Annotated in this window: 67 protein-coding genes (1 of these 67 only partly in view); 55 read left to right on the top strand and 12 right to left on the bottom strand. The window is 71.8% G+C overall.

What is annotated here, in order from left to right; translation table 11 throughout:
• A protein-coding gene (locus IE172_RS19775; RefSeq protein ID WP_190098570.1) for a methyltransferase domain-containing protein crosses the window boundary here: on the bottom strand, positions 1–808 show its 5' portion. Its footprint begins 14 nt before the window's first position; only the first 808 of its 822 coding nucleotides appear in the window; the start codon lies at positions 806–808; its stop codon lies beyond the left edge, outside the window.
• Positions 809–954: 146 nt separating this feature from the next.
• Between IE172_RS19775 and IE172_RS19780 the strand changes: the two genes are divergently transcribed.
• On the top strand, positions 955–2,574 hold the full coding sequence (locus IE172_RS19780) for an ABC-F family ATP-binding cassette domain-containing protein (protein ID WP_190098571.1): 1,620 nt from the start codon (positions 955–957) through the stop codon (positions 2,572–2,574).
• A gap of 10 nt (positions 2,575–2,584) precedes the next feature.
• Here IE172_RS19780 and IE172_RS19785 read toward each other — a convergent pair whose 3' ends face one another.
• A complete protein-coding gene (locus IE172_RS19785) occupies positions 2,585–3,691 on the bottom strand; it encodes a baeRF2 domain-containing protein (protein ID WP_190098572.1) in 1,107 nt (368 codons plus the stop codon).
• A 61-nt stretch (positions 3,692–3,752) separates the two neighbouring features.
• Here IE172_RS19785 and IE172_RS19790 point away from each other — a divergent pair, with 61 nt between their 5' ends.
• Positions 3,753–4,040, top strand: coding sequence for a DUF6158 family protein (locus tag IE172_RS19790; RefSeq protein WP_190098573.1), 288 nt, complete (start codon positions 3,753–3,755; stop codon positions 4,038–4,040).
• Between the two features lie 96 nt (positions 4,041–4,136).
• Here the strand turns inward: IE172_RS19790 and IE172_RS19795 are convergent, their stop codons facing one another.
• On the bottom strand, positions 4,137–4,679 hold the full coding sequence (locus IE172_RS19795; protein ID WP_190098574.1) for a type 1 glutamine amidotransferase domain-containing protein: 543 nt from the start codon (positions 4,677–4,679) through the stop codon (positions 4,137–4,139).
• A gap of 109 nt (positions 4,680–4,788) precedes the next feature.
• Entirely contained in the window at positions 4,789–5,181 is a 393-nt protein-coding gene (locus IE172_RS19800) for a DUF2795 domain-containing protein (protein WP_190098575.1), read from the bottom strand.
• 160 nt (positions 5,182–5,341) lie between these two features.
• On the opposite strand from IE172_RS19800, the gene IE172_RS19805 reads away from it, so the two are divergent.
• The 5 genes from IE172_RS19805 to IE172_RS19825 all read left to right on the top strand — a co-directional run bounded on the left by IE172_RS19805 (position 5,342) and on the right by IE172_RS19825 (position 9,784).
• A complete protein-coding gene (locus IE172_RS19805; protein WP_190098576.1) occupies positions 5,342–5,482 on the top strand; it encodes a hypothetical protein in 141 nt (46 codons plus the stop codon).
• 144 nt (positions 5,483–5,626) lie between these two features.
• Positions 5,627–6,427 carry an RNA polymerase sigma factor SigF gene (locus IE172_RS19810; RefSeq protein WP_190098577.1) on the top strand — a complete coding sequence of 267 codons (801 nt, stop codon included), beginning with the start codon at positions 5,627–5,629 and terminating at the stop codon, positions 6,425–6,427.
• Positions 6,428–6,564: 137 nt separating this feature from the next.
• Positions 6,565–7,329 (top strand): hypothetical protein, encoded by a 765-nt coding sequence (locus tag IE172_RS19815; RefSeq protein ID WP_190098578.1) that lies wholly within the window; start codon positions 6,565–6,567, stop codon positions 7,327–7,329.
• A gap of 152 nt (positions 7,330–7,481) precedes the next feature.
• The gene (locus IE172_RS19820; RefSeq protein WP_190098579.1) at positions 7,482–8,729 is read left to right on the top strand and encodes an aminotransferase class I/II-fold pyridoxal phosphate-dependent enzyme; all 1,248 of its coding nucleotides are present in this window, start codon (positions 7,482–7,484) and stop codon (positions 8,727–8,729) included.
• Entirely contained in the window at positions 8,726–9,784 is a 1,059-nt protein-coding gene (locus IE172_RS19825) for an MBL fold metallo-hydrolase (protein WP_190098580.1), read from the top strand. Before IE172_RS19820 ends, IE172_RS19825 begins: the two co-directional genes overlap by 4 nt.
• A 12-nt stretch (positions 9,785–9,796) precedes the next feature.
• Here IE172_RS19825 and IE172_RS19830 read toward each other — a convergent pair whose 3' ends face one another.
• Entirely contained in the window at positions 9,797–10,441 is a 645-nt protein-coding gene (locus IE172_RS19830; protein ID WP_229886202.1) for a DedA family protein, read from the bottom strand.
• Positions 10,438–11,211, bottom strand: a complete 774-nt coding sequence (locus tag IE172_RS19835) for an MBL fold metallo-hydrolase (RefSeq protein WP_190098581.1) — start codon at positions 11,209–11,211, stop codon at positions 10,438–10,440. Before IE172_RS19835 ends, IE172_RS19830 begins: the two co-directional genes overlap by 4 nt.
• A gap of 85 nt (positions 11,212–11,296) precedes the next feature.
• Between IE172_RS19835 and IE172_RS19840 the strand changes: the two genes are divergently transcribed.
• The 7 genes from IE172_RS19840 to dnaK all read left to right on the top strand — a co-directional run bounded on the left by IE172_RS19840 (position 11,297) and on the right by dnaK (position 20,400).
• Positions 11,297–11,698 (top strand): hypothetical protein, encoded by a 402-nt coding sequence (locus IE172_RS19840; protein ID WP_190098582.1) that lies wholly within the window; start codon positions 11,297–11,299, stop codon positions 11,696–11,698.
• A gap of 89 nt (positions 11,699–11,787) precedes the next feature.
• Positions 11,788–13,869, top strand: a complete 2,082-nt coding sequence (locus IE172_RS19845) for a phage holin family protein (RefSeq protein ID WP_190098583.1) — start codon at positions 11,788–11,790, stop codon at positions 13,867–13,869.
• Between the two features lie 338 nt (positions 13,870–14,207).
• Positions 14,208–15,269 (top strand): ATP-binding protein, encoded by a 1,062-nt coding sequence (locus IE172_RS19850; RefSeq protein WP_190098584.1) that lies wholly within the window; start codon positions 14,208–14,210, stop codon positions 15,267–15,269.
• A gap of 62 nt (positions 15,270–15,331) precedes the next feature.
• The gene (locus IE172_RS19855) at positions 15,332–17,068 is read left to right on the top strand and encodes a vWA domain-containing protein (RefSeq protein ID WP_190098794.1); all 1,737 of its coding nucleotides are present in this window, start codon (positions 15,332–15,334) and stop codon (positions 17,066–17,068) included.
• Positions 17,069–17,166: 98 nt separating this feature from the next.
• On the top strand, positions 17,167–17,595 hold the full coding sequence (locus IE172_RS19860; RefSeq protein WP_190098585.1) for an OsmC family protein: 429 nt from the start codon (positions 17,167–17,169) through the stop codon (positions 17,593–17,595).
• A gap of 80 nt (positions 17,596–17,675) precedes the next feature.
• Positions 17,676–18,452, top strand: a complete 777-nt coding sequence (locus IE172_RS19865; RefSeq protein WP_190098586.1) for a glycerophosphodiester phosphodiesterase family protein — start codon at positions 17,676–17,678, stop codon at positions 18,450–18,452.
• Between the two features lie 73 nt (positions 18,453–18,525).
• Entirely contained in the window at positions 18,526–20,400 is a 1,875-nt protein-coding gene (gene dnaK, locus IE172_RS19870) for a molecular chaperone DnaK (protein ID WP_190098587.1), read from the top strand.
• A gap of 12 nt (positions 20,401–20,412) precedes the next feature.
• On the opposite strand, the gene IE172_RS19875 is transcribed toward dnaK, so the two are convergent.
• Positions 20,413–21,276 (bottom strand): Sco1979 family transcriptional regulator, encoded by an 864-nt coding sequence (locus IE172_RS19875; protein WP_190098588.1) that lies wholly within the window; start codon positions 21,274–21,276, stop codon positions 20,413–20,415.
• A gap of 230 nt (positions 21,277–21,506) precedes the next feature.
• On the opposite strand from IE172_RS19875, the gene IE172_RS19880 reads away from it, so the two are divergent.
• Positions 21,507–21,932: a hypothetical protein gene (locus tag IE172_RS19880; protein WP_190098589.1), complete on the top strand. Its 426-nt coding sequence runs from the start codon at positions 21,507–21,509 to the stop codon at positions 21,930–21,932.
• On the opposite strand, the gene IE172_RS19885 is transcribed toward IE172_RS19880, so the two are convergent.
• Positions 21,914–22,735 (bottom strand): helix-turn-helix domain-containing protein, encoded by an 822-nt coding sequence (locus IE172_RS19885; protein WP_190098590.1) that lies wholly within the window; start codon positions 22,733–22,735, stop codon positions 21,914–21,916. The two genes, IE172_RS19880 and IE172_RS19885, sit on opposite strands and share 19 nt — an antisense overlap.
• Before the next feature lie 137 nt (positions 22,736–22,872).
• On the opposite strand from IE172_RS19885, the gene IE172_RS19890 reads away from it, so the two are divergent.
• The 3 genes from IE172_RS19890 to IE172_RS19900 are packed head-to-tail and all read left to right on the top strand — an operon-like array spanning position 22,873 to position 25,867.
• Positions 22,873–23,178 (top strand): 4a-hydroxytetrahydrobiopterin dehydratase, encoded by a 306-nt coding sequence (locus IE172_RS19890; protein ID WP_190098591.1) that lies wholly within the window; start codon positions 22,873–22,875, stop codon positions 23,176–23,178.
• A gap of 5 nt (positions 23,179–23,183) precedes the next feature.
• The gene (locus IE172_RS19895; RefSeq protein ID WP_190098592.1) at positions 23,184–23,957 is read left to right on the top strand and encodes a class I SAM-dependent methyltransferase; all 774 of its coding nucleotides are present in this window, start codon (positions 23,184–23,186) and stop codon (positions 23,955–23,957) included.
• Between the two features lie 38 nt (positions 23,958–23,995).
• Positions 23,996–25,867: a rhamnogalacturonan lyase gene (locus IE172_RS19900; protein ID WP_190098593.1), complete on the top strand. Its 1,872-nt coding sequence runs from the start codon at positions 23,996–23,998 to the stop codon at positions 25,865–25,867.
• Positions 25,868–25,891: 24 nt separating this feature from the next.
• Here the strand turns inward: IE172_RS19900 and IE172_RS19905 are convergent, their stop codons facing one another.
• From IE172_RS19905 to IE172_RS19915, 3 genes are all read right to left on the bottom strand, one after another.
• Positions 25,892–27,301, bottom strand: a complete 1,410-nt coding sequence (locus tag IE172_RS19905; protein ID WP_190098594.1) for a tyrosine-type recombinase/integrase — start codon at positions 27,299–27,301, stop codon at positions 25,892–25,894.
• A 23-nt stretch (positions 27,302–27,324) separates the two neighbouring features.
• Complete coding sequence (locus IE172_RS19910; protein WP_190098595.1) at positions 27,325–27,777, bottom strand: hypothetical protein; 453 nt, start codon at positions 27,775–27,777, stop codon at positions 27,325–27,327.
• A gap of 141 nt (positions 27,778–27,918) precedes the next feature.
• Positions 27,919–28,356 carry a hypothetical protein gene (locus IE172_RS19915; RefSeq protein ID WP_190098596.1) on the bottom strand — a complete coding sequence of 146 codons (438 nt, stop codon included), beginning with the start codon at positions 28,354–28,356 and terminating at the stop codon, positions 27,919–27,921.
• Positions 28,357–28,599: 243 nt separating this feature from the next.
• Between IE172_RS19915 and IE172_RS19920 the strand changes: the two genes are divergently transcribed.
• The 24 genes from IE172_RS19920 to IE172_RS20035 all read left to right on the top strand — a co-directional run bounded on the left by IE172_RS19920 (position 28,600) and on the right by IE172_RS20035 (position 39,839).
• Positions 28,600–28,890, top strand: coding sequence for a hypothetical protein (locus tag IE172_RS19920; RefSeq protein WP_190098597.1), 291 nt, complete (start codon positions 28,600–28,602; stop codon positions 28,888–28,890).
• A gap of 2 nt (positions 28,891–28,892) precedes the next feature.
• Entirely contained in the window at positions 28,893–29,171 is a 279-nt protein-coding gene (locus IE172_RS19925; protein WP_190098598.1) for a hypothetical protein, read from the top strand.
• 83 nt (positions 29,172–29,254) lie between these two features.
• Complete coding sequence (locus IE172_RS19930; protein ID WP_190098599.1) at positions 29,255–29,608, top strand: hypothetical protein; 354 nt, start codon at positions 29,255–29,257, stop codon at positions 29,606–29,608.
• Positions 29,605–30,378, top strand: a complete 774-nt coding sequence (locus tag IE172_RS19935) for a hypothetical protein (protein ID WP_190098600.1) — start codon at positions 29,605–29,607, stop codon at positions 30,376–30,378. Before IE172_RS19930 ends, IE172_RS19935 begins: the two co-directional genes overlap by 4 nt.
• A complete protein-coding gene (locus IE172_RS19940; protein WP_190098601.1) occupies positions 30,375–30,776 on the top strand; it encodes an HNH endonuclease signature motif containing protein in 402 nt (133 codons plus the stop codon). Before IE172_RS19935 ends, IE172_RS19940 begins: the two co-directional genes overlap by 4 nt.
• The gene (locus IE172_RS19945; protein WP_190098602.1) at positions 30,773–31,450 is read left to right on the top strand and encodes a hypothetical protein; all 678 of its coding nucleotides are present in this window, start codon (positions 30,773–30,775) and stop codon (positions 31,448–31,450) included. The genes IE172_RS19940 and IE172_RS19945 overlap by 4 nt, the downstream gene beginning before the upstream one ends.
• Positions 31,447–31,602, top strand: a complete 156-nt coding sequence (locus tag IE172_RS19950) for a hypothetical protein (RefSeq protein WP_190098603.1) — start codon at positions 31,447–31,449, stop codon at positions 31,600–31,602. The genes IE172_RS19945 and IE172_RS19950 overlap by 4 nt, the downstream gene beginning before the upstream one ends.
• On the top strand, positions 31,599–31,847 hold the full coding sequence (locus tag IE172_RS19955) for a hypothetical protein (protein ID WP_190098604.1): 249 nt from the start codon (positions 31,599–31,601) through the stop codon (positions 31,845–31,847). Before IE172_RS19950 ends, IE172_RS19955 begins: the two co-directional genes overlap by 4 nt.
• Positions 31,847–32,023, top strand: coding sequence for a hypothetical protein (locus IE172_RS19960; RefSeq protein WP_190098605.1), 177 nt, complete (start codon positions 31,847–31,849; stop codon positions 32,021–32,023). Before IE172_RS19955 ends, IE172_RS19960 begins: the two co-directional genes overlap by 1 nt.
• Positions 32,020–32,286 (top strand): phiSA1p31-related protein, encoded by a 267-nt coding sequence (locus IE172_RS19965; RefSeq protein ID WP_190098606.1) that lies wholly within the window; start codon positions 32,020–32,022, stop codon positions 32,284–32,286. Before IE172_RS19960 ends, IE172_RS19965 begins: the two co-directional genes overlap by 4 nt.
• Positions 32,283–32,420, top strand: a complete 138-nt coding sequence (locus tag IE172_RS19970) for a hypothetical protein (protein WP_190098607.1) — start codon at positions 32,283–32,285, stop codon at positions 32,418–32,420. The genes IE172_RS19965 and IE172_RS19970 overlap by 4 nt, the downstream gene beginning before the upstream one ends.
• The gene (locus IE172_RS19975) at positions 32,413–32,715 is read left to right on the top strand and encodes a hypothetical protein (protein ID WP_190098608.1); all 303 of its coding nucleotides are present in this window, start codon (positions 32,413–32,415) and stop codon (positions 32,713–32,715) included. The genes IE172_RS19970 and IE172_RS19975 overlap by 8 nt, the downstream gene beginning before the upstream one ends.
• Positions 32,716–32,809: 94 nt before the next feature.
• Positions 32,810–33,283 (top strand): hypothetical protein, encoded by a 474-nt coding sequence (locus tag IE172_RS19980; protein WP_190098609.1) that lies wholly within the window; start codon positions 32,810–32,812, stop codon positions 33,281–33,283.
• Between the two features lie 111 nt (positions 33,284–33,394).
• On the top strand, positions 33,395–33,922 hold the full coding sequence (locus IE172_RS19985) for a hypothetical protein (protein WP_190098610.1): 528 nt from the start codon (positions 33,395–33,397) through the stop codon (positions 33,920–33,922).
• On the top strand, positions 33,922–34,245 hold the full coding sequence (locus IE172_RS19990) for a hypothetical protein (protein ID WP_190098611.1): 324 nt from the start codon (positions 33,922–33,924) through the stop codon (positions 34,243–34,245). The genes IE172_RS19985 and IE172_RS19990 overlap by 1 nt, the downstream gene beginning before the upstream one ends.
• A 133-nt stretch (positions 34,246–34,378) precedes the next feature.
• Positions 34,379–34,711, top strand: coding sequence for a hypothetical protein (locus IE172_RS19995; RefSeq protein ID WP_190098612.1), 333 nt, complete (start codon positions 34,379–34,381; stop codon positions 34,709–34,711).
• Positions 34,708–35,553: a hypothetical protein gene (locus IE172_RS20000; RefSeq protein WP_190098613.1), complete on the top strand. Its 846-nt coding sequence runs from the start codon at positions 34,708–34,710 to the stop codon at positions 35,551–35,553. The genes IE172_RS19995 and IE172_RS20000 overlap by 4 nt, the downstream gene beginning before the upstream one ends.
• A gap of 2 nt (positions 35,554–35,555) precedes the next feature.
• Entirely contained in the window at positions 35,556–36,521 is a 966-nt protein-coding gene (locus IE172_RS20005; RefSeq protein ID WP_190098614.1) for a recombination directionality factor, read from the top strand.
• A 63-nt stretch (positions 36,522–36,584) separates the two neighbouring features.
• The gene (locus tag IE172_RS20010) at positions 36,585–36,950 is read left to right on the top strand and encodes a hypothetical protein (RefSeq protein ID WP_190098615.1); all 366 of its coding nucleotides are present in this window, start codon (positions 36,585–36,587) and stop codon (positions 36,948–36,950) included.
• A complete protein-coding gene (locus tag IE172_RS20015) occupies positions 36,947–37,957 on the top strand; it encodes a methyltransferase (RefSeq protein ID WP_190098616.1) in 1,011 nt (336 codons plus the stop codon). Before IE172_RS20010 ends, IE172_RS20015 begins: the two co-directional genes overlap by 4 nt.
• Before the next feature lie 94 nt (positions 37,958–38,051).
• Complete coding sequence (locus IE172_RS20020) at positions 38,052–38,354, top strand: hypothetical protein (RefSeq protein WP_190098617.1); 303 nt, start codon at positions 38,052–38,054, stop codon at positions 38,352–38,354.
• Positions 38,351–39,175, top strand: a complete 825-nt coding sequence (locus IE172_RS20025) for a hypothetical protein (protein WP_190098618.1) — start codon at positions 38,351–38,353, stop codon at positions 39,173–39,175. Before IE172_RS20020 ends, IE172_RS20025 begins: the two co-directional genes overlap by 4 nt.
• The gene (locus IE172_RS20030; protein WP_190098619.1) at positions 39,172–39,597 is read left to right on the top strand and encodes a helix-turn-helix domain-containing protein; all 426 of its coding nucleotides are present in this window, start codon (positions 39,172–39,174) and stop codon (positions 39,595–39,597) included. The genes IE172_RS20025 and IE172_RS20030 overlap by 4 nt, the downstream gene beginning before the upstream one ends.
• Positions 39,594–39,839 carry a WhiB family transcriptional regulator gene (locus IE172_RS20035; RefSeq protein WP_190098620.1) on the top strand — a complete coding sequence of 82 codons (246 nt, stop codon included), beginning with the start codon at positions 39,594–39,596 and terminating at the stop codon, positions 39,837–39,839. The genes IE172_RS20030 and IE172_RS20035 overlap by 4 nt, the downstream gene beginning before the upstream one ends.
• A 62-nt stretch (positions 39,840–39,901) precedes the next feature.
• Here IE172_RS20035 and IE172_RS20040 read toward each other — a convergent pair whose 3' ends face one another.
• Positions 39,902–40,156, bottom strand: a complete 255-nt coding sequence (locus IE172_RS20040; RefSeq protein WP_190098621.1) for a hypothetical protein — start codon at positions 40,154–40,156, stop codon at positions 39,902–39,904.
• A gap of 85 nt (positions 40,157–40,241) precedes the next feature.
• Between IE172_RS20040 and IE172_RS20045 the strand changes: the two genes are divergently transcribed.
• The 13 genes from IE172_RS20045 to IE172_RS20105 all read left to right on the top strand — a co-directional run bounded on the left by IE172_RS20045 (position 40,242) and on the right by IE172_RS20105 (position 50,421).
• Positions 40,242–40,808 carry an endonuclease domain-containing protein gene (locus IE172_RS20045; RefSeq protein ID WP_190098622.1) on the top strand — a complete coding sequence of 189 codons (567 nt, stop codon included), beginning with the start codon at positions 40,242–40,244 and terminating at the stop codon, positions 40,806–40,808.
• Positions 40,809–40,881: 73 nt separating this feature from the next.
• Entirely contained in the window at positions 40,882–41,931 is a 1,050-nt protein-coding gene (locus IE172_RS20050; protein WP_190098623.1) for a hypothetical protein, read from the top strand.
• Positions 41,912–42,532 carry a DnaA ATPase domain-containing protein gene (locus IE172_RS20055; protein ID WP_190098624.1) on the top strand — a complete coding sequence of 207 codons (621 nt, stop codon included), beginning with the start codon at positions 41,912–41,914 and terminating at the stop codon, positions 42,530–42,532. Before IE172_RS20050 ends, IE172_RS20055 begins: the two co-directional genes overlap by 20 nt.
• Complete coding sequence (locus IE172_RS20060; protein WP_190098625.1) at positions 42,529–42,771, top strand: hypothetical protein; 243 nt, start codon at positions 42,529–42,531, stop codon at positions 42,769–42,771. Before IE172_RS20055 ends, IE172_RS20060 begins: the two co-directional genes overlap by 4 nt.
• Positions 42,768–44,132, top strand: coding sequence for a replicative DNA helicase (locus IE172_RS20065; RefSeq protein WP_229886203.1), 1,365 nt, complete (start codon positions 42,768–42,770; stop codon positions 44,130–44,132). The genes IE172_RS20060 and IE172_RS20065 overlap by 4 nt, the downstream gene beginning before the upstream one ends.
• On the top strand, positions 44,129–44,722 hold the full coding sequence (locus IE172_RS20070; RefSeq protein ID WP_190098626.1) for an HNH endonuclease family protein: 594 nt from the start codon (positions 44,129–44,131) through the stop codon (positions 44,720–44,722). The genes IE172_RS20065 and IE172_RS20070 overlap by 4 nt, the downstream gene beginning before the upstream one ends.
• Complete coding sequence (locus IE172_RS20075; RefSeq protein ID WP_190098627.1) at positions 44,722–44,991, top strand: hypothetical protein; 270 nt, start codon at positions 44,722–44,724, stop codon at positions 44,989–44,991. Before IE172_RS20070 ends, IE172_RS20075 begins: the two co-directional genes overlap by 1 nt.
• A complete protein-coding gene (locus IE172_RS20080) occupies positions 44,991–46,745 on the top strand; it encodes a DNA cytosine methyltransferase (protein ID WP_190098628.1) in 1,755 nt (584 codons plus the stop codon). The genes IE172_RS20075 and IE172_RS20080 overlap by 1 nt, the downstream gene beginning before the upstream one ends.
• Before the next feature lie 225 nt (positions 46,746–46,970).
• Entirely contained in the window at positions 46,971–47,351 is a 381-nt protein-coding gene (locus IE172_RS20085; RefSeq protein WP_190098629.1) for a DUF4326 domain-containing protein, read from the top strand.
• A 152-nt stretch (positions 47,352–47,503) separates the two neighbouring features.
• On the top strand, positions 47,504–48,457 hold the full coding sequence (locus IE172_RS20090) for an adenine nucleotide alpha hydrolase family protein (RefSeq protein ID WP_438817023.1): 954 nt from the start codon (positions 47,504–47,506) through the stop codon (positions 48,455–48,457).
• Between the two features lie 131 nt (positions 48,458–48,588).
• Positions 48,589–49,752, top strand: coding sequence for a hypothetical protein (locus IE172_RS20095; protein ID WP_190098630.1), 1,164 nt, complete (start codon positions 48,589–48,591; stop codon positions 49,750–49,752).
• Positions 49,749–49,967, top strand: a complete 219-nt coding sequence (locus IE172_RS20100) for a hypothetical protein (protein ID WP_190098631.1) — start codon at positions 49,749–49,751, stop codon at positions 49,965–49,967. Before IE172_RS20095 ends, IE172_RS20100 begins: the two co-directional genes overlap by 4 nt.
• A gap of 244 nt (positions 49,968–50,211) precedes the next feature.
• Complete coding sequence (locus IE172_RS20105; RefSeq protein WP_190098632.1) at positions 50,212–50,421, top strand: hypothetical protein; 210 nt, start codon at positions 50,212–50,214, stop codon at positions 50,419–50,421.
• The last annotated feature ends 173 nt before the right edge of the window (positions 50,422–50,594 follow it).

Raw genomic sequence — 50,594 nt, forward strand, 5'->3', positions numbered from 1 at the left:
GGCAGAGAATCTCGCCGTGCAGCACGCTGAACCAGCCGTCCTCCCGCGCACCCCATTCCCGCCACGCCGCGGCCACCTCCCGCAACTCCTCCCGGTCTGCGTGGCCCCCTTCGACGGCCCGCCCGGCGTACGCCGACGCCACCGTGCGGTCCGCCCACAGGCCGCTCCACCAGGCACGCTCCCGCGCGGTCGAGAAGGTCCACGTGTCCGAACCCGCCGTGACGTCCGTGAACCCCGCGGCGAGCGCCCAGGACTTCAGCCGCCGCCCGGCGTCCGGCTCGCCGCCGTTGGCCCGGGCCACCCGCCGGTACAGGTCCAGCCAGCGGTCCATGCCCGGCGACGGGGGATACCAGGTCATCGCCGCGTAGTCCGAGTCCCGTACGGCGACCAGGCCGCCCGGCACGGTCACCCGCCGCATCTCGCGCAGTGCCCGCACCGGGTCGCCCACGTGCTGCAGCACCTGGTGGGCGTGGACCACGCAGAAGGTGTCGTCCGGGAAGTCCAGCGCGTGCACGTCGCCCGCCGAGAAGTCGACGTTCGTCAGCCCCCGCTCGCCGGCCACCGCCCGGGCCCGCTCCAGGATCGCCGGCTCCCGGTCGAGGCCGGTGACGTGCCCGTCGGGGACGAGCGCCGCCAGGTCGGCGGTGATGGTGCCGGGCCCGCACCCGATGTCCAGGATCCGCATGTCCGGCCGCAGGGCCCCGAGGAGGTACGCCGCCGAGTTCCCGGCGGTCCGCCAGGTGTGCGACCGCAGCACCGACTCGTGGTGCCCGTGCGTGTAGACGGCGGTCTCCCGCGCTTCCGTCATGCCGAACCCACCCCTTCCGCTGTCGTAGGAGGGCGCCCACGCTACGCGCCCCGGCCGCATGATGAGACCCGGATATTGCATACTGAGAAGCCGTGGGACCGAAACCCGTTTGCCACCCGCGCCGACGACCCCGCACAATCCCCACCATGGGCCATCTGGAAGCTGCACATCTCGAGTACTACCTCCCTGACGGGAGGGCCCTCCTGGGCGATGTGTCCTTCCGGGTCGGGGAAGGCGCGGTCATGGCCCTGGTGGGCCCCAACGGCGCGGGCAAGACGACGCTCCTCCGCCTCCTCGCCGGCGAGCTCAAGCCGCACGGCGGATCGGTCACCGTCACCGGCGGCCTCGGCGTGATGCGCCAGTTCGTCGGCTCCGTACGGGACGAGACGACCGTGCGCGACCTGCTGGTCTCCGTCTCCACGCCCCGCATCCGGGAGGCGGCCCGCGCCGTCGACAAGGCCGAGCACGCCCTCCTCACCGTCGACGACGAGGCCGCCCAGATCGCCTACGCCCAGTCCCTCGCCGACTGGGCCGAGGCCCGCGGCTACGAGGCGGAGACGCTGTGGGACATGTGCACCACGGCCGCGCTCGGCGTCCCCTACGACAAGGCGCAGTGGCGCGAGGTGCGCACCCTCTCCGGAGGCGAGCAGAAGCGGCTCGTCCTGGAGGCCCTGCTGCGCGGCACCGACCAGGTACTGCTGCTCGACGAGCCCGACAACTACCTCGACGTGCCCGGCAAGCGCTGGCTGGAGGAGCGGCTGGAGGAGACCCGCAAGACGGTCCTGTTCGTCTCGCACGACCGCGAACTCCTCGCCCGCGCCGCCCAGCGCGTCGTCTCGCTCGAACCCAGCCCCACCGGCGCCGACGCCTGGGTGCACGGCGGCGGCTTCGCCACCTACCACGACGCCCGCCGGGAGCGCTTCGCCCGCTTCGAGGAGCTGCGCCGGCGCTGGGACGAGAAGCACGCCCAGCTCAGGAAGCTCGTGCTGAACCTGCGCCAGGCCGCGGCGAACAGCCCCGACATGGCCTCCCGCTACCAGGCCGCCCAGACCAGGCTGCGCAAGTTCGAGGAGGCGGGGCCCCCGCCGGAGCCGCCGCGCGAGCAGAACATCACCATGCGCCTGAAGGGCGGCCGTACCGGAGTGCGCGCGCTCACCTGCGAGCGGCTGGAACTCACCGGTCTGATGAAGCCGTTCGACCTGGAGGTGTTCTACGGGGAGCGGGTCGCCGTGCTCGGCTCCAACGGCTCCGGGAAGTCGCACTTCCTGCGGCTGCTCGCCGGGGACGACGTGGCCCACACCGGCGGATGGCGCCTGGGCGCCCGTGTCGTCCCCGGACACTTCGCGCAGACCCACGCCCACCCGGAGCTGGAGGGCCGAACGCTCCTGGACATCCTGTGGAAGGAACACGCCCAGGACCGGGGCGCCGCCATGTCCCGGCTGCGCCGCTACGAGCTGACCGGCCAGGCCGAGCAGACCTTCGAACGGCTCTCCGGCGGCCAGCAGGCCCGTTTCCAGATCCTGCTGCTGGAACTCCAGGGCGTCACCGCCCTGCTGCTCGACGAGCCGACGGACAACCTCGACCTGGAGTCCGCCGAGGCGCTGCAGGAGGGCTTGGAGGCGTTCGAGGGCACGGTCCTCGCCGTCACCCACGACCGCTGGTTCGCCCGCTCCTTCGACCGCTACCTGGTCTTCGGCACCGACGGCCACGTCCGGGAGACCCCCGAACCGGTCTGGGACGAACGCCGAGTGGAACGAGCCCGCTGAGCCCCACCCCCTACCAGCGCAGCAACGCCCCCAGCCCGCCCACCGGCGCCCCTTCCCCCGGCCCCGCCGCGTCGACCGCCAGCGCGGGCGCGTCCGTCGCCACCGCCGACCGGATCAACGCGTCGTCCGCCCGCGCCGCCCAGGAGTTCTGCTCGCCCAGCACCTTCAGGTCCGTACGCCGCACCGCCACCTGGTCCGGGTCCTCGCCGATCCACACCTCCCGGTGCGCGTCCGGCCCGTCCGAACGGATCAGCAGCTCCTCGATCCGGTGCTCCCGCGCGGCCTCGACCAGCGCCGGCACGCCCTCCACGGCACCCGCCCGGCCCTCGTCGTCCGGGCCGCGGGCGGCGAGGAACCGCTCCAGCTCCCCGGCGGCACGCCCGTGGACGTGCTCCGCGCGGATCCGCTCGACGTCACCGTCGAGCAGCCTGCTGCCGGCGCCGTGCGACGCCTCGGCCACCAGGCCGTGCAGCCGCTGCGGCAGCCGCTCCCGCACGGCCCGCCGCTCACGGTCGTCACCGACGAGGATCAGCAGGTCCGCACCGGTCTCCTCCTGGCAGACGGCGAGCGCGTCGGCGATCTCCGCGGCGTTGTGCTCCCAGGTGTTCTCCACCCGCAGCTGGAAGTGCCGCTCCGACCAGTCGACGGAGGCGGTCCGGTGCAGCGGCCACTGGCGGCCGGTGACACCGCCCGCGTCGTCCCGGCCCAGCGCGCTGCGCAGCTCGAAGTCCGCGCCCCTGCGGTCCACGTAGGCGATCACGCACACGGGGTCCTCGCCGGCCAGGTCCAGCAGCGGCGCCACCCGCGGCAACGGCGCCCACTCGGCCCAGTCGCGCTGCGGGGACCGGGCCAGCGGCGGGTCGAGCACCACCTCGCCGTCCCGGGCGAACAGGGCGCGCCCGTGCGGTTCGGCGGAGTGCCGCAGCTCCTCGATCGCGCGGCGCACCGCCTGGCAGGTCGCCTCGTCGGCGCCCCGGTCCGCGAGCTCCCGCGCCATCGCCTGGGCCGTCAGCCGCCGCTCCTGGGGCGTGTTCTCCGTGTGCCGGGACGTGTCGACGTACACGGAGGCCCAGGGGCCGGGACGTTCGTAGAGTGGATGCAGGAATGCGAGTTCCATGGGTCCCTCCCGGTAGCCGTTCGGGGTAGTGCCTGTGCCGCCGGGCGGGTACCCGGGGCCCATGGACGCACACGACGAGCGGGGCACCACGATGACCGGAGTCGAGCCGAACCGCCTGGACGACCAGCAGCTCATGAAGGAGCTGGAGACCATCCACCGCACGCGCCACGACACGCTGCTGTACGGCTCCGACGGCGCACTGCGCGCCCACAACGAACGGATGGCGCAACTGGAGGGCGAGTACCTGCGCCGCAATCCGAGCCGTCCGGTGGCCGCCGGCCGCACCCGCGAGGGAGCCCGCGAGCGGAACGCCGCGGACACCACGACGCCCGCGCCCCCGGGGACCTGAGGACCGCGACCACCACCACGCCCGCGACCGGCCCCCTGGACATGCGACCGGGGCCCGCGCGAGCGCGGGCCCCGGTGCGGTGAGCGCGGGCGGGCGTCAGGCCGCTTCCGCCCCGAACACCTCCAGGTACGTCTCGCAGAACGCCTTCAGGTCGTCCGGCTTGCGGCTGGTGACCAGCTTGTTCGAACCGTGGTCGCAGATCTTCACCTGCTCGTCGACCCAGGTCCCGCCGGCGTTGCTGATGTCCGTCCGCAGGCTCGGCCAGCTCGTCAGCTCCCGGCCCCGTACGACGTCGGCCTCCACGAGGGTCCAGGGGGCGTGGCAGATCGCGGCGACCGGACGGCCCTGCTCGAAGAAGTCCCGCACGAACGAGACGGCCTTCTCGTCCATGCGGAGGAGGTCCGGGTTGGCCACCCCGCCCGGCAGCACGAGCCCGCCGAAGGAGTCCGCCGACGTCTCACCGACGACCTCCTGCACGGGGAAGGTGTCCGCCTTGTCGAGGTGGTTGAAGGCCTGGATCTTCCCCTTCTCCGTCGACACGAGCACGGGCTCGTGGCCGGCGTCCACGGCGGCCTGCCACGGCTCGGTCAGTTCCACCTGCTCGACGCCCTCGGGCGCGGTCAGGAATGCGATGCGCATGATGGTTCCTACGTCCCTTCGTCAGTCTTCGGCGCCTGTCGTACGCCGTTCTCGTCCGGGCCGCCCCGCTGATGCGGGCCGGCGCCGGTCCCGGGAGACGGAGCCCGGGTCAGGCGGACTCCGTCTCCCGGCTCCGGGTCAGCGCCTCGGCCAGCTCCTGGACACTGCCGTAGCGGTCCTGGCGCGGCAGCCGCTCCAGCGCCTCGATGAGCGTGTCGGGCGCGTGCCGCCGGTCCAGCGCGCGCATCAGCTCGCGCGGACCCGCGGGGAACGCCCCGCGGCTCAGGATCCTGGCCAGTTCCAGCCGCACCGACTCCAGTGACGTCGGGCCACGGCCGGGTGTCACCGGGCCGTGGGCGACCTCGGGGTCGTCGTCGGCGAACGGCTCCGGGTCGTTCCACTCCTCGGTCCGGGTCGGATGCCCGGACCTGAGCAGACCCTGCAGTTCGTGCTTCATCTCTTCGTCACGGTGGACACTGAGCCGGTCACTGCCTCGCTGCATGTCTCCCTCCAGATCCTTTCGGGGGTGCGCACCGCGTACCCGGGCAGCGGAGGCCGACACAGGGTTCGGACGGCGGATCGGCACGGCCCGGGTTTGCCTCCGGAAGACCGGGAGACCCGGCAGAGCACGCCCCCCACGAGCCTCCTGGAAAGGCCCGGCCATGGCGGTGCTCGCCCTGCTCATCCCTTCCCTCATGCTCGGCGTGGTCCTGATGCTGGGCCGTTACGAAGACCTCCTGCTGCCGCCCGTGCAGCCACCCGAGGAACCCGTGGAACCCGCACTCGGACGTTTGCATCCCTGAGGCGGGGGCACGCGCACGGGAAGTGCTTCGGACAGGAGGCACGCCCGTGGACGCGGCACCTCGCCGCCCCCGGGTGTACCTGTCCTCAGTCGGTGCGCCCACCACGGTGACATCCCGAGCACTTCCGAGGGAGTTGCACCGCAGATGCCGATCCGAGCAACCGCGAAGCACCACCCGCACGACGACGCCCCCGACACCGCGGCCTCGTTCCGCAGGCTCGCCGGGCTTCCCGGCGGAGGGGAGCGCGACGCGCTCCGGGACGAGATCGTCGAGGCCTGGCTGCCCATGGCCGACCGCCTCGCGGGACGGTTCCGCAGCCGGGGCGAGCACTACGACGATCTGCGCCAGGTCGCCGCGCTGGGCCTGGTCAAGGCCGTCGACCGGTACGACCCGGAGCTCGGCAACGCCTTCGAGAGCTACGCGGTGCCGACCATCACCGGCGAGATCAAGCGGCACTTCCGCGACCACATGTGGACGCTGCACGTACCGCGCCGGGTCCAGGACCTGCGCAACCGGGTCCGCAGCGCCTCCCAGGACCTCTCCCAGACCATCCCCGGACGCGCGCCGACCGTGGCCGAGATCGCCGGCCACACCGGCCTCAGCGAGGAGGACGTGCGCGCCGGCCAGGAGGCCCTGGAGAGCTTCAGCGCGCTCTCCCTGGACGCCGCGCTGCCCGGCAGCGACGACGGCTACTCCCTGGGCGACGCCCTCGGCGCGCCCGACCCGGCGCTGGACACCGTGGTCGACCGCGAGTCCGTCAAGGACCGGCTGGCCGAGCTTCCGGAGCGGGAGCGGGCCATCCTCTACATGCGCTTCTTCGACGACATGACGCAGAGCGGCATCGCCGAGGAACTGGGCATCTCGCAGATGCACGTCTCCCGGCTGATCAGCCGGAGCTGCGGCCGGGTACGGCAGCAGGTCATGAGCGACGCCGCCGGGGACTGACGCGCACGTCACCCGCTCGGGTGTGCGGATCCCGCCAATGGCGTGCGGCCGCGCGCGGCACGGCGGCGGGCGGGCTGTGATGGCTGTGGGGCGACCGACCGCCATGGCCCCGCCCGTCGCCCGAAGGAGCCCGCACCATGCGCCGCACCGCCCGTGCCCTGTCCGTCGCCGCCGTCGCCGGCACCGTCCTCGGCGCGCTCGCACCGGTCGCGGCCGCGGGGACGGCTCCGGGCAGCGGAGCGTCGTGGGCCACCGCGTCACCGCCGCCCTCCCACTCACCTTCCCCCTCGCCCTGCCCGAAGCCCGGAGGCCACGGGTGGGACGGGTACACGCCCAGGAGCTCCGAGCCGGACGCCGACGAGCCGGAGGCCCTGGAACCGGAGACGTACGAAGGGCTCGGCGAGGACGCCCTCGAACCGGAGACGGTCCTCCCGCAGGGCACCGCCCCGGACCCGCTCGCCTCCGATCCGCTCGCCCCGGACGCACTCGTCCCGGACGCCGGTCCCGAGGACACCGGTCCCGAGGACGCCGGCGTCCCGGCTCCGCCCGGCACCGACGCGGCCGCCGGACCGCAGGCCACGGAGCCGCACACCGGAGCCCAGATGGTCGCCGTGCCGGCCACCGCCGAACCCGGACCGCCGGAGTCCCGCTCCCCGGGATCGAAGCCCGCCGGACCCGAGCCGGTACGGCCCGAACCCACCGCGTCCAGGAGCACGCCCTGCGCCCCCACGCCCTCCCGGCACCCCACACCCCCCGCACACCAGGGGGTCCACGCCGGCGGGGGCGGCGCCTTCACCGACTCGGTGCCCGCCCTGGCCGCCGGCGGCCTGCTCATCGCGGGCGCGTTCGGCGCCGCCGCCCACCGCGTGTACCGGGACCGGACCTCCCGCCCCGACGCCTGACCTCCGTCACCCGGCCCCGGCCGCCGCCCCGCACCACGCGCCCCGGGCCGGCACTCATGGCACACGGCACGCCGGGTACTGGCTCGTCGAGGGCGGCACGAGCGGGCGCCGGGGCACGGCGACCGCACACCAGGGATCGCGCGGAGGTAGGCATGCGGCGGACGCACCCCGAAGGCCACGGCCCCGTACGGTTCGGGCCGCCGGACCCCGAGGACGGGCTCCCCGTGCTGCCCGAGCTGTCCGCCGTACTGGCCGCCGCGGCCTCCCGCGCCGGCGCCGAGCCCGTCGGCGGCGGCCCCGCCCTCCTCGACGCCGCCTGCGGCTACGGCGACCGGCGCGGACTGCCCGCCGCCCCCGACCGGGTGGCGGTCGCCCCCGGCGCTCCCGCCCTGCTGGTGGCCCTGACCGCCGCAATCGGCGGCGACGTCCTGGTGCCCAGACCCTGCGCCGCCTGGTGGGCGCCCTACGCCCGGCTGCTGGGCAGACCCGCCTTCTCCGTGCCGACCCCCGCGGAGAGCGGCGGGGTGCCCGACCCGTACGCCTTGCTGGAGACCGTGCGCCGGCTGCGCGCCGAGGGCGGCGACCCGCGCCTGCTGGTGCTGTCCGTCGCCGACGACCCCACCGCCACCGTCGCCCCGCCCGAAGTGCTGCACGAGACCGTCGAGGCCGCCGTCGCCGAAGGGCTGCAGCTGGTCAGCGACGAGACCTGGCGCGACACCCTGCACGACCCGCACGGCACCGTGCTGCTCAGCCCGGCCGAGATGCTGCCCGACCGGGTCACCGTCGTCACCGACCTGGTCGGTGCCCTGCTCCCGCCCGGCTGGCCCGCCGCGGTGGCCCGCTTCCCGGCCGGTGAGGAGGGCAACGCGCTGCACGCGCGCGTGCTCGACGTGCTCACCGCACTCGACGCGCGGGTCGCCGCGCCCATCGCCGCCGCGGCGGTCTACGCGCTGTCCGAACCCGAACCGGTCACCACCCGCGTCGCCGCCGCCGTACGTCTGCACGCGGGCCTGGCCGCCGCCGCGCACCGTGCCGTCGTCACCGCCGGCGCCGTCTCCCGGCCCCCCTGCTGCGGCCGCCACCTGTACGTGGACCTCACCCCGCTGGAGCCCGCGCTCACCGCCCACGGGGTCGCGGACGCCCAGGAACTGGAGGACTTCCTCACCGCCCGGCTCGGCATGCCCGCCCCGGGCGGTCACCGTTTCGGCGACGACCTCGAGGCGCCCCGCGTACGGCTGTCCACCGCCCCCCTGCTGGGCGACACCGCCGACCTGCGCGCGGAGTGCCTGCGCTCGTCCGAGCCACTGGAACTGCCCCACGTACGAGACGCGTTGACCCACCTGGCAACGGTCTTCGACGAGCTCCGTGACGACGCCCGGCGATGGGAGTCCCCCCGATGACGCAGCGGCCCGAGCCGACCAGGAGAACCACCACGACCGCGGGGACACCGACCGCCGGCCCCCCGTCCGCCGCGCGGCCCCACCCGCCCCTGGCCGCACCCCGCCCGCTCGCCGAACACCGGGTGTGGCCGCGCGCCTTCCACGACCGGCTGACCGCCCCCCTGCCCGGCCTCAAGGCCCTCGCCCGCTTCGCCCGCGAGGGCGCCGTACGCCCCACCCCGGACGGTCTCGCCGACATCCCCCGGCTGCCCTACGAGCCCGGCCCGCTGCCCCGGGTGGACGCCCGCACCATCGCCGTCACCTGGGCGGGGCACGCCAGCTGGGTCCTGCGGATCGGCGGACTCACCGTGCTCACCGACCCCGTCTGGTCCCGCCGCATCCTCGGCACCCCGCCCCGTGTCACCCCCGTCGGCGTCGCCTGGGAGGCGCTGCCCCGGGTGGACGCGGTCGTCATCAGCCACAACCACTACGACCACCTGGACGCCCCCACCCTGCGCCGGCTCCCGCGCCACACCCCGGTGTTCGTGCCGGCCGGGCTCGGCCGCTGGTTCCGCCGCCGCCGGTTCACCCGGATCACCGAGCTCGACTGGTGGGAGGCCGCCGAGCTGGACGGCGTCCGCTTCGACTTCGTACCGGCCCACCACTGGTCCAAGCGCACCCTCACCGACACCTGCCGCTCGCTGTGGGGCGGCTGGGTGCTCACCGACCGGGACGGCCGGCGCGTCCACTTCGCCGGCGACACCGGCTACGGCCACTGGTTCTCCCGGATCGGCCGCCGCTATCCCGGCATCGACCTCACGCTGCTGCCCATCGGCGCCTACGACCCCCGCTGGTGGCTGGCCGACGTCCACTGCGACCCGGAGGAAGCGGTCCGTGCCGCCCAGGACCTCGGCGCGCGCCGCATGGCCCCCATGCACTGGGGGACGTTCGTCCTCTCCGCGGAACCGGTCCTGGAGCCCCTGGTCCGCGTCCGCGCCGCCTGGCAGCGCGCGGGCCTGCCCCGCGAGGCGCTGTGGGACCTGCCGGTGGGCGCGTCGCGCGTCCTGGAGGAGTGAGCCGGGACCGGGTCAGCCCGTCGCGGGACCGCGCAGCCGCCGCCAGAGGGCCGGGACCGCGCTGAGCAGCAGGGTCAGGGCCACCGCCGCGACGACGCCCTGCCACGGCTCCCTGAACAGCGACCCGCCGAGGACGCCGATCAGCTGGTACGTCGCCGCCCAGGCCACACAGGCCGGCAGGTTGCCGTGCACGAAGCGGCGCATCGGCCACTTCGCGACGAGACAGGCCAGCATCACCGGCAGCCGCCCTGCTGGTATCAGCCGGGACAGCACCAGCACGGCCACCCCGTGGTCGGCGAGCTTGTGCTGCGCCTGCCTCAGACGGTCCTCCGGGGCCCGCCGGCGGATCGCCTCGAGCCAGCGCGAGCCGTGATCCGACTTCATCCCGCGCCGCCCCAGCCAGTACAGCGCCATGTCCCCGAGGAACGCGGCCAGCGACGCCGTGACGAGCAGCAGCGCCATCGAGAACGGCGCCGCCCGGTGGAAGGCGACCACGGCCGCCGAACTCACCAGCGCGCCCGTCGGGATCACCGGCACCAGCGCCCCGACCAGCACCAGCAGGAACAGTGTGGGATAGCCGATCGCCTGCTGCGTGGCCTCGGGCGCTATGACCGCGGGCGCGGCCGCCGACAGCAGGTACCCGGCGGGAAGGATCACCGCGCGACCTCCAGGCGCACGCTCTCCCCGTGCCCGAGCCGGTGCACGGCCACCCCGGGGGCGCGCCGGGCCGCCAGCCGCTCGAACTCGTGGCCCGGCGAGTGGAACTCGTGCGGGCGCACGGCGTCCATCCCGATCGGCCAGTACGTGCCGTAGTGCACCGGCACCGCGCTGGGCGCCCCCAGCAGGGACAGCGCCTCGGCCGCCCGCCCCGCGTCCAGGTGCCCCTCACCGAGGTACGGCCCCCAGCCGCCCACCGGCAGCAGCGCCACGTCGACGGGTCCCACCTCCTCGGCCATCCCCTCGAACAGACCGGTGTCCCCGGCGAAGTACGACCGCGCCTCACCCTCCACGACGTAGCCGAGGGCGGGGGAGCGGTGCGGTCCCACCGGCAGCCGCCGCCCGTCGTGCCGCGCGGGCACCGCCCGCACGGCCAGCCGGCCGACCGTGGTCACCTCGCCGGGCGCCACCTCGCTCACGTGGAGATGCGCGAGCCGGCGCAGCCCCGGCACCGCACGTCGTGCGCCCCGGGGCACGAGCAGGCGCGTACCCGGGGCGAGCAGGGCCAGGGACGGCAGGTGCAGGTGGTCGGCGTGCAGATGCGAGACCAGGGCCACGTCCGCGTGCCGCGCCTCGGCGGGCGGCAGCGCGCCGCGCCGGCGCCGCAGGTGCGCGAGCCGGCGCGCGAACAGGGGATCGGTGAGCACGCGCGTGTGCGAGTCCTCGACCGTGCAGGTGGCGTGCCCCCACCACGTGACCTCCACCGGCACCCTCTTCGCCTCCTTCGCGCGACTGCCCGAAGCCTACGCGCAGGAGTAGGGTCGGCGGCGAAAACCGGAGGTGAGGGGGGACGCCATGGGACCGGTGAGGGTGACGGCGATCGCGAGTCTGACTCCGCTGGAGGAACTGGACGCCGATCCGTTCCTGGTGGACTCCCGCGGGCAGCACGCCGTGTGCGCCCGCTGGGCCGCCGAGCGGGGCCACGTGGTCTCCCGTGAACTGCTCGTGCGGGGACTGCGCCCCGACCACCGCCTGCTGTGGGAGGGGGTGCGGCCCGGCGCCGACCTGTTCGTGGCGCCCAGTCTGCGGGTACTGGAACGGGCGCTGTCCTCGGTCGCGGAGTTCACCGCCGAGTGCGCGCGGCGCGGGGTCCGCGTGGAGACCGTGGGCGGCGCGGAGCCGTCGTACGACGCGGCGATGAAGGCGCGGGTGCACCGCCGGCTGTCGATGCCGACCGCCGGCTACGACGGCCGCTGAGCCGTCGGCGGCCCGCGGCCGGGGACGAAACGCCTGCTCCGGTCGTTGTGACAGGGTGGATGCGGGCCTGAGCGGCCGGGACGTGAGGTGTGCGGGGCGTGGGTGGCGGACGGTGGCGACGGATCGCCAGTCAGATCGGGCGGAGTGTCACCGTGTGGGTGGTCTCCACGCTCACCATGCTGCTGCTCGCCGGGATCCTGCCGGACTTCCGGCTGCGCTCCGCCGACGGCAGCAGCGCCACCGACATCGCGGTCACCGCGGCCCTCGGCGCCGGCGCCTTCGGCCTGCTGTCCGCCCTGGTCTGGCCCCTGCTGGTGCGGCTGCTGCTGCTCGTACCGGCGCTCGTCCTCGGCCTGCTGGTGTTCTTCCTCAACGGCGCCCTGCTCTGGCTGGCCCTGTACGTCAACCCGGTCGAGCGGGGCTCCGCGGCCCCGGAGACGGCGGTCGTGGTCGCCGCGGTCATGTCCGCCGTCGCCTCGGCCACCGGCGCCGGCCTCGCCGTGCGCGACGACGACGCCTACCGCCGCCGCCTCTACCGGCTCGCCCACCGAAGACGCCGCTCGGCCCCGCCCTGCCCGGCCACTCCCGGCACCGTCTTCCTGCAACTCGACGGCGTCGGCCACGACGTGCTCCTCGACGCCGTCGACAAGGGCCTGATGCCCACCGTCGCCCGCTGGCTCGGCACCGTCACCGGCGACCAGCCCACGCACCGCCTCACCCGCTGGCGTACCGACTGGTCCAGCCAGACCGGCGCCAGCCAGCTCGGCATCCTGCACGGCAGCAACCACGACGTCCCCGCCTTCCGCTGGTACGAGAAGGCCCGCCGCGAGGTCATGGTCTGCAACCGGCCCACCAGCGCCGCCGAGCTCCAGGCCCGCGCCATCGAGTACTCCGGCCACGCCGGACTGCTCGCCGACGACGGCGCCAGCCGCGGCAACCTGTTCGGCGGCGGCGCCGACGAGCAGGCCCTGGTGCTGTCCATAGCCACCCGCCGCCGCGGACCTGAGGCCCGCTCCCGCGCGGGCTACTTCGCGTACTTCTCCGACCCCGCCAACGCGGTGCGCACCGCCCTGTCCTTCGTCGCCGAGGTGGGCCGCGAGATCGGCCAGTCCACCCGCGCCCGGCTGCGCAAACAGCGCCCGCGCGTCTCGCGCGGCGGGCTCTACCCGTTCGTGCGGGCCTTCGCGACCGTCGTCGAACGGGACGTGGTGGTCGCCGCCGTGACGGGCGACCTGCTGGCCGGCCGCACCGCCGTCTACGCCGACCTGGTGGCCTACGACGAGGTCGCCCACCACTCCGGGCCGGTGAGCCGGGACACCGAGAAGGTCCTGCTGCGTCTCGACCGCTCCCTCGCCCTGATCGAGAACGTCGCCGAGCACGCGCCCCGCCCGTACCGCATCGTGGTCCTCTCCGACCACGGACAGAGCCCCGGGGAGACCTTCCGCCACCGCTACGGCCTCACCCTGGCCGACCTGGTGCGGGCCGGCTGCGGACTGCCCGTCCCGCGCCGCGCCCGGCGCACCCACAGCGGCGCGGAGGCGCGCGCCGCCGTCCGCGCGGCGCTGCGCCGGCCCGTCGAGGAGGGCGCCGAGCACTACCGGCCCTCCCGCGGCTCCGAACCCGTCGTGCTGGCCTCCGGCAACCTGGGGCTGGTCTCCTTCCCCGACGTGCCGCACCGGATGACCAAGGAGGAGATCGACGCCCGTCACCCCGCGCTGCTGCCGACCCTCGCCAACCACCCCGGCATCGGTTTCCTCCTCGTGCGCAGCGAACGCCACGGCGGGGTGGTGCTGGGCGCGTACGGCGCGGAGATCCCGCTGGACGAGCTGGACGACGACCCCGGCCCGCTGGCCGCCTTCGGCCCCGGCGCCGCCGACGTCGTACGCCGCACCCACACCTTCCCGCACACCGCCGACATCATGGTGAACTCCTTCCACGACCCCGCCGACGGCGAGGTGCTGGCCTTCGAGGAGCAGATCGGCTCCCACGGCGGCCTCGGCGGCGCTCAGGCCCGCCCCTTCCTGCTGTCCCCGCTCGCGCTGTCCGCACCGGTCGCCGACGGCGCGGAACTGGCCGGCGCCGAGCAGATCCACCAGGTGCTGCGCCGTTGGCTGACGGAGTCGGACGAGGCGGAGGTGCCCGCGGCCCCGGACGAGAGGCGCGCGGCCTGAGCGGACCGTCGATCCGCCGGCCGCCCCCGAGGACGACGGCGCGACGAACCGGGCCGCCGCGTACCCGCTGGAAGAGCTCCGGACCCGGGCCGGCCCGCTTCCTTCCCCCCCGAGTCGAGGGGCGGCTGTCCCCCCGGCCCGTCCTCCACGACCGGGTCCCACAGATCCTCGACCGGGCCGGGCGGGGCCGGCCGTGCGAAAACGCGTTGCCCCGCCACCGCCACGCACAGTTCACTGACTCCGGCGCCCGCCGTGACCCGTGTGGTCCTGCCCGGCCGCGCCGGCGCTCCGCGCGCCCCTCCCCTTCGACCTCCGCCCGAGCCCTCAGGAGTCCTTGCGTGCAGGCAGCCGTCACCGTCACCCCCGCCCGTGTCCCGGAACTGCTGCTCGGTCTGGCGACCGTGCGGCCGGTGTTCCTCTGGGGTGCGCCCGGCATCGGGAAGTCCTCCCTGGTCAGGGAGTTCGCCGAGAGCCTGGGACTGGAGTGCGTGAGCCTGCTGGGCACCCAGCTCGCCCCGGAGGACCTGATCGGTGTGCCGCAGATCCGCGACGGCCGCTCGGTGTTCTGCCCGCCGCGGGCCATCGCCCGCGACGAGCCCTACTGCCTGTTCCTGGACGAGCTCAACGCCGCCACCCCGGACGTGCAGAAGGCGTTCTACTCGCTGATCCTGGACCGCCGGATCGGCGACTACGAACTGCCCAAGGGCTCCATCGTGATCGGCGCCGGCAACCGCGCCACCGACAACGCGCTGGCCCGCCCCATCGCCTCCGCGCTCGTCAACCGCCTCACCCACGTCCACCTCGACGTGTCCGCCCGGGACTGGCTGGTCTGGGCGGGGAGCAACGGCATCCACCCGTGGATCACCGACCACCTCACCGACCGCCCCGACCACCTGTGGTCCAAGCCCCCGAAGACCGAGGAGCCGTTCTCCACGCCCCGCTCCTGGCACATGCTCTCCGACGCGCTGCACTCCTTCGGCCGCGACCTCGACGAGGACACCCTGAAGGTCCTGGCCCACGGCACGCTCACCCCCGCGCACGCCACCGCCTTCTGCGGCTACGTCAAGATCGTGCGCAGCCGCTTCGGGATCGACGCCGTCCTCAAGGGCGAGGCCCGCTGGCCGCACCGCCTGGAGGACCGCGACCTGCTCTACTACCTCGCCGAGTCGTTCCGCGGACGTCTGGTCAAGGAACTCCCGGCGAGCAAGGAGCACATGTCGGCGAACGGCCGGCAGACCGCGTACCGCGCCAAGTCGCTGCTGGTGCAGCTCGCCGAGATCTCCGTCGAGGTCGCGCAGACCGTCATCGCCTCCGACCACGACGGCAACCCGGTCCTGCCGGCCTGGTTCCTCGTCGAGGCGGCCCGCGACATGCCGCGCCTCGTGGAGGCGCGCCGGTGAGCGGCGCCCGCGCGAAGGGGCCGAAGAAGCGGGACCTCGCGCAGGAGGCGTTCGACGCGGGGATGGGCCTGGTGCGGGCCAACCCCGCGCTGAACGCCGTCGAGTTCGACGTCTGCCGCCGGGAGGACTGCGAGCTCGCACCCCGCGACGGGCTGGTCCGCGTGGACTCCGAGGCCGTCCTGCACGCCCACCCGGACCGCATGGCCGACCCGGGGGCGTGGGCGTGGGCCCTCGCCCACGCCGTCCTCCATCTCGGCTTCGGCCACGTCCCGGCCGCCAAGGGCACCCGCGAACAGCCCGACCACAGCGAGCTCGCCGCCCGCTGCGTCGTCGTCAACCGCTTCCTGCTCGGCTTCCCCGTCGGCAGGACCCCCGACCACCTGCCCGCCTCCTACCCCGACGGCGACGAGGAGCGGCTCGCCGCGCGCTGGCGCCGCGACGGCGTCCCGGAGGCGTACGCGCGCTGCGGCACGGCCGGCGGCGAGGCGGACCTGTTCCTCCAGGAGTGGTTCGGATACTACGGGCAGCCGCCCGACCACCAGCTGGCGTTCGCCACCGCCCTCACCCGCACCGTGTCCGCCGCGATGGACATGGCGGGCGGCCGCCGCGACAGCCTGGACGGCAAGCCGGCCCCACGGCACCCCTGGGAGCGCGCGCTCGGCTGGTTCGTCTCCTCCTACCCGCTGCTCGGCGGCGTCGCCTCCGGCATCACCCTCGTCGCCGACGCCGAACTCGCCCGCGCCCACGGCATCTCCGTCGCGGCCGTCGACCCAGCGGCCGGCGAGATCTACGTCAACCCGCTGCGGCGGTTCGACGAGGAGGAGTGGCGGTTCGTCCTCGCCCACGAGATGCTGCACGCCGCCCTGCGCCACGGCGACCGCCGCGGCGGACGCGACCCGTTCCTCTTCAACGTCGCCTGCGACTTCGTCGTCAACGGCTGGCTGCGGGAGATGCGGGTCGGCACCATGCCCGAGGGCCTGCTGTACGACAAGGAACTCGCCGGGCTGTCCGCGGAGGAGGTCCACGACCGCATCGCCGGCGACCTGCGCCGCGTCCGGCGCTTCGCGACCCCGCGCGGCAAGGGGACCGGCGACATCCTCGGCGCGCCCCTCGGCCCGCCCCGCGACTACGTCGACCTCGACGGCTTCTACCGTCGCGGCCTCGCCCAGGGCCTGGACCTGCACGACCGGCAGGAGCGCGGCTTCCTCCCCGCCGGCCTGGTCCAGGAGATCCGCGCGCTCAGCCATCCGCCGGTGCCCTGGGACGCCCGGCTCGCCCGCTGGTTCGACGAGTTCGTGCCGAGCCCCGAGCCGCTCCGGTCCTACGCGCGCCCCTCCCGCCGTCAGGCGTCCACCCCGGACATCCCCCGCGCGGGACGGTACTTCCCGCCCGAGGAGATCGCCCGCTGCACGTTCGGCGTCGTCCTGGACACCTCCGGCTCGATGGACCGCGTCCTGCTCGGCAAGGCGCTCGGCGCGATCGCCTCCTACGCGGGGGCCCGCGACGTACCGGCCGCCCGTGTGGTGTTCTGCGACGCCGCACCGCACGACGCGGGATACCTCCCGGTCACCGAGATCGCCGGACGGGTGCGGGTGCGCGGGCGGGGCGGCACCGTGCTCCAGCCCGGCATCGACTTCCTCCAGCGCGCCGGCGACTTCCCCGCCACCGCGCCGATCCTGGTCATCACCGACGGCTGGTGCGACGACGTCCTGCGGGTCCGGCGCGAGCACGCGTACCTGATCCCGCAGGGGGCGCGGCTGCCGTTCACCGCGAGAGGGCCCGTCTTCCGGGTGAGTTGAGCCGTGATGTGATCGGATGGGGGAGGCGCCCGGTGATCCGGGCACCCGGACCGAGCACCGCCGGACACACGGCCGGACATTTTTCGAAAGGATGCGTCATGGCAGCCACGCGCTCCGCACACACCGTTTGGGAAGGCAGTCTCTTCAAGGGCAGCGGGGTCGTCGCCTTCGACTCCTCCGGCGCCATCGCCGAGCAGCCGGTCACCTGGGCGTCGCGTGCCGAGGAGGCGAACGGCAGGACCAGCCCCGAGGAGCTGATCGCCGCCGCGCACTCCAGCTGCTTCTCGATGGCGCTGTCCAACGGACTCGACAAGGCCGGCACCCCGCCGACCAGGCTGACCACCTCCGCCGACGTCACCTTCGTGCCCGGTGAGGGCATCACCGGCATCCACCTCACCGTCGAGGGCACCGTCCCCGGCCTGGACGAGGCCGGTTTCACCGCCGCGGCCGAGGACGCCAAGGTGAACTGCCCGGTCAGCCAGGCGCTGAAGGGCACGAACATCACCCTCACGGCGAAGCTCGCCTGACCCGCCCGCCGCGACGGGCCACCGCGGGCCGTCCCGTCCGGGGCGGCCCGCGGCACGTCACCCACCGGGAGCACAAACCCATGACGTCACGCCCCGCCGTCTCCGCGCACCGGGGAGGCACCGAGCACGCCGCCCCGGCCACCTGGGAGGCGTACGAGGACGCGCTCGCCTCGGGCGCGGAGTACGTCGAGTGCGACGTCCGGCGCACCGCGGACGGTGTCTTCGTCGTCCACCACGACCCACGGGTGGGGCACACCGGGCCGCCGCTGTCCACGCTCACCCACGCCGAGCTGAACGCGCGCGCCGGGTATCCCGTGCCGGTCGTGGACGAGGTCATGGAACTGATCGCCGGGAAGCTCGTCGCCCATCTGGACCTCAAGGAGACCGGCCACGAACGGGAGCTGATCGGCCGCGCGGTCGCCCTGCTCGGCGCCGACGGATGCGTCGCCACCACCCTCGAGGACCGGTCGGTCGCCGCCATCACCGCCGCCCACCCGCGCGTGCGCACCGTCCTCTCCCTGGGCCGCGACGGCCGCGGCCTCGGCCGGCGCCGCCTGGTCGCCACCCGGATCAGCGAACTGCTGCCCATGCGCCGCGTGCGCGCCTGCGGCGCCCACGGGGTCGCCGTGCACCAGCGTCTGGCCCGCGCCACCGTGCTGCGCGAGGCCGCGCGTAACAGACTGTTCACCATGGTGTGGACCGTCAACGAGGACACGGCCCTGCGCGGCTTCCTGGACGACCCGCGCGTGGACGTGCTGATCACGGACCGTCCCCGCCGCGCCGTGGAACTGCGCGGGCTCACGGACGCCCGCACCCCCCGGTGGACAACCACCCGATCCACCCGAACAGACCATTGACAACAGGGCACTCAAGTTTTGTGCTGGAAGGTGCCGGAAGTCCGGAGAGGTGCCCTGGCGGAAGGGGACAGCGATGGGACGTGCCGTCGGAATCGACCTGGGAACGACGAACTCGGTGGTGGCCGTGCTGGAGGGCGGTGAGCCCACCGTCATCGCCAACGCGGAGGGCGCGCGCACCACGCCCTCGGTGGTGGCCTTCGCCAAGAACGGCGAGGTGCTGGTCGGGGAGGTCGCCAAGCGCCAGGCGGTGACGAACGTCGACCGCACCGCCCGCTCGGTCAAGCGGCACATGGGCGACGCCCGGTGGCGCTTCCCCGCGGAGGGCTCCGTCGACGGCACCCGCTACACGGCGCAGGAACTGTCCGCCCGGGTGCTGCAGAAGCTGCGCCGGGACGCCGAGTCGTACCTCGGCGAGGACGTCACCGACGCCGTCATCACCGTACCGGCGTACTTCGACGACACCCAGCGGCAGGCCACCAAGGAGGCCGGGGAGATCGCCGGCCTCAAGGTGCTGAGGATCATCAACGAGCCCACGGCGGCGGCCCTGGCGTACGGCCTGGACAAGGAGAACGACCAGACCGTCCTCGTGTTCGACCTCGGCGGCGGCACCTTCGACGTGTCGCTGCTCGACATGGGCGAGGGCGTCATCGAGGTGAAGGCCACCAACGGCGACACCCACCTCGGCGGCGACGACTGGGACATGCGCGTCGTCGAGTACCTCACCAAGCGCTTCAAGGGGCAGTACGGCGTCGACCTGGCGCAGGACAGGATGGCGGTGCAGCGGCTGCGGGAGGCCGCCGAGAAGGCGAAGATCGAGCTGTCCTCGTCCACCGAGACCACCATCAACCTCCCCTACATCACCGCCTCCGCCGAGGGCCCCCTGCACCTCGACGAGAAGCTCACCCGCGCCCAGTTCCAGGAACTCACCGAAGACCTGCTGGAGCGCTGCAAGAAGCCCTTCCACCAGGCCGTCAAGGACGCCGGCGTGCAGCTCTCCGCGGTCGACCACGTCATCCTCGTCGGAGGCTCCACCCGGATGCCGGCCGTCACCGACCTGGTGCGCGAACTCACCGGCAAGGAGCCGCACAAGGGCGTCAACCCCGACGAGGTCGTGGCCCTCGGCGCGGCCCTCCAGGCCGGTGTCATCCGCGGCGACGTCAAGGACGTGCTGCTGCTCGACGTCACCCCGCTGTCCCTCGGCATCGAGACCAAGGGCGGCATCATGACCAAGCTGATCGAACGCAACACCACGATCCCCACGCGCCGTTCGGAGATCTTCACGACCGCCGTCGACAACCAGCCCTCGGTCGGCATCCAGGTCTACCAGGGCGAGCGCGAGATGGCCGCCTACAACAAGAAGCTCGGCGTCTTCGACCTCACCGGCCTGCCGCCCGCCCCGCGCGGCGTCCCGCAGATCGAGGTGGCCTTCGACATCGACGCCAACGGCATCATGCACGTCTCCGCCAAGGACCTCGCCACCGGCCGCGAACAGAAGATGACCGTCACCGGCGGCTCCGCCCTGCCGAAGGACGACATCGACCGCATGATGCGCGACGCCGAGAACTACGCCGAGGAGGACCGCAAGCGCCGCGAGAGCGCCGAGACCCGCAACCAGGCGGAGCAACTCGTCTACCAGACCGAGCGGTTCCTGCGGGAGAACGCCGACAGGATTCCCGGCGACACCACGTCCGAGGTCGAGTCCGCCGTCACGGACCTCAAGCAGCTGCTGGAGCGGGAGGCCGCCGACACGGCCGAGCTGCGCGCCGGGGTGGAGAAGCTCGCCGCGGTGAGCCAGAAGATGGGTCAGGCGATGTACGCGCAGGCCACGCCGCCGCCCGGCGGGGAGAGCGGGCAGGACACCTCACCGCAGGAGGAGGAGGGCGTCGTCGACGCGGAGATCGTCGACGACGACAAGGACGGCGGCGGGCGCCGGGACGGCGCGGCCTGAACCGGGCACACCTCAGTAGTGCTCCCGGCACTCCCGCAGCAGCTTCTCGGTGCGCTGGGCCGACGCGGCCCGCGCCGTCATGTGGTCGAGCACCTCCAGGTGCACCGAGACCTCCTTGCGGGAGTCCAGGTACAGCGCACCGGTCAGGTACTCGGTGAACACCATGTCCGGCAGCTCCGGCTCGGCGAAGCGGAACAGCGAGAACGGCGCGTACGTGCCCGGGTGCGGCCCGTCCGCGAACTCGACGACCTGCAGGGTGATCCGGTCCCGCTCGGAGTACTCGAGCAGCTTGTCGAGCTGGTCGCGCATCACCCGGCCGTCGATGCTCACCGGGCGGCGCAGCACCGTCTCCTCCATCAGCACCCACAGGTGCGGCGGCTCGGCCCGCTCCAGCAGCCGCTGGCGCTCCATGCGCAGCGCGACGTGCCGTTCGACCGCGTCCCGTCCCGCGGTGCCGATCGTCCCGGCCTCCAGGACGGCGCGCGCGTAGTCCTCCGTCTGCAGCAGGCCCGGCACGAAGTGCGGCTCGTAGGAGCGGATGATGCGGGCGGCGCCCTCCAGGCTCACGAACAGGCTGAACCACTCGGGCAGCACGTCGTGGTACCGCTGCCACCAGCCCGGCCGGTTCGCCTCCTCGGCGAGCTCCACGAAGGCGTCGGACTCGCTGTCGGGCACCCCGTACGCGGTCAGGAGCAACTGGACGTAGGGGATCTTCAGCGCGACCTCGGCGGTCTCCATCCGGCGCACGGTGGCCGGCGCCACCCGCAGGATCCGGGCCGCTTCCTCCCGCGAGAGGCCGGCGGCCTCCCGCAGCTCCTGCAGCCGCCTTCCCAGGACCACTTGGCCCACGGTCGGTGCGGCCCGCCGCTCACTCACGCCACGCCTCCCCAACGCGCCCGGGCACGCGCTCAGTCTGTCATGTTCCTCCGACACTCTCACGAGCCACGGCAATCCGCCCTGTTTCCCTGCTCCCCGCCGCCCTTACCCGGCGGGTAATCGACCCGGACGGGCCCCCGCGGGATCGTGGACGCACCGGGTTCCGGGCCGGCGCACTCCGGCCCGGGACCCGGCCCGTTCCGACCGACCCCGACGGAGGGTGATCCATCATGTCCGCGACCCAGCTCGCCGCACTCGCCCGGACCGTGGAGCCGCAGCGGATGCTGCGCCGCTTCCTCGCCCTCGACGCCGTGGTGACCGGCGTCAACGCGCTCGCCTACCTCGCCCTCGCGGGGCCCCTGGGACGCCTCCTCGGCGCCGGCTCCGGCCTGCTCCTCGGTCTCGGCGCGTTCCTCGCGGTGTACGCGGCCGGCGTGGCCCTGCTGGCCGCCCGGCCGCATCCGCCGACGCTCGGGGTGCGGATCGTCGTCGAGGCCAACCTCACCTGGACGGCGGTGAGTCTGGCCGCCCTCGCCCTGTGGCTCACCCCGACCACGGCGGGCGCGGTGTGGACGGTCCTCCAGGCACTCACCGTGGCGGGATTCGCCGTGGTCCAGCACATGGCCCTGAGAGCACGTCAGTTCAGCCAGGACTGAAGGTACTTCGCCGTCGCCGGGTCCGCCGGGAGCAGTGTCTCCACGGCCAGCTCGGCGACGGTCACGTCCATCGGGGTGTTGAACGTCGAGATCGACGACACGAAGGACAGCCTGCGCCCCTCGTGCTCGATCACCATCGGCAGCGCGAAGTACGCCACCGGCTCCTGCGGTTCCTCCGCGAGCCGCTCGCCGCTCTCCGGGACCGGGTACGCGGAGACCTCCTCGTACAGCGCCCGCAGCGGCTCGGAGCGGCGCAGCGCGATGTGCCGCCGCATCTGCTCCAGCAGGTGTCCGCGCCACTCCCTCAGATTCAGGATCCGGGGCGCCAGCCCCTGCGGGTGCAGGGTGAGCCGCACCGCGTTCAGCGGGGGTGCCAGCAGCGCCTCGGGCATTCCGTCGAACAGCGCCATGACCCCGCGGTTGGCCGCCACCACGTCGTACATGGCGTCCACCACCAGCGCCGGATACGGCTCGAAGCCGCCGATCAGCCGCTGGATGCCGTCCCGCAGCGCGTCCAGCGCGGGGTCGTCCAGCGGGGTGTGCGGGAAGCGGGGCGCGTAACCGGCCGCCAGCAGCAGCGCGTTGCGCTCCCGCATCGGGACCTCCAGCTGCTCGGCGAGCCGCAGCACCATCTCCTCGCTGGGCCGGGAGCGGCCGGTCTCGATGAAGCTGATGTGCCGGGCGGAGGAGTCGGCGCGCAGGGCCAGCTCCAGCTGGCTGACCCGCCGCTGCTCGCGCCAGGCGCGCAGGAGCGGGCCCACGCCCTCGACGGTGGAAGCGGCTCGGGACGGGACAGTGGTCATGTCAGGACCGTAGTCGAGAAGCGGCCGAACCGGGGAGCCACGTGAGCCACGCGCCGCCGGCCGCGGCCCCTGCGGGTGTCCTGTGGCAGCCTGGGAGCCCCGGCACGACACCCGAACCCGTCGAAGGAGCGCAGGCCATGCCCGTCGAACCGCTGTCGCAGAAGGAGATCGAGGACCGGCTGGCGCACCTGCCGGGGTGGTCCCTCGACGGGGACCGCCTCAACCGCTCCTACCGGCTCGGCTCGCACTTCGCGGCGGCCGCCATGGTCGTCCACGTCGCCCAGGTCCAGGAGGAACTCGACCACCACTCCGACCTCACCCTCGGCTACAACACCGTCTCCCTGTCCGTGCACACCCACAGCGCGGGCGGCACCGTCACCGCGAAGGACTTCGATCTCGCCCGCAGGGTGGAGGACCTGGCGCCCGGACACGGTGCACACTGAGGCGCGTGCTGGACTACGACGAGGAAGCCGAGCGGTACGACACCCTGCGCGGCGGTGAGCCCCGGGCGGCGGCCGCCGCCGAGGCCGTGCTGAGCCTCGTACCCGCCGGTGCGCGGGACCTGCTGGACGCGGCCTGCGGCACCGGCATCGTGACCCGGCGCTTTCCCGCCGCCCGTCCGGGTCTGCGGGTGACGGGTGTGGACCTGGCCCGGGCGATGACCCGGACGGCGGTGTCCCGGCTGCCGGGCGCCGTGGTCCGCGCGGACAGCCGCCGGCTGCCGTTCGGCGACGCCCGGTTCGACGCCGTGGTCACCGTGTGGCTGCTGCACCTGATGTCCGGCCCGCAGGACGTACGGGCGGTCGTCGGCGAGTGCGCCCGCGTCCTGCGGCCCGGCGGCGTCTACGTCACCACCGTCGGCAAGGGCGCCTCCCACAACGTGGGCAGTGACATCGACGCGGTCCTCGCCGCCCGCCCGCCCGGCCCGGTGTCCGACGCGCCCGCCGCCGTGGAGGCCTGCGCCGCGGCGCACGGACTGCTGCCGGCGGGACAGGCCCGCTTCCGGGGCCACGGTCAGGGCCGCAGCCCCCGCCGCACCATCGAGGACCTGCGGCGCGGCTGGTTCGTCACCCTGCCGCCGGGGCAGCCGATCGCCGAGGACTTCGCCACCCGCCTGGCCGCGCTTCCCGACCCCGAACGCCCGCGCCCCGAACCGGTGTTCCTCCTCCGGGCGTACCGCAAGCGACGGCCCGGCAACCCGGAGGGCGCCGGCGGCGACTGAGGGACGGAACCCGTCCGTCCTCCCAGGAGGTCCGTCCCGTGACCCACCCCCACAGGCACCGCAGACGCCGTGTCCTCCTTCCCGCGGCGCTCGCCGTCGCGACGCTGGCCGGAGCCGGCCTGACCGCGCTGTCGCCGCCGTCCGCCCGGGCCGCCACCGCACGCCAGGTCGAGGCCCTCGACCGCGGCGTCGTCAGCGTCCACACCGGCACCGGCAACCTGGTCAGCTGGCGCTGGCTCGGCACCGACCCGGACTCCGTCGCCTTCAACGTCTACCGGGCCGGCACCAAGGTGAACGCCTCCCCGGTCACCGGCTCCACCACCTACTTCCACTCCGGCGCGCCCTCCCACGCCGACTACACCGTCCGGGCGGTGGTCAACGGCACCGAGCAGGGCGACTCGGTGCACGCCCTCCAGTTCCGCACGGGCTACAAGGACGTCCCCCTCAGCCCCCCGTCCGGCGGCACCACACCCGACGGGGTCGCCTACACCTACGAGGCCAACGACGCCTCCGTGGGCGACCTCGACGGGGACGGCGCCCTCGACATCGTCCTGAAGTGGCAGCCCACCAACGCCAAGGACAACTCCCAGTCCGGCTACACCGGCAACACGATCGTCGACGGCATCAGGCTCGACGGCACCCGGCTGTGGCGGGTCGACCTGGGCCGCAACATCCGCTCCGGGGCCCACTACACGCAGTTCCAGGTGTACGACTACGACGGCGACGGCGAGGCGGAGGTCGCCATGAAGACCGCCGACGGAACGAGGGACGGCACCGGCGCGGTCATCGGCAACTCCTCCGCCGACCACCGCAACTCCAGTGGGTACGTGCTCGCCGGCCCCGAGTACCTGACGATGTTCAACGGCCGCACGGGCCGGGCGATGGGCACCGTCGACTACGTCCCGGCCCGCGGCACCGTCTCCTCCTGGGGCGATTCCTACGGCAACCGCGTCGACCGCTTCCTCGCCGGCACCGCCTACCTCGACGGCGCCCGCCCCTCCCTGATCATGGCCCGCGGCTACTACACCCGCACGGTGATCGCGGCCTGGGACTGGCGGGGCGGTGCCTTCACCCGCCGCTGGACCTTCGACACCAACTCCTCCACCAACAGCGGCAAGGGCTACGACGGCCAGGGCTCGCACAGCCTCTCCGTCGGGGACGTCGACAACGACGGCCGGGACGAGATCGTCTACGGCTCGATGGCTGTGGACGACAACGGCAACGCCCTGTGGACCACGAGGACGGGGCACGGCGACGCCCAGCACCTCGGGGACCTCGACCCGTCGACGTCCGGCCTGGAGTACTACAAGGTCTCCGAGTCCACGGGCCAGCCGGCCGCCCTCTACATCAACCCGGCGAACGGCGCGGTCCGCTGGAAGCTCGCCGCCTGCTGCGACAACGGCCGCGGCGTCGCGGGGGACATCTGGTCGGGCAACTCCGGTCCCGAGATGTGGTCCTCCTCCGACGGCTCCGTCCGTGACGAAGGCGGCGGCACCAAAGGCCGCAAGCCCTCCTCCACCAACTTCCTCGCCTGGTGGGACGGCGACCCGGTCCGCGAACTCCTCGACGGCACCCGCATCGACAAGTACGGCACGGCCTCCGACACCCGCCTGCTGACCGGCTCCGGCGTGGCGTCGAACAACGGCACCAAGGCCACCCCCGTGCTGTCCGGCGACATCCTCGGCGACTGGCGCGAGGAGGTCGTCTGGCGCACCGGCGACAACCGGGCCCTGCGCATCTACTCCACCCCGCACGACACCGACCGCCGCATCACCACCCTCCTCCACGACACCCTCTACCGCACCTCCCTCGCCTGGCAGAACACGGCTTACAACCAGCCTCCGCACACCGGCTTCTTCATAGGAGCCGGCATGCCGACCCCACCGAGGCCGACGGTGTACGCGCCCTGAGCGACTGACCAGGAATAACGCATCTTATTGCTCGCCAGATTGGCGGTCACCCGTATCTCTCGGACGGCCGCCAATTTCTAGATCGTGTTCGCTGGGGAGGATCTGGGGAGATCCACTTTCATTGCGCTCCCCGGGGGACTCCCCGGCCTCCACCAGCTCACCGGACATGAACCGTCCGATCGCCTCACGACCCCGGCTCCCGGACTTCGGCATGAAGTGCACGTAGGTCCGGAGCGTGAACGCCGGATCCGTGTGCCCGAGCCACGCGGCCAACTGGGTAATGGTCTCACCCTCGGCCAGGACGACGCTAGCGAAGGTGTGCCGCAGCACGTGAAAGCCGAACTCCCGCGGCATCTGCCACGTCTCCCTGCGCCATGGGCTCTTGCCCTTCTTCGGGTCGACGAGGGTCACCTCGGCCGGCGGGATGAGCCCCGCGTCGGCGAGCGCCGGCTTCCAGTGCTTGTCGTTGAACGTGTCCTTGTTGATCGCTCCGCCGTTCAGCCCGTTCGTGAACTGCGTGGTGGTCAGCAGTCGCACCGTCCGCTTCGGCCGGTCCTCCCACGCGAGGCTCGGACGGGCCGGATCCACCCACGGCAGCGTCACCTCCACCGACGGAAACCGGTTCGCGTACTCCTTGATGGCCTCAGCCAGTTCCGGCGCACACGGGGCGACCCGCTCCTTGTTGCCCTTCGGCGGGCCGAACCCGAACTTGCCGTTGACCTTCACGATCTGCCGCACGACGGTGATGTCCTCGCCGTCCACGTCGTCGGGGGAGAAGCCGAGGGCCTCACCCTGCCGCAGGCCTGCCCCTACGGCCAGGTCGACGAGAATGCGGTACCGGTCCGGCAGGGCGAGCCGAACCGCCCTGACCGTCTGCTGCTCCCACGCCAGCGCTTTCGACTTCGGCAACCGCGGCGCTCGCAGGTCATCGTCCCGAAACGGGTTGACGGGGATCCGCTTGGCCTTGAACGCGGCTTGCAGGATCGTCGAGAAGTGCGCCCACGTGACGACGAGTGTCCCGACGTCGATGTGCCGCTCGGCCCTCGTCTGCCACGCACGGATCTCTTCGTAGCCGATCCGGTTCAGCGGCAGCGAACCGACGTGCGGAAGGATGTGGTTGAAGACCTTCGACCGCACCGACGCCTGAGTGGACGGCGGGTAGCGGGTGTGCGGCCACCAGTGGTTGCGCACGTACTCGTCGAGGGTGACAGATCCGTCCCGCGGGTCATAGAAGTCGCCACGCGCACTGTCGGCCTGCGCTTTGGCCAGCCAGTCCTTCGCCGCAGCCAGCTGCTTGTCGGGGAACGAACGGGAACGCACGCCGGGAATGCCGGTGACCTTGTAGCGCTTTCCCTGGCCGTGTCTCTCCGTGGCAATGTTGCGCTTGCCGTCGGGGCCCTTCTTGTACCAGCGGTCTTCGATATAGCCGGCCATGTCTTACTCCCCGAAGGTTCGAGTCAAGCAGCAAGGTACCCCGGAGGGTCCATGGTGATGATCTCCCCTGCGTGCAGCTGGAACCACTGGCCGCCGGCAAGGAGTTCCTTCGCGCCGAAGTTCATGGCTACGGCGAACTCTTCGGTGTTGAGTGCAGGATCGACGTGGACCCTGACAAGCCCTCTGTCCTCGAGGACGGCCGCCGTGTCCGGCGGCTGGTACCGGCAGAGCCCAAGGATGAAGCGGACGCTGATCGGGGCGCCTGGTGTGTGGCGGCTGATGATCTCGCCGCGCCACAGCTGGAACCAGTTGCCCTCCGCCATGAGCTCGTCGAACTCGATGTTCAGCTGCCGCACAACGTCTTCGAGGGGCGCGGTCTTGTCGACTTCGACACGGAGACGGCCGCGCCCCTCATCTATCCAGGCCAGCCGCCCGGGCGCGAGATGGTTGACGGCTTCGTAGGTGACACGCAGCATGCAGCCCTCCCCGTGGTTCCAACGGTGCACGTCTAGCCAGAACGGCCAGAAGTGCACGGTTGGTGAAGCCTACGTCTACAGGGAGTGTCCAACAATCGGTTGATGAAAAGTCGACAAGCCTGCGCTGCGGGCGGCTGGTTCCTACTCGTCGACCTCGCGGCGAGCCTGCTCCTCGGCCTCGATCATGCGGCGCCAGCGGCGTTTGTCGGCGGCGGTCTTGCCGGCCAGGTGGGCAACGATGATGCGCACGTCTTCGTCGTAGCCGGCGAGTTCGGTCGCTTCGAACTGCAGCCACTGCTTGGCAGCGGCTTCCTGGACGCGCCGGTAGGGCTTGTTCAGTGCGGCGGCCATGGCGCGCATCTGGATGGGGTCCGGGGGGCTGGCCGGCGGGTTCTTCACGAGTTTCTGGAAGTACTGCCAGGAGATGGCTTCGCCGGTTTCGGGGTCGACGGCGCGTTCGCCGAGGCGGCGCAGGGAGATGCCGGTGTCGAGGACGTTCTGCACGAGCTGGGAGAGCGCGCCCAGGGGGGAGGCTGGTGCCTCGGACCCGGTGTCAGGCGTGAAGGTCGGCGCCGCCATGTCCTCGTCCTTTCGTGTCACTCTGTCACCGACTGTCTCTTAGGTGTGTCCCGAGGGCCTGAAAAGTAGCAGGCCAGTCCCTACAACCTTTCCGGTTCGGAGACGGATCGTCTACAGATCAATGTTATCCCGCCAAGATCTTTGCTCATAGCTGACATCCAGGTGACCCAGTTTGTAGACACTGTGACTCGCGCATGGTTACATGGGGGCCAGTCAAGGCCACTCCGCACCACTGGAGATCAGTTGAGTCGTGCAAGCCGCCGCTGGACCCTGAAGGACCCCGAGAAGTTCAGGTGGGCCATGAAGAACCCGGGCCGCATCACCCCCTACAGCCTGGACTCGCTGGCGGAAGCGAGCGGGTGCGGCAAGGGCCTCATAGAGAAACTCGCCAACGGCAGCCAGAAGACCGCTGACTACGACGACGCCACCGCCATATCGGAGGCCCTCGGCTTCCTCACCCCGGTCCTCTTCGCGCCCCCCATGACCCCGAAACAGGCCGGAATGACCACAGACCTGAATCGACTGAAGGAGTAGCAGTGCCCCGCACCCCCACGTTCAACCAGCCGCCCCCGCCCGGGCACGTCTGGGCCGACGGAGCCTCCCGGCTCACCGGCCGCTCGATCGAGACGCTGTACAAGGACCGCCAGAAGCAGAAGCGCACCGGCCGCAGCGACGGCCCGCGATCCGTCGACATCGGACGCAAGGCCGCCTGGCGCATCACCGACATCGACGCGTGGCTCTCCGGCCAGGACGGGCCCAGCCCCGACATCGAGGCCCTGCACAACAGCCGGCCGCCCGAGCCCGCCGCCGCCTGACGGCAGTGAGGCCGCCCCCGCAGCCACGGGAACGGCCTCGTGATCCCGATCCAGAGCACGCAACGAAAGGGACCACCGTGTCCATGATCTCACCTCAGTCCGAGTTGAAGCCGGTCGGCTTCTACTGCGACCACTCCGACGAGCCGCACGACGCCCGTACCCACCACGACTGGGAGTTCATCGAGGGCGAGGGGTTCGTCTTCCAGCCCCGGCCCGAGACCGTCTCGTCCTTCTCCTACGCGGACCGGCCGTATCTGAAGCCGGAGGACCGTGAGACCCGCTGTGCCCGGGCCGTCCCCCTGTACACCGAGCCCACGGTCACGGCCGCACTCCTGCGAACGACCGACGGTGCGGAGGTCGACGATGACTTCGCCATTCCGGCGGGCGAGATCCGCCGCATCCTTGCGGACCTGCGTCGCAGCGGCGGTGCCCGATGAGCGACTACACCGAGATCGCGGCCCGCTTCGCCCGCGACACCGCCAGCCACGAGATGACCGTCCTGCACAGTGACGGCTTGTACCGGCACCTGCGGTTCGCCGCCCCGGAGCGCGGCAGGATCGGCGCCTTCGACCTGATCACGTGGCCGTACAACCTCGTCGTGAAGGCGGGTTGGACGTTCCACTTCGACATCGACGCCACCCCCGACATGTTCGACCTGTTCCGGCGTACCGCCCTGACCGGGCAGATCAACCCCGGCTACTGGTCGGAGAAGGTCCGCGCCGGACGCGACGAGATCAAGGGCTACGACCCGGACCTGCTGAAGGGTGAGGTCGCGTCGACGATCGCGCAGTGGATGCGAGACGACCTGGCCGAGCGGGTCTGGCAGCAGGCGAAGGTGCGGGGCTTCAACCCCGAGGAACTGGACGCCACGCCCGACCTCCGCCAGGAACTGTCCCGGCAGGTCCGCCCGGAGTGGATGGCCGCGAACCGGGAGCCGCGCGAGGCCGTCCACGAGCACTTCTTCAGCGACATGGCCGACTACAACATCGAGTTCGAGTCGGAGGCGCACCGCGCCCTGCACGAGTTCTCGTACCGGCCCGAGGGCTACGACGGCCCGTACCCGTACTACTTCGCCGACTGGCACGAGTGGCGGCTGACCGACTTCACGCCGGGCTTCGTGCACTGCTGCCACGCGATCCGCCACGGCATCGACCTGTGGGATGCCACCCGGAAGACCCAGCAGGCTGAGGCGGTGGAAGCCGCATGACTTCCCTGGAAAGCCTCCCCGCGCGCTGGCAGCGCCCCATAGAGGTGCGGGGCAGCTGCTGGATCTGGACTGGCGCCGTTCGCCCTGACGGTTACGGCAAGCTCCGCAATCGCCAAGCCCACTGCGTCATTTACGAAGCGACCGTCGGGCGGATCCCCGCCGGGCTTGAGCTCGATCACACCTGCAAGGTCGTCGCCTGTGTGAACCCCGCTCACCTTGAGCCGGTGACTCGGCTGGAGAACATGCGCCGCCGGTACGCGACGTACACGCACTGCGTAAACGGTCACGAGTTCACGCCGGAGAACACCTACATCAAGCCCGCATCCGGGCATCGAGACTGCCGCGCCTGTATCCGGACGCGTGTGGCGAAGTACCAAGCCAAGAGGGGGGCCGCGTGAACGCCGAGACCTTCAACTCCCTGTACGAGGTCGGTGTTCCGGTGTTCGCATACCCGGGTTGCCGGCCGGAGGACGACCGGAACGCAACCCGACTCGTCACCCGCACCCGCACCAAGGCCCAGACGTCGGCCAGCGGCGACGCCGTGGTCTGGGTCGACGGTGAGGGCTCCTACATCTGCCTCACCCACGTGGACCCGGTGCCGGAGAGCGTGTGGCAGGTCGCGAAGAAGCTCGAGGAGACGGAATCCGCCGCGCCCGTCCTGCCGGTGCCGGTTGGCGACCAGCCCCAACCGCTCGACGACCAGCGGCTCGCGCAGGACTTGGCCGCCTACGAGGGTCACCCAGACCTCGGGTTCGCCTGCTGCACGGCGCACGCCGTCGCCGACCACGTGCCCGCACTGCTGGCGGAGGTGGAGCTTCTGCGTGGCCAGCAGGCGAAGGACGACGCCGAGTACGAGAAGGCCACCGCCGAACTCGACGCCGCGAGGGCTCGGATCGCCGAGCTGGAGCGCCCGGCCATTGAGGCGAAGCGCAATGAGGTCCGCAACTCCTTCACCGAGCTGGCTGCCGCCGCCCACGAGGACCGCGACTACGAGGGCGCCTTCAGCCTCGAATGCCAGCTCCGTGAGCGCGAGGAGCAGTGGAAGCACGAGGACGAGGAGGCGGCCCGATGACCCGCCGGATCGCCGATTTGGACGTGCCGCTGTCGACGCTGCAGGAGCAGGTCGCCGATCTCGTCGCCCGGCAGCGCGAGGAGCAGGCCGACCGGTCCGCGAAGCGGCTCCGCGAGTTCCTCGCCCCCACCACCATCGAGGAGGACCAGTGAGCGCCTACCTGTACGGGCCGATAGCTCTCGACCTGTCTGACGGCCCGGTCAAGGCCGTGTACGGGCGTGACGAGCAGGGCCGGCCGTTCGCCCGCCTTGTGTTCGGTGAGGGCAGCCAGCAGGTCACCGTCAGCGTCACCCACACCCCGCCCGACACGCTCACCCAACTCCAGGAAGCGATCGCGCAGATCACGGCCTGGACGCGGCGGCAGGAGCAGATCAAGTCGCTGCCGGTGGTGGCGTGATGGCCGCCCCGCTCCTGCCCGCGGACGTGGTCGAGTTCGCGCTCGCCCACCTGGACGCGGACGCCCGCCGCGAGTACGGCGACGACCAGACCGCGTGGATGCCCGGCGAGTGGCGGGAGCACCTCCTCGACCTGGACGCGGCCCGCCTCGACCCCGGATGGGTGATCACCACATGAGCACGTACCTGCACGACGGGATTGTCTTCGACCTGGGTGTCACCCACACCGACGTGACCGGCGTCGAGTGGCAGTGGTCCGGCGGCTACAACGCTGCCGGCGAGCCGCTGATGGGGGCTCCGGAGCGCGGCAGCGTCCTCCTCCGCGACGCCCTCGTGTCCCTCCCGGACTTGTACCGGTGGCACGGGCCGCTCATCCCGACCCCCCGCCGGGCGACCGCCGCCCTCTACCGGCACGTCCTCACCACGGCGGTCACCGCATGACCCCCACCGAACCCGCGGCCGACACTCCCCGCCGGCACGTACCCGCCTGGATCACCAACCCGGACCTCATCGCCGACATCGAGGCCGGACACATCGACATCGACGACGACCTCACGGGGGACCGCAATGGCTGAACTGAAGGTAGAGATCGACGGCAAGTTGGTCCCGCTCAACGAGTGCGGGTGGATCGAGCGCCGCCCGTGCGGCTGCATCGTCGCCGCAGTCGTCGCGGTAGACGCCCCCGAACGCGAGGACGGCTGGGTGCTGGCGACCGCCGGACAGGCCCACCGGCACCTGAACCCGACGAAGCGCGACCGCGACCGCGCCACCAAGGCGGGCCTGCGTACCGAGCTGATCACCATGACGCACTACCGCAAGAACATCGGCGCCAACTGGGAGTGCGACCAGCACCAGAAGGCCACCGCGTGACCGTCGTGGCGGTGTTCCTTCTCGCCGCCACGACCTTCCTCCTCCTCTTCGGCACAGCCATCTCCACCCGCATCCGAGCCTGCAAGGAGCAGCCGTGAGCCTCACCGACCTGATCCCCGCCCTCAAAGGCCACGGCCGGCGCCGCGCCATCGACAAGGTTGAGGAGCTCCGCGCAGAGAACCGGCGCATCCTCACCCTCCTCGCCGGGGCCGACGACGCGTTCGCTCTCCTCCACCAGCAGCTCGCCGACACCGCGGCCAAGCAGGCCGACGCGGAAATGGTCGTCGTCTGCCAGCAGGCCGACATCGACGACCTGCGTGCCGAGAACGACGGACTCCGCGACCAGCTCGCCGCCCTGCGCATCAAGTTCGGCCCCCAGCTCGCCGCCGAAGCCAACGCCAACGCGATCACCGTGCCGCCCGCCATCCGGCCCGTCGACGGGCCGGAAGACGAAGCGACCGCACCCATCGACGTCAAACCGCTTTGGGCTGCGCTCGGTATCGGACCCGTCACCGACCCCGGCCGGATCGGACCCGACGACGACACCCAGCCCATCCCGGCCGCCTGACTGCCGCCCGCGCCGGATGACACCGGCCGGCCGGGCGGCGCACCAAGAAGAAACCCCCGGACGCAGCAACCGCCCGGGGATTCCACCACCAGCATCCCACGGAGGGATTCCATGACCACGACCACCACCTACACGATGCTCGGCCGCCACGGCGAGAAGTATGAGATCCCGGACGCCATCCAGGTCGCCCTGGGACTCGTTGTCTTCCGCCTCCCCGAGGGCCTGGCCCTCAACAACCCGGCCCGCTGGAACATCGGGCACCACTCCGGCCGCGTCCTCGCCGAAGCGCTCCGTCGAGAGGACGCCATCGCGGGCGCCGAACTCATCGCCAGCCTCCACGACTGGACGAAGGACGTCGCCGCCCTCCGCGAGGAGATCGACGAGGACGCTGTCGTCATCAAGCTCAGCCGCCACTGGTGCGAGCCCGTCAACAGCAACTACCTGCGCGGGGACGTCAGCCGGAACGGGATCTACACCGACGCCGACATCGAGGCCGCGGCCGCCGAGTACAAGGCCGACGACATGAACGCCTTGGAGATCGTCACGGCGATGTCGCACACCGTGCCTTGGTCGGGCCTGGACACCGACGACTTCAACGAGGCGAGCAGCAAGGTCATCGCGGCGGCGGGAGCGAAGTGATGGGCCTCTACCACTCCGTCGCCCTCGGCTACGGCTTCGAGATCCCCGCCGACACCGACATCGACGCCATCGACCGGGCCTGCTTCGGCCAAGAGGACGGTCCGGACGGCGTCGGCTACATCGTCGTCGGCGACCGCGACCAGCTGCTCATCGTCACCCGCCACACCAAGGCGGTCGAGAACACGGTCACCCGCATCACCGCCGACATGGCCACCGCCGACGATCTGACCCGCTGGAACGTGGCGCTGCACGCCGCCGCCGCCCGCCTCGGCCTGGCCGACCACGAGCCGCCCGGCTGGCTGCTGATCCACAACTACCGCTGACCCGCCGAAGACCGGCGGTCGCGTAGAGCCTCCCCCCTGCTCCGCGACCGCCACCCAGGGCCAGCGCCCCACACCACCTCCCCCCCCGGTTGGGGCGCTGGCCCACCCACCACCACACCCGAAAGCAGGAGACATGACCGCCGAAACCACTGCAATCCCCGCCGACGTTGCCGCGCACGTCCTCTTCCACTTCGGCCACCGCGGCATCCCCGCCGGCGACTGGCACGAAGACCTCATCACCCTCATCGCCCGCGCCGACATGACCAACAAGGCCAAACTCACCGCCGCGTTCCCCGACTACGCGGGCGCCGTCCTCATCGCCCAGTACGCCGACAACGGCGTCGCCGTGCTGAAGGACATCGCCGCCGGCCGCTGCACCCGCTGCAAGCACGACGACGGACCCATCACCCCGTCCGGCATGTGCGAGCCCTGCGCCGCACCGATGCCCCTGGACGGCGCCGCATGACGGACCCCCGCCACGCCTTCGCCACCGACCACGGGCGCTACTACCGCGACCCGACCGGCGGCCCGGACCTCGTCTCCGTGACGAACGTTCTCTCCAGCGGCGTCGCCAAGTTCGCGCTCGTCCCCTGGGCCGTCAAGCTCACCGCCGAGTACTGCGTCGACAACCGGCTCGAGGTCGCCCGCCGGGCACTGAACGACCGCGAGCAGCTCCTCAAGGACATCAAGGCCGTCCACGTAGCCGCCCGCGACCGGGCCGCCGACCTCGGCACCCGCATCCACAACCGGGCCGAGAAGATGGCCCTCCTCGCCCCGTTCGAACCCGACCCGGAAGTCGACCCCTACGCCCGCCAGCTCACCCTGTTCTGGGAGCGCTGGGGCGTCGACCTCGAGCAGGACATCATCGCCGCCGAGCTCACCTTCGTGCACCGCCGCCTCGGCTACGCCGGAACCGGCGACGTGATGATCCTGCTGCGCACAGGCTGGCGCCGCATCAAAGGCCGCCGCGTCAAGCAGCTCTGGCTCCTCGACTACAAGACCAGCGCCAAACGCCCGGCGTCCTCGGTCTACCCCGAGAACGCCATGCAGCTTGCCGCCCTCCGGTACGCGGAGTGTGTCCTGCTGCCCGACGACACCGACGGCAACGTGCCGCGCATACAGCGCACCGGAGTCCTCAACCTCCGCCAGCGCTCCCACGCCCTGGTCCCCATGCCCGGCAACCGCCGCACCTTCCGCGCCTTCCGCGGCGCGCTGGAGACCACCAAGTGGCTGCACGCCGCCCCCACCACCTACCCCGCGCTCCTGCCCCCGGCAGCCGAAGCGCAGCCGACCCGAAAGGCAGCCTGACCATGGGCTCCCGACTCCTCAACATCCAGCGCCGCGCCGCCGAACACGGCCGCCTCCGCACCGGATACACCCAGGGCAAGCGGCCCATGCGGTCCGCGACCTGGGTCGTCACCTCCCACTCCGAAGAACACGTCCGCAAGGCCGCCGGACTGTGGGGCGGCGAGCCGGAGCAGTGGACGCCGCTCAACTCGACCATCACTCAGTGGCGCGTCATCACGAAGGCGTCCGCGGTCGAGGCGCTGATCACACCCGGGGACCCGCTTAACCAGTACAACGAGCTGTGGTCGGCGGGCGGCTGCCAGCGCCGCTGCGACGGCGAGACCGAACTGCTGTCCCGCCAGCCGTGCCTGTGCGCCCGCCAGTTCGGCGAGGACTGGCACACCCAGCCCAAGGGCCGCGTCTGCTCCGCGACCTCCCGTCTGAACGTCATGCTGCCGGACCTGTCCGGCATGGGCATGTGGCGGGCCGAGACCCATTCCTTCTACGCCGCGTCCGAGTGGGGCGGAATGGTCGACATGGTCCTCGCCGGCACGAACGGGCAGGGTTTCGTCCCGGTGACGCTGAGGATCGAGCCGCGGCAGGCCGTCCGCGACGGGCAGACGAAGAAGTTCCCGGTCGTCGTGGTCGAGTTGCGCGGCATGACTCCGCGGCAGGCGCTGGCCGGGCCGATGACTGCGGCGACCGCGCTGGACCCGGCGGCTGGCGGTCAGGCTGTGGCCGCGATCGAGGCGCCGAAGGGCCGCGACTGGATCGCTGAGGCACAGGGCGCACTCACCTCGGACGACGTCCGCGACCTGTGGATGGAGGCCCGCCAGGAGGGTGTCGTCCACCCCAAGGGCACCGACCCGCTGTCCAAGCAGCTCACGGCGATCGCCGCAGAGAAGGACGCCGAGCACCAACAGGCGCACAGCTCCAACGAGAAGCAGCCCGACGAGGACGGCGCCTACGAGGCCGAGCTCGTCGACTAGCCCGCACACACCGGAAGCCGCCCCGCGGGCTATGCGGGGCGGCTCCAGGACCAGGAGACCACCATGACACAGCTCCAGTTCCCGATGCCCGTCCCGGGCACCGTGTCCCCGGCCGCCGGCGAGGCCGCGAAGGCGGACGGCATCGCCCGCGCCACGGCGAACACCGCCCCGGATTGGGCGACCGCCTGCCGCAAAGCGATAGAGCTCATGGCCCGCCGCAGCCAGCCCTTCCAAGCCGCCGACCTCATCGCCGAAGGACTCGTCGATGAACCCGACCACCCTGCCCGCTGGGGCGCCGCGTTCAACAACGCCGCCCGCGCCGGAGTCATCGAGGCAGCCGGCTACGTCCGGTCGAAGCGGGCCACCGTCCATGGCTCCATCTGCAAGCAGTGGACCGGCACCGCCGACTTCCGGAGGGCCGCCGCGTGAAGCTCACCGACGACCTCCTCACCGTGCTGACAACCCGCGTCGAGACCGACGGCACCCACCTGGTGCTGACCGGCCCGCGCATGGAGCCGCGCCTGTACCAGCGCGTCAACGAGGTACTGGAAGCGGTCGGCGGCCGATGGACCACCGGCGTGCAGGCCCATGTCTTCCCCGTCGACGCCGCCCAGGCGCTCGCCCCCGTCCTGACCACCGGGCAGGTGGTGACGCTGCGGGAGAAGCGCCAGAGCGCCCAGTACTTCCCCACCCCGAACGCGGTCGTCCAGCGGGTCATCGGCCTCGCCGCGATCGAGCCGGGCATGGAAGTTCTCGAGCCGTCGGCCGGCTCCGGAGCCATCGCCACCGCGGCAGCCGAGCGGGGCGCAACCGTGGACTGCATCGAGCAGGACCCCGGCTACGCGGCCATCCTCGCCGAGGCTGGGTGCGCGCGGACGCTCACGGTCGCGGACTTCCTCACCGTGCCCGCCGAGCCCCGCTACGACCGGGTGGTGATGAACCCGCCGTTCACCCGCGGCACCGACATGGCGCACGTCGAGCACGCTCTCCGGTTCCTCAAGCCCGACGGGCTGCTGGTGTCGGTCATGTCGTGGGCGGTCACCGAGGCCACCAGGAAGACGGCTAAGTTCCGTGCCCTCGTCGAAGCCCGCGGCGGAAGCGTCGAAGCCATCGCCGCGGGCGCGTTCAAGGAATCCGGCACCGACATTCCCACCGTCATCGTCACGATCCCCGCCACCCGGCCCGCCGACGCCCAGCCGACGGTCTGGCCGAGCCGAGAAGCGCACGCCACGCCGGAGCCCGAGTTCCAGGACCCGGCAGAGATCGCCCGCGAGATCGCCGACCACCTCCGGGAAGCCACCCGAATCATGGACGACCTCGCCCGCGACCTGGCACTCCCGATCAGCCGAGTCGAGCAGACCGCCACGGCGGACGTGCTCAACCTGCCCGCCCCGCGCGAAGAACAGCTCACCTTCGACATCGGGGAGGCGTCATGACCGCCGCCCTGTTCCTCGCCGTCTTCGGCTTCACCGTCGGTCTCGCCGCCGTCGCCTTCGCCCTCATCACCCGACCTGCCCGACGGAGCACCCGATGACCCTCGACCACTACGCGGCGATCATCACCGCCGGCGCCTGGATCGACCAGCAGATCGCCATGTACGGGCCCGGCCTCGCATTGACCGCCGTCCTGATCGCCATCGCCTGGACCTGCTCCCGCATCCGCTCCTGGCGAGAACGACGCCGCGACGCCCGCGACTGGCGGGCCCGACTCCGCACCGAACTCGCCGCCGCAGAAGCCGCCGCCGACGACGACACACAGCCCGGCATAGACGACGACCTCCTCGCCCACTGCTGGGACGCCTGGAAAGCCCAACCCCGGAAGGAGAAGCCGTGACCACCGCCGTCCGCGAAGCCCCCCACCACCGCAACACCGTCTGCGTGAAGCTGTACGGCTGCCAACTCCCCGACTGCCGAACCCGCTTCAACGAACGACGCCGCGCCATCAAAGCCGGAACCCAGCAGCCCGGCCGCATCCTCATCGACGCCAGCGAAGTCCGCGAACACATCCTGGCCCTTCAGGAACTCGGCATGAGCCTCACCGGAATCGCCCGACTCGCCGGCGTCCATCACCCCACCGTCTGCGCCTTCGTGCACCCCCAGCCGTCCAAGCGCCGCGGCCGGCGACAGCAGACCACCCCCGAAACTGCCGCGAAGATCCTCTCCGTCAAGCCCTTGACCGTCATTGGCGCACTCAGGCGCATGCAGGCCCTCGCACACCTCGGATGGCCAGTCAGTCACGTGGCGCGGCGCGCAGGAATTTCACCACGCAGGGCATGGGAACTGCGCCCCCACACCGTCATCTCCGTCGGTTTCGCCGAACGGATCGCCGTCGCCTACGAAGAACTCCGCGGCACCACAGCCGAAGACCACGGCGTCGAAGCCTGGAAAACGGCCCGCAGCCGCCAGCGCGCGGAAGCCAACCGGTGGCCCAACACCCACTACTGGGCCGACCGCATGGACGTCATCGACGACCCCCACTTCGAGCCCATGTACGGCGTCACAAAACGGGAAATCGTCGCCCAGGACGCGCACTGGGTCATGACCACCATCGGCCTCGACCGGGCCGCCGCAGCCGCCCGGCTCGGCGTGTCCAAGGCGTACATCGACCACGCCTTCCGCGACCACCCCCAGTACGCCGTGGAGGCCGCCGCATGAGCGCCCGCGCCGACATCATCCGCCTCCTGCACGCCGGCCTCGGCAACAAGGCCATCGCCCGCCAAGTCCACGTCCGTCACCAGACCGTCGCCGCCATCCGCGCCGAACTCGGACTCCCCAACATCGTCCGACCCGCCACGGCCCCCTACAGCGAAGACGCGTTCTGGCAGCGTACCCAGCCCGTCGACGGCGGCCACCTCAACTGGACCGGCCACTACAACTCCACCGGCGTGCCCTGCCTCCGCACCACCGAAGGCATGCACACCGCCTACCGCATCGCCTTCCGCATCCGCTGGCGCCGCGACCCCACCGGCCCCGTGAAGCCCGGCTGCGACATGGACCGCTGCGTCCACCCCGACCACGTCGAAGACCAGCCCATGCGGCAGCTCTACGCGGCCATCTTCGGGGAGGCCGCCGCATGACCGGCCGCTACGCGTGGATGGACGCCGCCCTGTGCGCTCAGGCCGACCCGGACGAGTGGATCGACAACCTCGCCGGCGGCGGCAGCCGGACAGCCAAACGCATCTGCGGACAGTGCCCCGTCCGGGTCGCCTGCACCGCCCACGCCGACCAGCTCGAGCAGCACGACGGCGCCAGCCTCCGCGGCATCTGGGGCGGACACAGCCAAACCCAGCGACGACAGCAGCGGCAGACCGCGGCCTGAACCACACGACAAAGGCCCCGCCACACGGCGGGGCCCACGGAGGAGAGGAGGGGGAGATGCGATCAGTCGTCGGAGTCGGCCGGCTTGCGACGGGGGACTCGCACGACGCGCTTCTTGGGCTCGCTGCCGGGCGCGATCTTCGCGACCCACTCGCGAGTGAAGCCGGTCAGCTTCGCCATGTGGGACGGCCCGAGACCGGCAGCGCGTCCTTCGACCAGGAGCTCCCGGAGCTCGGCGTCGGCGCGCTTGAAGGCGTCCTCGGCGCGGGTCCGCTTCTCGGCGGCGTCCTGAATCCTCTCGTCCAGCTCCTGGTCCATGTCGCACATGGTGACACACCAATCCGTGGTCGCGCTACGCCGACGCGCATTGTGAACGCGGACCGCGAACGCTATTCTCATACTCATGACAGCGGAGATCTCGCCTGTGCCCAACAGGCGTACCGAGACGCGCCACGCCACACCAGGAAACACCTGCAATCACTTCCAGAAGTACGGGATGACCTGCGACGACTTCGACAGGCTGCTCGCCCGTGCGGCTGGCCGGTGCGAGCTGTGCGAGACGCCCGAGGGGGAAACGCCACGCGGCGCTCTCGTCATCGATCACTTCCAGGGCGATGGCCTGTTCTTCGTCCGCGGACTGATCTGCGACCGCTGCAACTCGGTCATGTCGCGGCACGACAGGTCTGCCGCATGGGGGCCCGCCTCACTGCCCTGGGCGGACAAGGCGCGGGCATACCACCTTGCCGCGTTCGAGCAGCCCACACCGGAAGAGTTCGAGCAGGCCGATCGGTACATAGCGTCGCGCCGGACCTACAACGTCAAGGACCGGCACTACATCCCGGTCGCACCGCGGGCGGCGCTCGTCGTCCGGCTGGACCGGTCGATGACGGAGGCCGCCAGAAAGCTGCGCCGCCACCTCACCGACAGGCAGAGGGCACGGCTCATCGAGCTCCTTTCGAGGCCCCTGTAGCGCCCCGGAAACCGCCGTGAGGGCTCAACTGCCCCGAGCCCCCTGACCAGCACTCATTGAAGGACAACTACCAATGGCCCGCGGACACGGACGCATCCTCACGAGCATCTGGGACGACGACGACTTCCTCGACCTCGAGGAGAGGCAGCAGCGGCTCTACCTGTTCCTTATCTCGCAGCCGAACCTGAACCACGCTGGCCTGCTCGACCTCACGCTGCGCCGCTGGTCCCGCAAGGCCCGCGGCCTCACCTCGGCCGAGCTGGAGAAGCTCCTCCAGGACTTGGAGACGGCCCGCTTCATCGTCATGGACGAGGACACCGAGGAACTCCTCATCCGATCCTTCGTCCGCAACGACGGCGTCTGGAAGCAGCCGAAGGTCATGGGCGCCATGGTGTCCGGCGCCCTCGAGATCTCCTCTCGCCGACTGCGGCACGCGCTCCTCGCCGAGGTGGACCGCATCCCGCTCGACGAACTCAGCGACGAGCCGGGCGCCCGCGGGGTGTCCATCCGCCAGCAGGTGGCCGAGCACATCGAGGTCCTGCGCAAGGCGTTCGGCAACCCTCCGCCCGACCCGAATGGAAGGGGTTACGGAACCCCCTCCGAACCCCCTTCGGGAACCCCCTCCGATACCCCTCCGCAACCCCCTGCCGAGGGGGGTCCGGAAGCCTCTACGCGCGGGCGCGCGCCCGCGTCACGCGCGCATTCCCCTGCCCCTGCCCCTGCCCCTGCCCCCACCAATGTTTCGGCTGAGGTCGGGGAGCAGCAGCAGTTCGGCGTCGCCGATGCCGACTCCGTCGGCGCACCTGACGGTGCGAACGATGAGGGCAAGCCAGTCACAGCGCAGACGATCGTCGGCGAGTGGCTCGACCGGATGAACAAGCGCCCCCCCAAGGCCGTCATCGGCCAGGTCTCCGCACAGATCAAGAAGCTCCTCGACGAAGGCATTGCCCCCGACGACATCCGCGGCGGCCTCGCCATCTGGATGACCAAGGCCTACGCCCCGTCGGCGATCCCCAGCTTCGTGAACCAAGCCATGAACACCAAGCCGGCCCAGCAGGGCCCGCCCACCGCACCCCGCGACATGACCGCAGAGGAGAAGAAGAGTGCCCTCCGAATCGCCTGACGAGCTCAGCCCGCGCGAGTCGTTCCTGTTGGAGCGTTCGTCGATCGCGCTCAACCGGTTCGATGACGAGACGCCGGACATCTACCGCCGGCCGATCGAGCTGCCGCAGCAGGTACACGACTGGATTGCCGGCTGGGGCGGGTACAGCCTGTTCCTCACCGGTGCGATCGGCGTCGGGAAGACCCACACCGCCTGGAAGACGTGCCGCCGCTGGCTCGAGGCCCAGTACGGGCCGGGGCACCCGTGGCAGGGCTCCCCGGTCATCAGAATGTTCCGGTCGACGGCCCTGTTCGACGCGCTGCGGCCGAACGCCCCGGAGGGGGACGGCCGGGCGCTGGTCAAGAAGCTGCAGCAGGTCGACCTGTTGTTCGTCGACGACCTTGCCGCGGCCAAGGCCAACGAGTGGACGCAGGAGCGGCTGTTCGAGATTTTCGACGAGCGGTACATCCGCCGCCGCCCCGTGATCATCACGTGCGATGTGCTGCCGAACCAGCTGTCCGACGTGACCGGGCCGCGGGTTGCTTCCCGGCTGGCGGAGATGTGCGGGAACAGCATCGTCCTCCTCGAGGGCCCCGACCGCCGGCAGGGGAGGGCGGCGTGAGCTACCCGCCCGCTGACGACCGTCTGCGCCACCTCCTCGCGCAGCGGATCAACTGCCACGTCGACACCTGGAAGCTCGCGTTCTTCATCGCCGGATGCATCGTCGACGACCTCGACATCCGCGACGAACTCGACCGCATCGCCGCCGCGCACGCCGCTGGCCAGCCGTGCGGCGACCGCAACTGCCGCGCCTGCTTCACCGCCCAGTTCACCAACCCCAGCCAGGAGAACCCCACGTGAGCACCGACACCGACGTGTGGGGCCCGGACGAGGCCGCCGCGCTCTCCCCGACCGGCAACGTGGAAGCCGAGCGCGTCCTCGCCGCGACCGCCATGGCCGACCCCGCCTGCGTCGACGACATGGCCAGCAAGGGCTTCGACCCCGCGGACATCGGCGACGAGCGGTACCGCATGATCTGGTACGCCGTCGAAGACCTCGCCGGAACCCTGTCCGCGTCGACGATCCGCTGGCAGGCCGTCGCCCGCAAGCTCGAGGTGTGGCACGCCGAAGGCCGCATGACCGTCCGACCGTTCACCGAGAATGAGCTCGGCGACCTGTACATGGCCGCGAACCCGGGAGCCGCCGAGTACTGGGCGAACGAGGTCACCCGCGGGGCGATCGCCGCCCGCGGTCGAGCGTTGAGCGCCAACATGCACGTCCGGTTCAGCAACCCCGCGTTTGACCCGGACCGGGACCTGTCCGCGATCCAGGCCGAGATCGACAATCTGGCCAAGCCTGTCGGCCAGTCCCACATGGTCGACCTCGGCGCCCTGCTGCCCGACGTGATCGACCAGGCGACGACGAAGCCGTCCATCGAGGACCGGGTGCCGACCGGCTTCATCGACCTGGACCACACCCTGTCCGGCGGGTGGGCGCCCGGTCAGCTCGTCGTTGTTGCCGCCCGGCCTGCGATGGGCAAGACGACGCTGGCCGCCGGGTTCGCCCGCGCCGCCGCCCTCACGAACGGCATCCCGACGGCGATCTGGTCGCTCGAGATGAGCAACACCGAACTCGCCACGACGATCCTGTGCGGCGAGGTGAAGATCGCCCTGCATCACGTCAAGCAGGGCATCGTCGACGACACGGCTGTGGCCCGCGCTGCGGCACGGCTGCCGGAGATGGCGTCGGCCCCGTTGAAGATCGACGACAACGCGTACCTGACGCTGCCTGGCCTGCGTGCCGCGATCCGCAACCTGGTCCGCACCTTCGGTCTCAAGGTCGTCATCGTCGACTACCTGCAGCTGATGCAGGCGCCGCCCGCCGAGTCCCGGCAGGTCGCCGTGTCGATGATCTCCCGCAACCTCAAGGTGATGGCCAAGGAGTTCGGCATCACGATCATCGTGCTCGCCCAGCTCAACCGCGGCCCGGAGCAGCGCCAGGACAAGATCCCCATGGTGTCGGACCTGCGCGAGTCCGGTGCGATCGAGCAGGACGCGGACATCGTCATCCTGCTGCACCGGCCCGACGTGTACGAGCGGGAGAGCCCTCGAGCCGGTGAGGCCGACGTCATCGTCGGCAAACACCGCGGTGGGCCGATGGCCACCGTCACCGTCGCATTTCAGGGACATTATGCTCGTTTCGTAGATATGGCCGAATCGTGAATTCCGCCGCTGCGCCGGACGGGCGCCGCTGCGTCGAGTGCGACTCGACCAACTACTACGCACGGGGCCGCTGTCAGACCTGCTACGGGCGCTACCGCCGACGGCTGAAGCGAACCGGCGAGTTCACTCTGCTGCTGGTCCACGGTTCCCCGCTGCAGCGACTGATGGAGCGGACGAAGTCTGGCCCCGACGGCTGCCTGCTCTTCACCGGAACTCTGAGCAACACCGGTTACGGACAGATATCCGTCGGCGGCACGCCGACGCTGGCCCACCGTGCGATGTACGAGCTCACCGTCGGCCTGATACCCGAGGGCATGTTCCTCGACCACACCTGCCACAACAGGGACGCCTCCTGCGCGGGTGGCTACACCTGCCAGCACCGGCGGTGCGTCAACGTCGCCCATCTCGAGCCCGTGACCGGCGCGGAGAACACCCGCCGCGGCAAGGGCTGGGCGATCAACGGGACCAAGACGCATTGCCCGCAGGGCCACCCCTACGACGACGAGAACACCCACGTCTACGACGGCCGGCGGTACTGCCGTGCCTGCAACCGCGCGATCAAGAACCGGGCGCGCAAGGAGGCTTCCTGATGACCGAGCCCACCGCTGAAGACATCGCGGCCCTCCGTGAGCAGGGCGACCTCAAGGGCTACCTGCTCGCCCTTGCCGGCCGCACCCCCGCCAAGCCGAAGCCCACCCTCTCCGCGGTCCCGGACCCGGGCTACCGGATTGCGCACGTGGGCGGTTGGCCGCTCGGTACGGCCGCCACGGGCCCGACTCCGCCGCCGGGTGTGTGCACCTGTGCCAAGTGCGGCGGCAACCCCAACAGCCACACCACCCACCGAGAGGACGCCGCCTGATGTCCACCACGTCGAAGAAGCAGAAGGACCGCACGGCCACGCACCGGCCGGCTGTCCGGCGGCGCCGTTTCCGTCACGACGACCTGGTCGCGGTCGACCTGTTCTCCGGCTTCGGCGGACTGACCCGCGGGATCGAGATGGCCGGGTTCACGACGATCATGGCGGCGAACCACAACAGCTACAAGGTCGAGGTCCACGAGGCGAACCACCCGGACGCCGAGCACTGGATCGCCGACCTGGTCGACCCGGAGGCAGCCGACTACCACTCCGCCCGGGACCTGCCCGCGGCCGACCTCCTCGTCGCGGGCGTGAGCTGCGTGAACCACTCGCTGGCCAACACCATCAAGGCTTACGAGCAGGGCGCGACACTGTTCGAGCTGGAGGACCCCGACTACGAGGCGCGGGTGACCCGCTCGGAGCGGGACCGGGCGACCGCGAACTGTGTCCTGCAGTACGCCGCCAAGCACCGTCCGCGGCTCATCCTCGTCGAGTGCACCACCCAGCTCACCTCGTGGGGGGCCGCGCTGCCGGGCCGCTCGAAGGTCGGAGACGGCTCGACCTACCGGTGGTGGCTCAAGCAGTTCGACCTGCTCGGCTACAACCACAAGGTGCTGTACCTCAACAGCCAGTTCTTCGGGGTCCCGCAGTCCCGTGACCGCGGCTACTGGGTGTTCGTCGACAAGTCCCTTCCGATGCCCGACCTGGAGCACCGGCCGGTTTCGCGCTGCCACGGCTGCGACAAGGACGTCGAGGCGGTGTGGACGTGGAAGACCGGAATCCCGCCGACCGGCACGGTGATGTACGGCAAGCAGTACGAGTACCGGTGCGCGTCCTGCCGTCGCCCGGTGGTCCCGCCGATGACGCCGTCGCTGGCCGCGCTCGACCTCACCGACCTGGGGACCCGCCTCGGCGACAAGCCGGTCAAGACGTTCAAGGACGGGTTCGTGGGCCCGCTCGCGCGGTCGACGATGGCCCGCGCCGAGCGCTGCCGTCAGCGGTTCGCTGACTTCCCGGCGGTCCTCATGCCAGCGAAGGGCGTACACGGGACCGAGAAGCACCCTTGGCAGCCGCTGGCGACGCAGACCAGTCAGCAAGAGACGTCGATCCTGTCGACTGGCGCCCTCATGGCGGCTGCGGGGAACACGTTCGAGCGGCCCGGGTCCAACTGCCGTAGCCGCGGGTTCGATCAGCCGCTGTGGGCTCAGACCGCTACGAACACCACGGGGCTGATCGCTCCGCCGATGGCGCTGGCCGTGGACAACTTCCAGGGCGGCCCGCGCGGCGCCAACGAGCCGCTGCCTACTCAGGTCGGGTCAGAGACCCTCGCGATCGTGTCGTCCGGCGTGGTCCCGTACAGGAAGAACACGCTGCCCGCGGTGCACGGCGAGGCGATGCCGACGTTCACGTCGGAGCAGATTCCTGGCCTGCTCACGGCGGCCGGCACGATCCGCTCCGCCGACTTTGAGGCCCAGCTCGCAGCGCAGTGGCGGGCCGCCCTCGCTGAGCTGCCGTTGGAGGACTGCTACTTCCGGATGATGCGGGAGTACGAGATCGGCCGCGGCTGCGGCTTCGACGTCGACTTCGGCCAGCACCGCGGGACTTTCAAGGTCTGGGGCACCGCGCGCAACCAGGTCGACGGCTTTGGGAACGCCGTCAGCCCGCAGGTCGGTGCGTGGATCGGGGCCCGGCTGCGAGCCGTCATTCACAGCCCGCAGGACCGCACGCCGACCGCGGGCCTCGAGACGGCCGCGTGATGTCCCGCTGCCAGGCGTGTGGCCGGCTGTTGCGCCGTCCGTCGCCGTCGGGTTTGGGCCCGGTGTGTGCCCGCCGCTTGTCCGCTCCGCCCCGTCGCCCGCCCGCCGTCCGGGCCGTCGAGGCGGCGGTCGAAATCCACCCCGGGCAGACCGCCCTCGAACTCCAGCCCATGCAGCCAAGCCTCTGGTCACTCTGACCAGCCCGACCACACCCGAGGAGAACCCGTGACCACCACACCCCGCCGTATCCAGCGCCGCCGCACCAAGGGCTGGCGCAAGCCCGACGGCGCCGTCTACGTCGGCCGGGGCAGCCACTACGGCAACCCGTACCGTCTCGTCCGCCACGACGGCGGCTGGTCCGTCCGCTTCGGCGACGACGGTGGCGGTGTCGGCACCTTCCCCACCGCGCTCGAAGCGCGCCGCTACGCCGCCGAGGCGTACCGGTGGTGGATCAACCAGCCCGAGCAGGCGGAGACGCTGCGCGCGTTCCGTGGCCTGCTGTACGGCCGGGACCTCATGTGCTGGTGCCCCATGCCCGGGCCCGGCGAGCCCGACCACTGCCACGCCGCGGTCCTCCTGGACCTCGTGCGCCGGCCCACCCCGTGAACGCGGCGACCCGGGGCGGCGGCTATCCGTCCCGGGTCTGCCCCGGACCCTACCCGCACCGCCCGGACACCCCGGCTGGTGGGGGGCCCGGTTCGGTGGGCGACCGCACACCTGACCCGCGAGTAAGAACCCACAACCCCGAGGAGAACCCCATGACCACCCAGCCCGGCCAGCCCGCCCTACGGCTCCTCAGCCTCGGCGCCGGCGTCCAGTCCACCACCCTGCTGCTCCTCGCCGCCGAGGGCCGCCTGCCCGGCCTCGACGGGGCGATCTTCGCCGACACCGGCTGGGAGCCCGCCGCGGTCTACGAGCACCTCGACCGAATCGACCGGGAGATCGCCCAGCCCGCCGGGATCCCGATCTACCGCGTGTCCGCCGGGAACATCCGCCGCGACGCTCTCGACCCGGCTCACCGGTTCGCGTCGATGCCGCTGTTCATCAAGAACCCCGACGGCGGCGACGGCATGACCCGGCGCCAGTGCACCGCGGAGTACAAGCTGAAGCCGATCAAGGCGCAGGTGCGGCAGCTGCTCGGCTGCCCGCACCCGAAGCCGATACCGCGCGGCACGTTCGCCGAACAGTGGATCGGGATCTCCCGCGACGAGTTCGGCCGTGCGAAGGACTCCGGCATCGGCTACCTCAAGTCCTGGCATCCGCTGCTGTACCTGGAGGGTGCCGCCGACGGCCGCGAAGGGTGGACCCGCGAGGACTGCCTGCGCTACTTGCGGTCCCGCGGCTGGGCGTCCACGCCGAAGAGCGCGTGCATCGGCTGCCCGTTCCACGGCAACCGGCAGTGGCGCGAGCTGCGCGACAACCACCCCGACGAGTGGGCGGACGCTGTCGACTTCGACCATTCCATCCGCTCCGGGAACGCTCGCGGGAATGCCAACGGGAAGCCGCTGCTGGGTGAGGCGTACCTGCACCGCTCCCGTCTCCCGCTCGATCAGGCCCCGATCGACCGGGTCACGGCGCACGAGTGGGCGAGTAAGCAGACCGACGTGTTCGGCCAGATCGCTGATGTGGAGTTGGAGCAGGGCGACCCTGACGGTTGTTCCCCCTGGGCGTGCCGGTCCGGTCAGCCCGTCGACAACGACCAGGCGGCGTGACCCGCCCCGTGACTGCCGACGGCCCGGGGCGGACCTATCGCCCCGGGTCTGCCCCGGACCCTACCTGCCCGTCCCTGACCGACCCGCCGGCCGCCCCACACCGGGGCGGCCCCCACCACCGGAGACACCCGATGACCGACACCAGCCCCACCGAGCCGCGCGAGCCGGACAACCCTGCGGCGTGGGCGCTCGCCCAGCACATCGCCGATCACCCGGTGAGCACGATCCAGGCCGCGTTCCGGTACCTCAACGCGCCGCTGGCGATCGAACTGCACGAGGTGCCTGCTGCCGTGGAGCCGCCCGCCGACCAGACCACACCATCCCGCCGAGCCGGACTCCGCGACCGCCTCGCCGCCGCTATCCGTGACGCCGCCTGCAAGGGTGACTGCGGCAAGTCCGAGGAGGAGTGCGCCAAGGAGCGCATCCAGCCGTTCGTCTGGCACCACGGCCGCCTCGCCGTGGTGGAGGGCACGCCGGAGCAGTTCGCCGACGCGGTGCTGCCGGTGCTGTACCGGGAGTGGCCGTGGCTGCGCGCTGAAGTCGAGGACGCTGAGCCCGCCGACGACATCCGTGACCAGCTGCTCCACGCGATCGACCACGCGTACACCAGGGGCGTCCTCGGCTACGGCACGCCGGAGGAGCTGCTGGCCGCCTACGACACCAGCCGGTCGACGCCCGCCGACCGGGCCGCGCTCCGCAACCGCATCACCACGGCAGTCGAGCAGCTGTACCAGACCGGCGCCGTGTACGCCCTAGGCGCGGGGGAAGCCGGGCGGATCGCTGATGCGGTGCTGGCGGTGCTGCCCGAGCCCACCGACCGAGCCGCCGTCCTCCGCTGGGCCGCCGACGCCATCGACGCGACGTTCACCGGTCCCGGCCTCGACCGATACACCCGCTACGGCGCGGACCTGCTGCGCCGCATGGCCGACGAGACGGCAACCACCGAAACGCCGTGCACCTGCTTCGTGATCAACGAAGGCGGCGTACATGCGGGCAGCTGCGCCAAGCGAGCTGGCGAGACCCCCGCCGCCAGTTCCGTCCAGCACGCGCCTGGTAAGGCCATCCGGTGCCCCGCCTGCCGCGCCAAGGGCTACACGGTCTGCCTCGACGAGCCCGCCGCCGGGGCGCGGCAGGACGAGGCGCAGCCGGACTTCACCAGTCCCATCGCCGGACGCATCGAGGTCCGCGACCCCTGCCCCTACTGCGGCGACCGGCAGATGATCCCGCGCCACCAGTTCGCCGAGCACGTGGCCCGACTGCACCCGGACGCGCGGCAGGACGGGGTGCAGCCGTGAGCGGACACGACTTCACGCCTGGGGCCCGGTCCCGGAAGGGTCGCCCGCAGTTGTCTCCAGAGGCTCAGGCGCTGGCGGATGAGCTGTCCCGGCGGGCGGCGCAGATGTGGGCGGACAGCGAGGGCGGGCTGTCGATTCGGGAGGCGGTGGAGTTGGCCGCGTTCCGTATGGGGGTCGAGATCCAGCAAACCGTGACAGAACCGGCGGTCGAGTGATGGCGGCAGATCCCCATGCCGTCAACTCGGCCCCGAGGAGGCCCGTAACGGCCCCTCTCGCGGCCTCAACCCCACGAGCCGGTGCATCGCGACGTCCGGAGGGGCTGAACGGGCCGCAGAGAGGCGTACAGAGCCTCGACCCTGCCCCACCCTCGACTGCCTAGCCCGAACCACCCGCCGGGTGCCGCTCCCGCTCAACCTCGGGAGCGGCCCCGCAACCCAGCAACTACCCACCGGAGGAACCATGAGCACCACTCCGACCAACGTCGCCCTGGACCTGCACGGCGAACCGATCGACATCGGCTGGATCGGCGGCAGCCTCGACGCCCGCCTCCACCTGTACGTCCGCCCCGGCATGGACCCGCTCGAGCGCGACCAGCTCCTCGCCGACCTGCGGGAGGCCATCGGCATCGTCGTCCCCGTCCGCCCCGCCAACGGAAAGAGCCAGTCGTGACCCCTGATCAGGAACTCCGCGCAGCCGCCCGCCGCCTGGAAGCCATGGATGACGCGAACTGGCGCGGCACCCCGTTGCACGTCCTCTTCCCCGGCATCATCCGGCTTCTCACCGAGTACGGCGACGACTGGGACCAGTGCCCCGAAGACCACCCCGGGCACAGCCTCGACGAG

This window comes from Streptomyces griseoflavus (assembly GCF_014649995.1).
GTDB classification, from domain to species: Bacteria; Actinomycetota; Actinomycetes; order Streptomycetales; family Streptomycetaceae; genus Streptomyces; species Streptomyces griseoflavus.

Coding starts and splice junctions, on each gene's coding strand:
- IE172_RS19810 (WP_190098577.1), top strand. CDS start 5,627: ATGCCGATCCGAGCAACCGCGAAGCACCACCCGCACGACGACGCCCCC.
- IE172_RS19880 (WP_190098589.1), top strand. CDS start 21,507: ATGTCCGCGACCCAGCTCGCCGCACTCGCCCGGACCGTGGAGCCGCAG.
- IE172_RS19890 (WP_190098591.1), top strand. CDS start 22,873: ATGCCCGTCGAACCGCTGTCGCAGAAGGAGATCGAGGACCGGCTGGCG.
- IE172_RS19840 (WP_190098582.1), top strand. CDS start 11,297: ATGGGACCGGTGAGGGTGACGGCGATCGCGAGTCTGACTCCGCTGGAG.
- IE172_RS20035 (WP_190098620.1), top strand. CDS start 39,594: ATGACCGGCCGCTACGCGTGGATGGACGCCGCCCTGTGCGCTCAGGCC.
- IE172_RS20040 (WP_190098621.1), bottom strand. CDS start 40,156: ATGGACCAGGAGCTGGACGAGAGGATTCAGGACGCCGCCGAGAAGCGG.
- IE172_RS19950 (WP_190098603.1), top strand. CDS start 31,447: ATGACCCGCCGGATCGCCGATTTGGACGTGCCGCTGTCGACGCTGCAG.
- IE172_RS19970 (WP_190098607.1), top strand. CDS start 32,283: ATGACCCCCACCGAACCCGCGGCCGACACTCCCCGCCGGCACGTACCC.
- IE172_RS20010 (WP_190098615.1), top strand. CDS start 36,585: ATGACACAGCTCCAGTTCCCGATGCCCGTCCCGGGCACCGTGTCCCCG.
- IE172_RS20050 (WP_190098623.1), top strand. CDS start 40,882: ATGGCCCGCGGACACGGACGCATCCTCACGAGCATCTGGGACGACGAC.
- IE172_RS19930 (WP_190098599.1), top strand. CDS start 29,255: ATGATCTCACCTCAGTCCGAGTTGAAGCCGGTCGGCTTCTACTGCGAC.
- IE172_RS19790 (WP_190098573.1), top strand. CDS start 3,753: ATGGACGCACACGACGAGCGGGGCACCACGATGACCGGAGTCGAGCCG.
- IE172_RS19865 (WP_190098586.1), top strand. CDS start 17,676: ATGACGTCACGCCCCGCCGTCTCCGCGCACCGGGGAGGCACCGAGCAC.
- IE172_RS19995 (WP_190098612.1), top strand. CDS start 34,379: ATGACCGCCGAAACCACTGCAATCCCCGCCGACGTTGCCGCGCACGTC.
- IE172_RS19860 (WP_190098585.1), top strand. CDS start 17,167: ATGGCAGCCACGCGCTCCGCACACACCGTTTGGGAAGGCAGTCTCTTC.
- IE172_RS19990 (WP_190098611.1), top strand. CDS start 33,922: ATGGGCCTCTACCACTCCGTCGCCCTCGGCTACGGCTTCGAGATCCCC.
- IE172_RS19885 (WP_190098590.1), bottom strand. CDS start 22,735: ATGACCACTGTCCCGTCCCGAGCCGCTTCCACCGTCGAGGGCGTGGGC.
- IE172_RS19910 (WP_190098595.1), bottom strand. CDS start 27,777: ATGCTGCGTGTCACCTACGAAGCCGTCAACCATCTCGCGCCCGGGCGG.
- IE172_RS19940 (WP_190098601.1), top strand. CDS start 30,375: ATGACTTCCCTGGAAAGCCTCCCCGCGCGCTGGCAGCGCCCCATAGAG.
- IE172_RS19820 (WP_190098579.1), top strand. CDS start 7,482: ATGCGGCGGACGCACCCCGAAGGCCACGGCCCCGTACGGTTCGGGCCG.
- IE172_RS20075 (WP_190098627.1), top strand. CDS start 44,722: ATGACCGAGCCCACCGCTGAAGACATCGCGGCCCTCCGTGAGCAGGGC.
- IE172_RS19915 (WP_190098596.1), bottom strand. CDS start 28,356: ATGGCGGCGCCGACCTTCACGCCTGACACCGGGTCCGAGGCACCAGCC.
- IE172_RS20090 (WP_438817023.1), top strand. CDS start 47,504: ATGACCACCCAGCCCGGCCAGCCCGCCCTACGGCTCCTCAGCCTCGGC.
- IE172_RS20105 (WP_190098632.1), top strand. CDS start 50,212: ATGAGCACCACTCCGACCAACGTCGCCCTGGACCTGCACGGCGAACCG.
- IE172_RS19825 (WP_190098580.1), top strand. CDS start 8,726: ATGACGCAGCGGCCCGAGCCGACCAGGAGAACCACCACGACCGCGGGG.
- IE172_RS19985 (WP_190098610.1), top strand. CDS start 33,395: ATGACCACGACCACCACCTACACGATGCTCGGCCGCCACGGCGAGAAG.
- IE172_RS20005 (WP_190098614.1), top strand. CDS start 35,556: ATGGGCTCCCGACTCCTCAACATCCAGCGCCGCGCCGCCGAACACGGC.
- dnaK (WP_190098587.1), top strand. CDS start 18,526: ATGGGACGTGCCGTCGGAATCGACCTGGGAACGACGAACTCGGTGGTG.
- IE172_RS19975 (WP_190098608.1), top strand. CDS start 32,413: ATGGCTGAACTGAAGGTAGAGATCGACGGCAAGTTGGTCCCGCTCAAC.
- IE172_RS19965 (WP_190098606.1), top strand. CDS start 32,020: ATGAGCACGTACCTGCACGACGGGATTGTCTTCGACCTGGGTGTCACC.
- IE172_RS19855 (WP_190098794.1), top strand. CDS start 15,332: ATGGGCCTGGTGCGGGCCAACCCCGCGCTGAACGCCGTCGAGTTCGAC.
- IE172_RS20030 (WP_190098619.1), top strand. CDS start 39,172: ATGAGCGCCCGCGCCGACATCATCCGCCTCCTGCACGCCGGCCTCGGC.
- IE172_RS19795 (WP_190098574.1), bottom strand. CDS start 4,679: ATGCGCATCGCATTCCTGACCGCGCCCGAGGGCGTCGAGCAGGTGGAA.
- IE172_RS20080 (WP_190098628.1), top strand. CDS start 44,991: ATGTCCACCACGTCGAAGAAGCAGAAGGACCGCACGGCCACGCACCGG.
- IE172_RS19780 (WP_190098571.1), top strand. CDS start 955: ATGGGCCATCTGGAAGCTGCACATCTCGAGTACTACCTCCCTGACGGG.
- IE172_RS20045 (WP_190098622.1), top strand. CDS start 40,242: ATGACAGCGGAGATCTCGCCTGTGCCCAACAGGCGTACCGAGACGCGC.
- IE172_RS20095 (WP_190098630.1), top strand. CDS start 48,589: ATGACCGACACCAGCCCCACCGAGCCGCGCGAGCCGGACAACCCTGCG.
- IE172_RS20020 (WP_190098617.1), top strand. CDS start 38,052: ATGACCCTCGACCACTACGCGGCGATCATCACCGCCGGCGCCTGGATC.
- IE172_RS19905 (WP_190098594.1), bottom strand. CDS start 27,301: ATGGCCGGCTATATCGAAGACCGCTGGTACAAGAAGGGCCCCGACGGC.
- IE172_RS19805 (WP_190098576.1), top strand. CDS start 5,342: ATGGCGGTGCTCGCCCTGCTCATCCCTTCCCTCATGCTCGGCGTGGTC.
- IE172_RS19785 (WP_190098572.1), bottom strand. CDS start 3,691: ATGGAACTCGCATTCCTGCATCCACTCTACGAACGTCCCGGCCCCTGG.
- IE172_RS19815 (WP_190098578.1), top strand. CDS start 6,565: ATGCGCCGCACCGCCCGTGCCCTGTCCGTCGCCGCCGTCGCCGGCACC.
- IE172_RS19800 (WP_190098575.1), bottom strand. CDS start 5,181: ATGCAGCGAGGCAGTGACCGGCTCAGTGTCCACCGTGACGAAGAGATG.
- IE172_RS19960 (WP_190098605.1), top strand. CDS start 31,847: ATGGCCGCCCCGCTCCTGCCCGCGGACGTGGTCGAGTTCGCGCTCGCC.
- IE172_RS19935 (WP_190098600.1), top strand. CDS start 29,605: ATGAGCGACTACACCGAGATCGCGGCCCGCTTCGCCCGCGACACCGCC.
- IE172_RS20000 (WP_190098613.1), top strand. CDS start 34,708: ATGACGGACCCCCGCCACGCCTTCGCCACCGACCACGGGCGCTACTAC.